General features: G+C 33.1%; 55 protein-coding genes and 1 pseudogene. 39 read left to right on the top strand and 17 right to left on the bottom strand.

What is annotated here, in order from left to right:
* Positions 1-55 precede the first annotated feature (55 nt).
* The 22 genes from BUC11_RS11190 to BUC11_RS11095 all read left to right on the top strand — a co-directional run bounded on the left by BUC11_RS11190 (position 56) and on the right by BUC11_RS11095 (position 16,263).
* Positions 56-442, top strand: a complete 387-nt coding sequence (locus BUC11_RS11190) for a hypothetical protein (RefSeq protein WP_231379971.1) — start codon at positions 56-58, stop codon at positions 440-442.
* Between the two features lie 44 nt (positions 443-486).
* Positions 487-708: a hypothetical protein gene (locus tag BUC11_RS11185; protein WP_073354103.1), complete on the top strand. Its 222-nt coding sequence runs from the start codon at positions 487-489 to the stop codon at positions 706-708.
* Between the two features lie 122 nt (positions 709-830).
* Entirely contained in the window at positions 831-1,271 is a 441-nt protein-coding gene (locus BUC11_RS11180; RefSeq protein ID WP_073354101.1) for a hypothetical protein, read from the top strand.
* 161 nt (positions 1,272-1,432) lie between these two features.
* On the top strand, positions 1,433-1,888 hold the full coding sequence (locus BUC11_RS11175) for a PA2169 family four-helix-bundle protein (RefSeq protein ID WP_073354100.1): 456 nt from the start codon (positions 1,433-1,435) through the stop codon (positions 1,886-1,888).
* Between the two features lie 429 nt (positions 1,889-2,317).
* A complete protein-coding gene (locus BUC11_RS11170) occupies positions 2,318-3,076 on the top strand; it encodes an MlaE family ABC transporter permease (RefSeq protein ID WP_073354108.1) in 759 nt (252 codons plus the stop codon).
* A gap of 1 nt (position 3,077) precedes the next feature.
* Positions 3,078-3,854: an ABC transporter ATP-binding protein gene (locus tag BUC11_RS11165; RefSeq protein WP_073354097.1), complete on the top strand. Its 777-nt coding sequence runs from the start codon at positions 3,078-3,080 to the stop codon at positions 3,852-3,854.
* Positions 3,855-3,871: 17 nt separating this feature from the next.
* On the top strand, positions 3,872-4,756 hold the full coding sequence (locus tag BUC11_RS11160) for an MlaD family protein (RefSeq protein WP_073354106.1): 885 nt from the start codon (positions 3,872-3,874) through the stop codon (positions 4,754-4,756).
* Between the two features lie 133 nt (positions 4,757-4,889).
* Positions 4,890-5,096 (top strand): hypothetical protein, encoded by a 207-nt coding sequence (locus BUC11_RS11155; protein WP_073354095.1) that lies wholly within the window; start codon positions 4,890-4,892, stop codon positions 5,094-5,096.
* A gap of 254 nt (positions 5,097-5,350) precedes the next feature.
* Positions 5,351-5,536, top strand: a complete 186-nt coding sequence (locus BUC11_RS11150; protein ID WP_066077407.1) for a general stress protein CsbD — start codon at positions 5,351-5,353, stop codon at positions 5,534-5,536.
* 171 nt (positions 5,537-5,707) lie between these two features.
* Positions 5,708-6,169, top strand: coding sequence for a sll1863 family stress response protein (locus BUC11_RS11145; protein ID WP_073354094.1), 462 nt, complete (start codon positions 5,708-5,710; stop codon positions 6,167-6,169).
* A 194-nt stretch (positions 6,170-6,363) separates the two neighbouring features.
* Complete coding sequence (locus BUC11_RS11140; protein ID WP_073354092.1) at positions 6,364-6,996, top strand: porin family protein; 633 nt, start codon at positions 6,364-6,366, stop codon at positions 6,994-6,996.
* A 29-nt stretch (positions 6,997-7,025) separates the two neighbouring features.
* On the top strand, positions 7,026-7,178 hold the full coding sequence (locus tag BUC11_RS16785; protein WP_139259470.1) for a lmo0937 family membrane protein: 153 nt from the start codon (positions 7,026-7,028) through the stop codon (positions 7,176-7,178).
* A gap of 43 nt (positions 7,179-7,221) precedes the next feature.
* Positions 7,222-7,374, top strand: a complete 153-nt coding sequence (locus BUC11_RS16780) for a lmo0937 family membrane protein (protein WP_139171392.1) — start codon at positions 7,222-7,224, stop codon at positions 7,372-7,374.
* 39 nt (positions 7,375-7,413) lie between these two features.
* Positions 7,414-7,746, top strand: a complete 333-nt coding sequence (locus BUC11_RS11135) for a YtxH domain-containing protein (protein WP_073354091.1) — start codon at positions 7,414-7,416, stop codon at positions 7,744-7,746.
* Between the two features lie 44 nt (positions 7,747-7,790).
* Positions 7,791-8,138: a hypothetical protein gene (locus tag BUC11_RS11130; protein WP_073354089.1), complete on the top strand. Its 348-nt coding sequence runs from the start codon at positions 7,791-7,793 to the stop codon at positions 8,136-8,138.
* Between the two features lies 1 nt (position 8,139).
* The gene (locus BUC11_RS11125) at positions 8,140-8,496 is read left to right on the top strand and encodes a hypothetical protein (RefSeq protein WP_073354087.1); all 357 of its coding nucleotides are present in this window, start codon (positions 8,140-8,142) and stop codon (positions 8,494-8,496) included.
* 141 nt (positions 8,497-8,637) lie between these two features.
* Positions 8,638-9,336 carry a diguanylate cyclase gene (locus BUC11_RS17085; protein ID WP_217651040.1) on the top strand — a complete coding sequence of 233 codons (699 nt, stop codon included), beginning with the start codon at positions 8,638-8,640 and terminating at the stop codon, positions 9,334-9,336.
* Between the two features lie 736 nt (positions 9,337-10,072).
* Positions 10,073-11,848, top strand: coding sequence for an Ig-like domain-containing protein (locus BUC11_RS11115; protein ID WP_073354085.1), 1,776 nt, complete (start codon positions 10,073-10,075; stop codon positions 11,846-11,848).
* 68 nt (positions 11,849-11,916) lie between these two features.
* Entirely contained in the window at positions 11,917-13,950 is a 2,034-nt protein-coding gene (locus BUC11_RS11110; protein WP_073354083.1) for an OmpA family protein, read from the top strand.
* A 246-nt stretch (positions 13,951-14,196) separates the two neighbouring features.
* Positions 14,197-14,676, top strand: coding sequence for a nuclear transport factor 2 family protein (locus tag BUC11_RS11105; RefSeq protein ID WP_073354082.1), 480 nt, complete (start codon positions 14,197-14,199; stop codon positions 14,674-14,676).
* Positions 14,666-14,905, top strand: coding sequence for a hypothetical protein (locus BUC11_RS17330; RefSeq protein WP_317041244.1), 240 nt, complete (start codon positions 14,666-14,668; stop codon positions 14,903-14,905). The genes BUC11_RS11105 and BUC11_RS17330 overlap by 11 nt, the downstream gene beginning before the upstream one ends.
* A 251-nt stretch (positions 14,906-15,156) precedes the next feature.
* Entirely contained in the window at positions 15,157-16,263 is a 1,107-nt protein-coding gene (locus tag BUC11_RS11095; protein WP_073354080.1) for an AI-2E family transporter, read from the top strand.
* Here the strand turns inward: BUC11_RS11095 and BUC11_RS11090 are convergent.
* The 8 genes from BUC11_RS11090 to BUC11_RS11055 all read right to left on the bottom strand — a co-directional run bounded on the left by BUC11_RS11090 (position 16,247) and on the right by BUC11_RS11055 (position 25,372).
* Positions 16,247-17,293 carry an o-succinylbenzoate synthase gene (locus BUC11_RS11090; RefSeq protein ID WP_073354079.1) on the bottom strand — a complete coding sequence of 349 codons (1,047 nt, stop codon included), beginning with the start codon at positions 17,291-17,293 and terminating at the stop codon, positions 16,247-16,249. The two genes, BUC11_RS11095 and BUC11_RS11090, sit on opposite strands and share 17 nt — an antisense overlap.
* A gap of 285 nt (positions 17,294-17,578) precedes the next feature.
* Positions 17,579-18,793 carry a tetratricopeptide repeat protein gene (locus BUC11_RS11085; RefSeq protein WP_317041243.1) on the bottom strand — a complete coding sequence of 405 codons (1,215 nt, stop codon included), beginning with the start codon at positions 18,791-18,793 and terminating at the stop codon, positions 17,579-17,581.
* Positions 18,794-18,935: 142 nt separating this feature from the next.
* Positions 18,936-19,613, bottom strand: coding sequence for a metal-dependent hydrolase (locus tag BUC11_RS11080; RefSeq protein WP_073354075.1), 678 nt, complete (start codon positions 19,611-19,613; stop codon positions 18,936-18,938).
* A 121-nt stretch (positions 19,614-19,734) separates the two neighbouring features.
* The gene (gene menA, locus BUC11_RS11075; protein WP_073354074.1) at positions 19,735-20,697 is read right to left on the bottom strand and encodes a 1,4-dihydroxy-2-naphthoate octaprenyltransferase; all 963 of its coding nucleotides are present in this window, start codon (positions 20,695-20,697) and stop codon (positions 19,735-19,737) included.
* A gap of 85 nt (positions 20,698-20,782) precedes the next feature.
* A complete protein-coding gene (locus BUC11_RS11070; RefSeq protein WP_073354071.1) occupies positions 20,783-22,297 on the bottom strand; it encodes a PH domain-containing protein in 1,515 nt (504 codons plus the stop codon).
* A complete protein-coding gene (locus tag BUC11_RS11065) occupies positions 22,297-22,818 on the bottom strand; it encodes a PH domain-containing protein (protein ID WP_073354069.1) in 522 nt (173 codons plus the stop codon). The genes BUC11_RS11070 and BUC11_RS11065 overlap by 1 nt, the downstream gene beginning before the upstream one ends.
* A gap of 141 nt (positions 22,819-22,959) precedes the next feature.
* Positions 22,960-23,790 carry a 1,4-dihydroxy-2-naphthoyl-CoA synthase gene (locus BUC11_RS11060; RefSeq protein WP_073354068.1) on the bottom strand — a complete coding sequence of 277 codons (831 nt, stop codon included), beginning with the start codon at positions 23,788-23,790 and terminating at the stop codon, positions 22,960-22,962.
* A 727-nt stretch (positions 23,791-24,517) separates the two neighbouring features.
* A complete protein-coding gene (locus tag BUC11_RS11055; protein WP_066077373.1) occupies positions 24,518-25,372 on the bottom strand; it encodes a CvfB family protein in 855 nt (284 codons plus the stop codon).
* A 632-nt stretch (positions 25,373-26,004) separates the two neighbouring features.
* On the opposite strand from BUC11_RS11055, the gene BUC11_RS11045 reads away from it, so the two are divergent.
* The 4 genes from BUC11_RS11045 to BUC11_RS11030 all read left to right on the top strand — a co-directional run bounded on the left by BUC11_RS11045 (position 26,005) and on the right by BUC11_RS11030 (position 30,177).
* The gene (locus BUC11_RS11045) at positions 26,005-26,406 is read left to right on the top strand and encodes a hypothetical protein (protein ID WP_073354065.1); all 402 of its coding nucleotides are present in this window, start codon (positions 26,005-26,007) and stop codon (positions 26,404-26,406) included.
* Between the two features lie 9 nt (positions 26,407-26,415).
* Entirely contained in the window at positions 26,416-27,663 is a 1,248-nt protein-coding gene (locus BUC11_RS16775) for a T6SS effector amidase Tae4 family protein (protein ID WP_073354063.1), read from the top strand.
* 5 nt (positions 27,664-27,668) lie between these two features.
* Positions 27,669-28,094, top strand: coding sequence for a hypothetical protein (locus tag BUC11_RS11035; RefSeq protein WP_139259468.1), 426 nt, complete (start codon positions 27,669-27,671; stop codon positions 28,092-28,094).
* Between the two features lie 730 nt (positions 28,095-28,824).
* Positions 28,825-30,177 (top strand): M28 family metallopeptidase, encoded by a 1,353-nt coding sequence (locus tag BUC11_RS11030; protein WP_073354059.1) that lies wholly within the window; start codon positions 28,825-28,827, stop codon positions 30,175-30,177.
* 255 nt (positions 30,178-30,432) lie between these two features.
* On the opposite strand, the gene BUC11_RS11025 is transcribed toward BUC11_RS11030, so the two are convergent.
* The 3 genes from BUC11_RS11025 to menD all read right to left on the bottom strand — a co-directional run bounded on the left by BUC11_RS11025 (position 30,433) and on the right by menD (position 37,211).
* Positions 30,433-32,994 (bottom strand): DEAD/DEAH box helicase family protein, encoded by a 2,562-nt coding sequence (locus BUC11_RS11025; RefSeq protein ID WP_073354058.1) that lies wholly within the window; start codon positions 32,992-32,994, stop codon positions 30,433-30,435.
* A 137-nt stretch (positions 32,995-33,131) separates the two neighbouring features.
* Complete coding sequence (locus BUC11_RS11020) at positions 33,132-35,141, bottom strand: DNA methyltransferase (protein ID WP_073354056.1); 2,010 nt, start codon at positions 35,139-35,141, stop codon at positions 33,132-33,134.
* A 408-nt stretch (positions 35,142-35,549) separates the two neighbouring features.
* Positions 35,550-37,211, bottom strand: coding sequence for a 2-succinyl-5-enolpyruvyl-6-hydroxy-3-cyclohexene-1-carboxylic-acid synthase (gene menD / locus BUC11_RS11015; RefSeq protein ID WP_073354055.1), 1,662 nt, complete (start codon positions 37,209-37,211; stop codon positions 35,550-35,552).
* 96 nt (positions 37,212-37,307) lie between these two features.
* Here menD and BUC11_RS11010 point away from each other — a divergent pair, with 96 nt between their 5' ends.
* Both BUC11_RS11010 and BUC11_RS11005 read left to right on the top strand, forming a co-directional pair.
* Positions 37,308-37,805, top strand: coding sequence for a GNAT family N-acetyltransferase (locus BUC11_RS11010; RefSeq protein WP_073354053.1), 498 nt, complete (start codon positions 37,308-37,310; stop codon positions 37,803-37,805).
* Between the two features lie 121 nt (positions 37,806-37,926).
* Complete coding sequence (locus BUC11_RS11005) at positions 37,927-38,877, top strand: tRNA dihydrouridine synthase (protein ID WP_073354051.1); 951 nt, start codon at positions 37,927-37,929, stop codon at positions 38,875-38,877.
* 173 nt (positions 38,878-39,050) lie between these two features.
* On the opposite strand, the gene BUC11_RS11000 is transcribed toward BUC11_RS11005, so the two are convergent.
* The 5 genes from BUC11_RS11000 to BUC11_RS10980 all read right to left on the bottom strand — a co-directional run bounded on the left by BUC11_RS11000 (position 39,051) and on the right by BUC11_RS10980 (position 44,662).
* Positions 39,051-39,638 (bottom strand): glutathione peroxidase, encoded by a 588-nt coding sequence (locus tag BUC11_RS11000; RefSeq protein WP_073354050.1) that lies wholly within the window; start codon positions 39,636-39,638, stop codon positions 39,051-39,053.
* A gap of 142 nt (positions 39,639-39,780) precedes the next feature.
* On the bottom strand, positions 39,781-41,994 hold the full coding sequence (locus BUC11_RS10995) for a TonB-dependent receptor (protein WP_073354049.1): 2,214 nt from the start codon (positions 41,992-41,994) through the stop codon (positions 39,781-39,783).
* 3 nt (positions 41,995-41,997) lie between these two features.
* Positions 41,998-43,293 (bottom strand): tetratricopeptide repeat protein, encoded by a 1,296-nt coding sequence (locus tag BUC11_RS10990; protein ID WP_073354047.1) that lies wholly within the window; start codon positions 43,291-43,293, stop codon positions 41,998-42,000.
* 95 nt (positions 43,294-43,388) lie between these two features.
* On the bottom strand, positions 43,389-43,943 hold the full coding sequence (locus BUC11_RS10985; protein WP_073354046.1) for a DUF4331 family protein: 555 nt from the start codon (positions 43,941-43,943) through the stop codon (positions 43,389-43,391).
* A 65-nt stretch (positions 43,944-44,008) separates the two neighbouring features.
* Positions 44,009-44,662, bottom strand: coding sequence for a DUF4331 family protein (locus tag BUC11_RS10980; protein ID WP_073354044.1), 654 nt, complete (start codon positions 44,660-44,662; stop codon positions 44,009-44,011).
* Between the two features lie 230 nt (positions 44,663-44,892).
* Here BUC11_RS10980 and BUC11_RS10975 point away from each other — a divergent pair, with 230 nt between their 5' ends.
* Complete coding sequence (locus BUC11_RS10975; RefSeq protein WP_073354043.1) at positions 44,893-45,423, top strand: RNA polymerase sigma factor; 531 nt, start codon at positions 44,893-44,895, stop codon at positions 45,421-45,423.
* Entirely contained in the window at positions 45,423-46,208 is a 786-nt protein-coding gene (locus BUC11_RS10970) for an anti-sigma factor (RefSeq protein WP_073354041.1), read from the top strand. Before BUC11_RS10975 ends, BUC11_RS10970 begins: the two co-directional genes overlap by 1 nt.
* 72 nt (positions 46,209-46,280) lie before the next feature.
* Here the strand turns inward: BUC11_RS10970 and ccsA are convergent, their stop codons facing one another.
* Entirely contained in the window at positions 46,281-49,487 is a 3,207-nt protein-coding gene (gene ccsA / locus BUC11_RS10965) for a cytochrome c biogenesis protein CcsA (RefSeq protein WP_073354039.1), read from the bottom strand.
* Between the two features lie 200 nt (positions 49,488-49,687).
* Between ccsA and BUC11_RS10960 the strand changes: the two genes are divergently transcribed.
* The 9 genes and pseudogenes from BUC11_RS10960 to BUC11_RS10920 all read left to right on the top strand — a co-directional run.
* Positions 49,688-50,461, top strand: a complete 774-nt coding sequence (locus BUC11_RS10960; protein WP_073354037.1) for a Rossmann-like and DUF2520 domain-containing protein — start codon at positions 49,688-49,690, stop codon at positions 50,459-50,461.
* Positions 50,445-50,972: a KdsC family phosphatase gene (locus BUC11_RS10955; protein WP_073354036.1), complete on the top strand. Its 528-nt coding sequence runs from the start codon at positions 50,445-50,447 to the stop codon at positions 50,970-50,972. Before BUC11_RS10960 ends, BUC11_RS10955 begins: the two co-directional genes overlap by 17 nt.
* An 82-nt stretch (positions 50,973-51,054) precedes the next feature.
* Entirely contained in the window at positions 51,055-51,975 is a 921-nt protein-coding gene (locus BUC11_RS10950; protein WP_073354034.1) for a geranylgeranylglycerol-phosphate geranylgeranyltransferase, read from the top strand.
* Positions 51,968-52,552 carry a Maf-like protein gene (locus tag BUC11_RS10945; protein ID WP_073354032.1) on the top strand — a complete coding sequence of 195 codons (585 nt, stop codon included), beginning with the start codon at positions 51,968-51,970 and terminating at the stop codon, positions 52,550-52,552. Before BUC11_RS10950 ends, BUC11_RS10945 begins: the two co-directional genes overlap by 8 nt.
* A 14-nt stretch (positions 52,553-52,566) precedes the next feature.
* Positions 52,567-53,097 carry a mechanosensitive ion channel domain-containing protein gene (locus BUC11_RS10940; RefSeq protein WP_073354104.1) on the top strand — a complete coding sequence of 177 codons (531 nt, stop codon included), beginning with the start codon at positions 52,567-52,569 and terminating at the stop codon, positions 53,095-53,097.
* 391 nt (positions 53,098-53,488) lie between these two features.
* Positions 53,489-54,688, top strand: a complete 1,200-nt coding sequence (locus tag BUC11_RS10935; RefSeq protein ID WP_073354031.1) for an AI-2E family transporter — start codon at positions 53,489-53,491, stop codon at positions 54,686-54,688.
* A 107-nt stretch (positions 54,689-54,795) separates the two neighbouring features.
* Positions 54,796-56,616, top strand: a complete 1,821-nt coding sequence (locus BUC11_RS10930; protein ID WP_073354029.1) for a BamA/TamA family outer membrane protein — start codon at positions 54,796-54,798, stop codon at positions 56,614-56,616.
* Positions 56,617-56,806: 190 nt separating this feature from the next.
* Positions 56,807-57,124, top strand: a complete 318-nt coding sequence (locus BUC11_RS10925; RefSeq protein WP_073354026.1) for a hypothetical protein — start codon at positions 56,807-56,809, stop codon at positions 57,122-57,124.
* A gap of 161 nt (positions 57,125-57,285) precedes the next feature.
* A pseudogene (locus BUC11_RS10920) lies at positions 57,286-57,588 on the top strand (hypothetical protein); the annotation flags it as partial.
* Positions 57,589-57,671 lie beyond the last annotated feature (83 nt).

The following is a 57,671-nucleotide window of genomic DNA, read 5'->3' as shown; positions in this document are numbered from 1 at the left end:
TTAATTATCATTTAATGTTAAACCACGTAGCATTGAATAATCCTAGAAACTGATCATGATGACAACTAAAAAAAAATTGGGTATTTGGATGGATCATTCTTTTGCTCATTTAATGGAATTTACTTCCAAACATTTTGAAATTGAAACTATTGAATCAGAATTTGCATTAAAAGACAGTACTAGCCATTTGCTAAAGCCCGCAAAATTAATGAAGGACAAAGAAAAAAAACAACTATACGACTATTATAAAAAAATTGGAGAAACCATAAAAGATTACAAGAGGGTCATTCTCTTTGGTCCAACTGATGCGAAAATTGAACTCTTCGATCTCTTGAGTGAAGATGAGCGTTTTCTAAAAATTAAATTTGAAATTAAACACACAGATAAGATGACTGTGAATCAGCAGCACAATTTTGTCAAACAATATTTTTCTGGCGTTTAACACAGCAATCACTTGAAAAAAAAATAAAATAAATCGTACTCAATATGAAAACAAAAAGTATCGGAATCATCCTGATTATCATAGGAATAATAATGGTATTGTACAATAGCTTCAATTTCACAACCACTGAAAAAGTGGTGGATATAGGTCCAATAGAAATTAATAAAGAAGTAAATCATCCCATGGCCTGGTCACCAATAATTGGCATTGTGCTCGCCGTAGGAGGCGTTGTTTTATTAGTGACTGGCACTACCAAAAAAGCATAAAATTAAAAGAAGTTATCGCATGATTACGTGTGAATAATATAACATTTAAAAATATTTATATAACCCATTTTGCTTTCTGTTCAATTAATTTTGGAGGATAAAATAACTTAAAAATAATACCCATGCCAATTCAATTAAAATCAAATATTAAAAAATTGTTCTTAGCGTTAGCTGCTTTACTCTTGATAGTTTCATTTTCTTCTTGTGGAAAAAATGTGGCTTTTCAAAACTCATCTATAGTTCCTGCAGCAAAAGGAAATGTAAGCGTCAAAAAGGATAGTAATAAAAATTATTCTATTAAAGTAAAAATAACAAATTTAGCAGAAGTAACCAGATTACAGCCTGCAAAAAGTGTCTATGTAGTTTGGATGGAAACAGAAGATGCACTTGTTAAAAACATTGGACAAATAAAAAGTGATAGTGGATTTATGTCCTCAAAACTGAAAGCTAGTTTTGAAACTGTTACTTCATTTGAACCTTCAAAAATATTTATTACAGCTGAGGACCAACCAGATGCACAAAATCCTGGAATGCAACTTATCCTGTCCACAAACAGATTTTAGTTTTATCTAGAATTTTATAACATAAGGGTTACTACTCTTTTTAAATCAAGGATGTGTTTTTGACCTATCAAAAAAGCAAAAAGAGTAGTACTCCTTTTTATTACCAGTAGTTCTAAGTTAAGATGCTATCTATGTTCGTTTAATTTATAATAGTTAAGGTCATGAATAAAGAAAAATCAATTGTAGTTTTAAATAATCTTATCGAAATCAATACGGAAAGAATTGAGATTTATAAAACAGCCAAAAAAGTAACGGTAGAGCATGATTTAAAAGATTTGTTCGCTGAATTCCAAGAAACTAGTGCCATTTTCAAATTAGAACTTGTAGAAGAAGTTCAAAAAATGGGAGGCGTTCCAGTGCATATTGTAAAAAGGAATAGTCTATTTTCAAGATTTTGGATTAATTTTAAATTAACTGTTGCTGGAAAAGATAGAGAAGATATTTTGAACACTTTAGAATACAATGAATTTGTCACCATAAAAAGTTACAAAGACACGCTGTCTAACAATCTAGATTATCTTACTGCAGAACTGCACATTAGGCTTAAATCACAACAAATTATGCTGACAAAGCACCATGATAAAGTCAAAAAATTAGGTGATTTAATGTTGTCATAAAATGAAAATTGAATAATCGTTTTTGATTAGTCAATCTCTTTTTAAGCGATATTAATAAAAACTAATTGTAGTAGTTTTTCCTATTCTTTGGCGCAGTGAATTCTAAAATAGCAACTAATTTTAAGGCCGTTAGAGAGCGAGATTTATTATGAAATTTTTTAAAAGAAATCTGTTTTTTTTTATAAAATCCCCTCGCTTTGTTTATGGAAGAACTTAAAATTATTGATTCTACCTGCACAAAGTATAGTAGTCCTCACTATTCTCAAAATAAGTTGCGATACAAGCACAAATAAATATGCACTGAAGAATTGTGTCAATTTTCATCCACTACCCTATCAAAAATTCTGCATAAAACTTTAATGTTGTAAAAAATCCAAAAAATAACAGAAACGATACATGAGTAATACACTAACGGCAAAAAAGGAAAGTATAATTAGCTATTTAAAAGAAACATTTAATGATGTAGGTAATGTTACATTATTTGCTTTCCGTTTTTTTAAAGAAGTAATTAAACCTCCTTATGAGATGAAGGAATTCATCAAACAGTGTTACGTGATAGGCTATAAATCATTGCCATTAGTAACCATTACCGGTTTTATAATGGGATTAGTGCTTACACTACAATCAAGACCTACTCTAGCTAAGTTTGGCGCTGAATCTTGGTTGCCAAGTATGGTGGCACTCTCGCTAATTAGAGAAATAGCGCCTGTAATAACCGCTTTGATTTGTGCCGGTAAAGTTTCCTCGGGTATTGGTGCTGAATTAGGATCCATGAAAGTAACAGAACAAATTGATGCCATGGAGGTTTCAGCTATCAACCCTTATAAATATTTAGTCGTTACCAGAATTTTGGCTACAACTTTGATGATTCCCTTATTAGTAATTTATGCAGATGGTATCGGTGTTATAGGCGGATATATTGGAATTAATATTCATAGCGACGTGAATTTTCATCGGTATTTAGCTCAAGTATTAGAATCAATTACCTTTTTAGATATTTTTCCGGCAACGATAAAAACTTTTTTCTTTGGTTTTTTTATTGGTATGATAGGATGTTATAAAGGTTTTAATGCTGCTAATGGAACAGAGAGTGTTGGTAAAGCGGCTAACTCTGCGGTGGTGACTGCTTCATTGACCATCTTTATTATAGACATGTTGGCCGTTCAAATAACCGATTTATTTTTCTAAAATGACACAAGAAAAAACAAACGTGGAACTTAACGCTCTTGCTACCGTGAACGATCCAGTAATAGAAATAAAAGAATTGTATAAATCCTTTGGTACAAATGAGGTTTTAAAAGGTGTTAATCTTACCGTGAAGAAAGGCGAAAACCTTGTTATTTTAGGAAAATCTGGCTCTGGAAAATCAATTACGATAAAATGTATCGTTGGATTGATGGGTATTGACAAAGGAGAAATCAAAGTGTTTGGATCTGACATTACGAAGATGGATAATTCGGAGCTTAACAAAATAAGAGTTCGAATTGGATTTTTATTTCAAAACGCTGCCTTGTATGATTCTATGAGTGTTCGGGAGAATCTTGGATTTACTTTAATGCGACATGCTAAAGATTTAACTGCAGAGGAAGTTGAAAATCAAATTAAGGAAATTCTAGAAAGTGTAGGTTTGAGTGAAGCCATTGATAAAATGCCCTCAGAATTATCTGGAGGGATGCGCAAAAGAATTGGTCTGGCAAGAACACTTATTTTAAAACCTGAAATTATATTGTACGATGAGCCTACAACGGGACTCGACACCATCACTTCAAGAGAAATTAGTGAATTGGTACTCGAAATTCAAAAAAAATATAAAACTTCATCTATCATTATAACCCATGATATGGCCTGTGCAAAACACACTAGCGACCGACTGATGATTTTAAAAGACGGTGTCATCCATGCCGAAGGAACTTATGATGAATTAGAAAAAAGTGATGATGAATGGGTTCGTTCTTTTTTCATATAACCAATAAAAATATAAAAATGATTAAAGAATCTGGATACCAATGGAAATTGGGAATGTTTGTAGTTATAGGCTTAGTCCTTTTTGTAGGGACCATTTATTTTGTTGGAAAACAAAAAAATCTTTTTGGGTCTACCTTTGAATTGTATTCAAAATTTAATTCTGTCAATGGATTAGAGGTTGGAAATAATGTCCGTCTGTCTGGAATTAATATTGGAACAGTAGAAGAAATTGAATTTCTAACCGATACCTCGGTAGTCATTACATTAGTCATAAAGGATGAGGTACGCAAATACATAAAAAAAGATGCTATTGCTAGTATCAGCTCTGATGGTTTGATGGGAGATAAAGTATTGATCATTTCCTCCGGTAAAAAATCGAATATTATTGTTGAGAATAATGATAATATAGCTTCAAAGCAAGCGATAGAAATGGATGACTTAATGGTCAGCGTTAAAAAAAGTGTTGATAATGCTGGTGTAATTACAGCTGAACTGGCTCAATTCAGTTCAAGTATGAACAATGGAAATGGTGCCTTATCCAGATTGGTTTCTGATGAGCAATTTGGAAACAGCATAAAAAATATGGTCTCTAATTTGGAGAACAGCTCTACCGAATTTAAGCGATTTACGGTAAACATGAATAACGGAAAAGGCGCATTATCAAAACTGGTTAGTGATGAAAGAATGGGAAAAGTTATTGATTCCTCATTAAGCAATGTTAAAACAGTTACCAAAGGATTAAATGAAGTTATTGAAGCTGCAAAACACAATTTTCTACTAAGAGGCTACTTCAATAAAAAGAAAAAAGAAGAAGAAAAAAAGCAAGATGAGATTTCAGACCTGGAAGTAACTGAAATGAAAAAAGAATTAAAAATAGGAGCTGAAAATGATTCTCTAAAATAAATCCTATTCTATATTTGCAAATTTAAAAGGGTTGCTACAAGGCAAAATTTGAAATGAAAAAATACATTACAAGTAGTCTTTACCTTTATTTTGTTTAAACTAACAGTACCCTTACTTATCCCAACACTATATTATGAAAACAGAAAAAGAGCTTAATCAAGCAATTCTAGAAATTATCTTGAAAATTCAAAATCAATACCCAGAATTAAATAAATATTTGTCAGAATTACCGGCGACCATACCCGATGTAAATAATCCAGAAATTAATACTAAAGTACTTCATGATTATTATGAGTCATTAGAAAACATTCTTAAAAAATATTTAGAAAGCCAACAGTAACCATTCCTTTAATTCAAAATATGTTCAATTGAAAATCAAGGGAACAGTACCTTATTTAAAGTCTTCCAGTGTTCTTCGAGATAAAATTGACTTGACTATTCGCTACTAGCACCGTTTTTGTGTTAGCCGTGAATAGTCACTTTTTTTATAATCTGTGAATAAAACAACTAATATCTAAATTTATGTAACTGAACCATTCTCTAAAAGTGCCAACTTTGTATTGTAAAAATTATTTTGCATGTAATATAAAAAAGATGGATTCAATAGAACAAGAGGGAAATTGGGAAGAACAAAAAGAGAAACTGAAAGAGAAATTTGCCGCTTTAACCAATAATAAATCTCTTTTTTCAGAGGAGAAAAAGGAGGAAATGTTAAACAAATACCAATCGAAATTGGGAAAAACTAGAGAAGAACTACTGAAGATCTTTGAAAGTCTTTAAACAAAATCATTCGTATTAATTACCATACATCTCTTTACTCCAAAATAAAAATTTTGTTAGACAAAAATAATTTTAGTATCTTTAATTATCTTAAACCGTTTACCTTAAGCGCTTTATGTTTTAAAATAAAAAAATACAAACAATTCAAAAAATAATATAAAATCTAAGATCATGAAAAAAACATTTTTAAATCTAGCCCTTACCACATTTATTGCCACAACTGTGTTAGTTGGATGTCAGGACTCCACAAAAAAAGAAGCTGCTGCACAAGACAATGTAGAAAATGCCAGAGAAGATCTTGACGATGCCAAAGAAGAATTGTCAGACGCGAGAAAAGCAGCAACGGAACAAGAATGGCAAGCCTTTAAAGAAAGCACAAACGCTACCATTGCACAAAATGAAATTCGTATTGCTGAAATGAAAGCAGATTTGAAAAAAAGAGGCAAATCGATTGATGAAGCCTATGCAAAAAAAATTGAAGATTTAGAAGAAAAAAATAGAGAGATTAAAACCAAAGTCGAAATGTACAAAAACGACACTAGTAGTGACTGGAAATCATTTAAAGAAGAGTACAACCGCGATATGGATGAACTAGGTCAAGCATTCAAAAACTTGACTGTTGACAATAAATAGAAAGTCAAAAAGGCAAGTGTAACAACTTGCCTTTTTTATACAATGAATTGATTGATAGCGATTTTGAAAAATATAAACTTGAATTTATATCCTGCAAAGTGTGAATAATATAAATTTTATCAAAAGTAATGTAACAACTTACTTACACAAGATGTGGATATTTGTAGTATACACAAACAATAAAAAAATATACAATGAAAAATTCAAAAAATTTAATTTTCGCTTCAGCAGTTTTAGGTCTAATGTCTTTCACAGGGATGCAAGCTCAGGAAAAAATAGCCTCTTATGGTTTCAAAGGTGGACTTAACTTTTCCAACCTTTACACAGATACTGTTGACGATAATAATGTACTTACTGGTTTCAATGCAGGACTTTATGCTAAGTTCCCTATTACAAACAGCATCGCTATTCAGCCAGAGATTAATTACACTACAAAAGGTGCTGAATTAGTGTATAACAATGCTATTGTTCAAGGAACTGCAAAATTTAATGTCAACTATATTGAAGTCCCTATATTATTAGTGGCTAATATCACTGAAAATTTTAATGTACATGTTGGTCCTTATGCTGCTTATATGGTTAGCGGAAAAACAACAAATGATTCTAATTTTTCTTCTTCTCAAAGAGAATTAGACACGAATGATTTTAACAAGTTTGATGCTGGTATTTCTGGAGGTGTTGGAATTGATTTGGACGCAGTAAACTTTGGAGTTCGTTACAACTATGGACTTACAAAAATAGGAAAAGATGATTCCTCAAGTAACTTTATTTCATCTGATGCAAAAAACAGCGTATTAAACGTTTATGTAGGATTGAGACTAAACTAATATATACTAATCACTAAAAACTAGAAATCATGAGTAACCTTCTTTACACCATCGCAGTAATTTTAGTAATATTCTGGGCAATTGGATTCTTTGCTTATAGCGCAGGATCTATTATTCACATTCTTCTTGTTATTGCAGTAATTGCAATATTATTTAGACTAATATCAGGCAGAAAAGTATAGGGCAACGCAACAAATTATCATCTAATCATTAAAATAAAAAAACATGGGAAATCTTCTTTATACAATAGCAGTAATTTTAGTAATCTTTTGGGCAATTGGCTTTTTCGCATTCAGCCTGGGATCTATTATTCATGTTTTACTTGTCATTGCTGTAATCGCAATACTTTTCAGACTGATATCAGGTAGAAGTATTTAATCAAATTAAAAATTAAAAATAATAATAAAATAAGTAATTATGAAAGCAGATAAAATAATATTAGGAGTTTTAGGCGGAGTAGCTGTTGGAGCATTATTAGGAGTATTGTTTGCCCCTGAAAAAGGAGACAAAACTAGAAGAAAAATCATGGACAAAAGCAATGATTATGCTGACGAATTGAAAGATAAACTTGATACATTGTTAGGAACAATCACTAATAAATATGAGAAAATCTGGCAAGAAGGGGAAGCTTTAGTATCAGAAGGAAAATCAAAATTTTATGATGCTAAAAGTGATGGTGAAGCTTTGCTTGCTGAAGGAAAATCAAAATTTCAAGATGCAAAAAATGATATGAAAAATACAAATATCTAATCAGATATTAAAATTTCTCTATTTAGTACACTAAAAATTTCATTATGGAAAACAACGCATCAACAATAGAAATGCTTTTTGAAAGAGCGGAAGATTATACCAGAACAACAGTAGAACTGGCTAAACTAAATGCAGTTGACAAAACTGCTGATGTGATGTCATCTTTATTATCTCGATTAACCGTTTCTATTGTTTTTGTACTGTTTGCCTTCCTTGCAAACATTGGTTTATCCTTATGGATTGGTGAATTACTTGGAAAAATATATTATGGTTTTTTTATAGTATCCAGTCTTTATCTCCTAGTTGCAATTGTTCTTTACCTCTTCAAAGATCAATGGCTTAAAATGCCAATCAGTAATTTTATTATTGTTAAAATGCTTAAAAAAAGTTAATATGAAAAAGCCAAACGAGACAGCAACTCTTAAAGAAGCGATTGCATTACTGAAACTAAAACAAGCCGAGGATTTATTACAACTGAAAGATCAGTATTATTATACTTATGAAAGTTTAAAACCTGTAAATTTGATTAAAAATGCATTTGGTCAAATGGCCACTACATCTGAATTTAAAGGCAACATACTAAGCAATGTCATCGGAATAACTACAGGTTACTTAACTAAAAAAGTTTTATTAGGATCCACTCACAATCCAATAAAAAGAATTTTAGGAACACTATTGCAATTTGTAATCACAAATGTGGTCACCAAACATTCTGAAAAAGTAAAAGAAAACGAATTACAAAACAGTTAATTTCCTTTTACAGGCAGTAAATATTAAGGCAATTTAATTTTTGTTTTTACAATTAATCTTTCGCACTCGCATTTCAAATTCAGTACTTTTGCACTACGTTTGAAAGTTATTTTCGTTTATAAACTTTAATTTGAAAGTCGGATGCTCAAAAGAATCAATACTATAGACTCAGAAATTAAAAACGATTTATTTGTTATTCCAAATAACGAAAAAATAAATGTAGCTGTAGAATTAATTCTCGCTAATGAAAAACTTGTATTTCAAATTCAAGAACAAAAAAAACGGGACTCAGAATTAATTGTTATCACTGATCAACTTGCTTTTCAAAACCAAGAAAAACAGAAACTTTCAGCAAAACTTATTATTGCTGAAAAAGAAATAGGCCATCAAAACAAAGAAAAAGAAAAACGGGCCTCAGAACTGCTGATAGCAAACAAAGAACTCGCTTTCCAAAATCTAGAAAAAGAAAAGCGTGCAACCGAATTAATTATTGCTAATAAAAAGCTTATATTTCAAAACCAAGAAAAAGAAAAACGAGCAGCAGAACTAATTTTAGCTAACAAAAATCTTGTATTTCAAAACCAAGAAAAAGAAAAACGAGCAGCAGAATTAATTATTGCTAATAAAGAACTTGCTTTTCAAAATCAAGAAAAAGAAAAGCGTGCCATACAACTTTTGAATGCTATTTCTGAACTCAATATCGCTGAAGAATATCAAAAAGAATACATAATAGGTTTAGAAAAACTCATGTTTATGACTTCGCATAAACTGAGACAGCCAGTGACTAACATTCTAGGAATATCCTTCATACTCGACCAGTCGTCTAATTCTAAACAATAAATTAAAGATTATTTAGAATATATAAAGCAGTCTGCCATAACACTTGATACCTTTACTACAGAACTAACCTTTTTTATTCACACATTAAAACAAAAGGAAAAAAATTGAGTGTAGCTAATGGTTCAATTTTTTTCTAACCATTTTAAAATCAAGAACGCACTTATTGCTATTTTTCCCTTTCACCTTTGGTTAATAAAAAAAATGGTGTTCAGTACTGTTGTTTTTAAACACGCTCTAGATTGTAGTTAATACGACGTTTATCGGTTTCAGATAGCGTTAAAACTATGCTCTTTACTGCATCTCGCTTTAACTTCTAAAAAACTTTTTATCACCGGAAATTGGCAGATGATAAAATTTTGAAATTTGCAAATCCGTGGCAAAAATTACTGCTTCAAACCATCCATCTTGTAATATACTAAATCAAAACACTATGGACTTTCATTCTAAAATGATTTATTTTAGAAACTAATTGTAAAATAGTTGTAGCAACCAAAAGTGTTGCATGTATTTTTAGATATCTTTTTTTGTACTAACTTCTTTATTAAAAATCATGAAAATAACATTCTGTTAACACATTAAAAAAAATCAAATTACTGATTTCAAATATATTACTAAAAATTTTAACAAATAAAATAAGTGAATCTTACAACTAATAATTTTAATAGTATAAGACTTTTAGTTGTTAACAAACTGACCTTTGGAGAACAAAATTCATAATCCCCTAAATTAATAAAAAATGAAAACAAAAAATTTACTATTCACATTTGCAATACTACTTATTGCATTAATTTCTGGATGCGCAAGCGATGATTTCCAGGAAACGATTGGTGTATGTCCAATTGTAGAATCGACAAGTCCAATATCTAATGCAGTAGGAGTATCAGTAGATAAAGTTATTACAGTAACTTTTAATACAGAGATGGATCCAGCAACAATTACCCAAAGTTCAATTACTTTAACAGGTACAAATTCTGTTGCAGGAACGGTAACCTATTCAGGTAAAACAGCTTCATTTACACCCTCTTCGCCCCTTTTAGAAAACACCACCTACACGGGAAGAGTAAAAACTTTAGTAAAAGACGTGATGGGTAATGCTTTACAAACAGATTACGTTTGGGCTTTTACTACTGGTTTGATTTTAAGACCTATTGTAATTAGCACAGATCCAATCAACAACGCAACTGACGTAGCCTTGAACAAAATAATCACAGCTACTTTCAGCATGCCAATGAATCCTTCAACATTAAATGGTACTAGTTATACAGTAAAACAAGGAGCAAATCCCGTAGCTGGAACTATCGCTTATACTGGATCAATGGTTTCTTTTACACCCACTAACCCATTACAGGCAAACACTACCTACACGGTAACAATTACAACTGATGCTAAAAATACACTTGGTACAGCTTTAGGAGCCAATTATGTATGGACTTTTAAAACAGGAGTTAACCCTATCGTAACTGCAACTGATCCGGTGAATAACGCAACTGGAGTTAATCTATTAAAAACAGTAACGGCAGATTTTAACATACCAATGGATCCTTCAAGTATAAATGCTACAACTTTTACTTTACGACAAGGTACAACATCAATCGCCGGTATCGTTTCTTACTCAGGATTAACTGCTTCTTTTGATCCTACAGCATCATTACAACCGGGATTGGTTTATACGGCCACAATAACAACAAATGCTAAAAGCACCATAGGAATTCCATTAGCTAATAATTATGTTTGGAATTTTACCACTACAGTAAATCCTCCAGTAGTAGTTCAGCCTTCTCAAGTAAATCTTGGATCAGCTGCAATGTTTGGTGCTTTTGGTGGAAACGCTGGAATAACAAATCAGGGGTTAAATACTGTGATTAACGGTAGTATTGGAACTACAGCTGCCTCAACTTTAGTAACAGGATTTCATGACGCTACAGCCATATATACAGAAACTCCTTTAAATGTAGGAGATGTGAAAGGTAAAATATACACTGCTCCACCTGCTCCAGGTACACAAACATCATTTGATATAGCTAAACAAGGATTACTTGATGCAAATGCAGCTTACCTAAGTATTTCTCCCGCTTCAAAACCAGGAGGAACTGATCCAGGCGCAGGTGAACTAGGAGGATTGACATTAGCCCCAGGAGTTTATAAATCAGCTAGTGGTACTTTCAAAATTAGCAATGGTAACCTTACTTTGGACGCTCAAGGAGATCCTAATGCAACTTGGATTTTTCAAACAGCATCTGGACTTACAGTAGGAATAGCAGGACCAAACGGTGCAAAAAGTGTTATAATGAAAAATGGAGCTTTACCTAAAAATGTATTCTGGTATGTGGGTACTGCGGCAACTATCAATGGCGCTGGAGGAGGAATTATGGTAGGAACAATAATCTCTAATGCAGGAGTCACATTCTCAACTGCAGGAAATGCTGCGCAAACAGTACTTAATGGAAGAGCAATCTCTTTAGTAGCCTCTGTAACAATGGTAAATACAACTATAAACGTTCCAAATAATTAAGTTAAAGTAATTGTACATCCCGCTTACGGGCGGGATTTATTCGATATAACGCAATAAAAATAAAAAATATGAACAATATAACTCATTTAAAAAAGGGATCTCGCCAAGCTTGGTCACCAAATAACTTACCAATCAAGAGTCTTTTAGTAGCCTCATTGACCTGGTTAAGTGTTCAAACTCCCGTATTGGCACAGCAAGCACAAGAGGTAAAGTACGCTAAACCTTCTTGGTTCTTTGGCGTTGCTGGTGGAGCTAATTTTAACTTTTACCGTGGTTCTACTAATCAGTTAAGTGCGAGTTTTACACCTCCTGCAACATTTCATGATGGTGATGGTGTGGGACTATTTATTGCCCCTCTTTTAGAATATCGCCCTGCTGACTCTAGATGGGGAGTAATGCTACAAGCAGGTTATGATAGCCGTAAAGGTACTTTTGACCAAGTACGAACCGCTTGTGATTGTCCTGCTGACTTATCTACGGATCTTAGTTACCTTACTGTTGAACCAAGCGTACGTTTTGCTCCATTTAAATCTAATTTCTATCTTTATGGAGGTCCTCGTTTGGCTTTCAACCTAGATAAATCATTTACCTATGAATTAGGTGTAAATCCAGCATTTCCAAATCAAGCAGCTACTCCAGCAGTTTCGGGCGAGTTTAGTGAAATTGAAGAAACTATTTTATCAATGCAAATTGGTGCAGGATATGATATTCCATTATCTTCAGATAGCAATAAGACACAATTTGTATTGTCCCCTTTTGTTTCTTTCCAACCTTATTTTGGTCAAAATCCTCGTGCAACCGAAACTTGGAATATTACAACCATCAGAGCCGGTGTCGCACTTAAATTTGGACAAGGAAAAAACATTCAAGAAGCAACTGACATGGTTCAAGATCGTGAAGTTTCTTTTTCTGTAAATTCTCCTAGTAATGTTCCTGGAGAAAACAGAATGACTGAAATTTTCCCACTAAGAAACTACGTTTTCTTTAATGAAGATTCGAATGAAATTCCAAACCGTTATGTTTTATTAACGAAAAATCAGGTGAAAGACTTTAAGGAAGATCAATTGGAAGTATTTGCTCCAAAAAACTTATCTGACCGTTCTAAGCGTCAAATGACCGTATATTACAATGTATTGAACATCCTAGGGGATCGCATGCAAAAAAATCCTTCAGCTACTATTTCGTTAGTGGGTTCTTCTAACAAAGGAAATGCGGATGGACTTGCAATGGCTGAATCGGTTAAAACGTATTTAGTTAATGTATTTGCCATCAATGCTTCTAGAATTGCAACCAAAGGTCAAGAAAAGCCAAATATCCCTTCTGAGCAACCAGGTGCAACACTAGAATTAGTATTGTTACGTGAAGGAGATCGCAGAGTTTCTATCGAGAGCAGCTCTCCTGATTTATTAATGGAATTTCAAAGTGGTACTGATGCACAATTGAAACCAGTACAGATTGTTGCATCACAAGAAGCACCTATGGAAAGCTATGTAACCTTTAATAATAAAGGAGCTGGAGAAGCATTATCTTCTTGGTCATTGCAAATGACGGACGAGCAAGGTAAAGTACAGTCTTTTGGACCGTACATGGAGGATGAAGTTAAGATTTCAGGAAAATCAATTTTAGGTAGTCGTCCAGAAGGAGATTACAAAGTAAAAATGATTGGCCAAACCAAAAGTGGTAAAATTATAGAAAAAGAAACACCAATACATGTGGTGCTTTGGACTCCTGCAAAAACAATTGAAGGAATGAGATACAGTATTCTTTATGAATTCAATAAAGCAGTAGCCATTACAATGTATGAAAAATACCTTGCTGATATTGTAACTCCTAAAATTCCTGTTGGTGCAAAAGTGATGATTCACGGACATACTGATATTATTGGTGGTGAAGCATACAACCTTAATTTATCTGCCTCACGTGCAAATGATGTAAAGATGATTATCGAAAAAGCTTTAGCAAAATCAGGAAGAAACGATGTTCAATTTGAAGTTAACGGATTTGGAGAAGATGAAAATAAATCTCCTTTTGAAAATAAAACTCCAGAGGAACGTTTTTATAATCGTACCGTAATTATTGACATTATTCCTGCTACTAGATAATACTGTTACAGGGAGAATAAACTTTTATAAATGCACAAAAAGGATAGAAACTTAAAAGTCTATCCTTTTTTTTTGGTCTCCATTGAAATCATAAAGTCAGTACAATCCTTTTATCATGAACTAATTTCAACCACAGTATTTCCTTTTATAAATAATAACGGAACTTCGTTTCTGTCAATTTAGATTTGAAACATTAAATTTGCTCAAAAAAATTTAGTATTTTTACTATTCACTTTATTTAAAAGGATGTCTTCAAACGAGAAAATCATTATCAAATTCTATACAGCTTTTGCAAATGCTGATGCAGTGACAATGTGTGAATGTTACGATTCAAACATTCAGTTTCGGGATCCTGCGTTTGGTTTATTAAAAGGACATGACGTATTCCAAATGTGGCAGATGCTTATTGAGAAAAGTAAAGGCACTATAAAAATTGAATACTCAGATGTAAAAGCCAATGAATACACAGGTACGGCCAAATGGATTGCCACCTATAATTTCAGCAAAAACAATAGAAAAGTAAGCAATCACATTCAGTCGCAATTTCAATTTAAAGACGGTTTAATTATAAAGCATACGGATGATTTTGACATTTGGAAATGGTCCAAACAAGCTTTTGGATTTACAGGACAGCTTTTGGGCTGGACTGGATTTTTTCAAAAAAAAATACAACAACAAGCATTGGCATCATTACGAAAGTATAAAGAAACTAAACATGCTAACTAATACTTTAAAAGTCCTTTTCAAAAAGCTTAAAATTAAAATTGAATCATACAAAAACGAAAGTACGATTTGGGAAATCCAAAAAGGAATTACTAATTCCGATGGCAATATTTGTTCGCATTTACTAGGAAACTTAACAACTTATAGTGCCGCTGAGATAGGAAAACAGACTATATCAGAAATCGAGCAATTGACTCTTCCCTTAAAGATAATTCAAGGCCAATATTGTTAACAAAAATAGCACAAACTCAAGTTGCAGTAGAAAATGCGTTGGATAGTCTAGGACAACAGGATTTGAAAATAGAATTTCCACTTGTAGTATTTAAGAAAAAACAACTACTGAATATATGCTAATTCATTTGACCACGCACCTCGCCTATCATTTGGGTCAAATCAATTACCATAAGCGATTAGTAGAATCTTAAAAAATTATTTAGTGCTGGAACGAAGAATATGATTTAACAACTATTACATACTTTGGTTATGATAAAATCTTCTAAAACTCCGGGTCCATTTCTAACCAGCAGAAACTATACTGTTTTCGAAATACTCCAGTTTATAGTACTGGCTTCTTTAGTTTTATATTTTGGTAAAACACTTTTCATTCCTTTAAGTTTTTCATTACTCATGAGTTTTATTCTCTATCCTATCTGTAAATGGATGCAAGGAAAAGGACTTGGTAAAGGAATAGCCACATTTATTTCGATTTTAGTAGTAACGCTTTTGGCAGGGGCCGTGCTTTATTTATTATTTGCACAGTTCACAGAATTTCTAAAGGAATGGCAATCTTTAAGAGTTAAATTAGCAGAAACGATAAAGGAATTAAGTCTGTTACTTTCGGAACGATTTAATATTAGTCTAGAAAAACAATCCGACTTTATTGGTAATATGCTCAGTAATTCGGGTTCACAGGTATTTTCAATCCTACGAAGCACTGCTTATTCCGTTTCTGAATCTGTATTTTTTTTATTGATGATTCCTATTTTCTCCGCGTTACTATTGTACCACAGACAATTGTTGTCCAATGCTTTGTACCAACTTTTTCCTGCGGAGCAAAAAAATACCATTCATGAAATTTTGATCGAAACTATTCATGAATATTATAATTTCATCAAAGGAATGCTATTGGTCTATTTAATAGTAGGATTGTTAAACAGTATTGGGCTTTGGATTATCGGGGTGCCAAATCCTTTCCTTTTTGGATTTATTGCTTCTATCCTCACTTTTATACCGTACGTAGGAATCATGATATCGGCCCTGTTACCCATTGCCGTTTCTTGGATAACTTACAATTCGGTTTGGTATCCTTTAGCTGTAATTGTGGTTTTTTCAATTGTGCAATTACTCGAAGCCTACATTATATTTCCTTTTGCAGTGGGAAGCCGTTTAAAAATAAACACACTTGTTATTATAATTGTGGTAATAGTAGGCGGTATTTTATGGGGCGCTGCAGGAATGATACTGTTTATTCCATTCACAAGCATCATAAAATTAATTGCAGACCGCACGCCCAGCCTAAAGACATTATCAGTATTACTGGGAGATGGAGAAGTAGGGAAACTGTCTGAACAGCCTATTTCAAAAGATTAAAATCAAACGCCCACTCTACTTCTTTTTTATACCACAATTGTCCTTCAGAAACTGTTAATGGACAATCAAAATTATTCGTATAAAGTCCGCCAGTTCCTAACCCTTGTGGCATTGTATTTTGCTGTAAAAACGTCCATTGTGCAATGGCGTTAAGTCCAATATTACTCTCTAATGCTGAGGTAATCCACCATCCTATTTTATGCTTTTCAGCCAATGAAATCCATTCTTGTGTGCCTCGAAAACCACCTACAAAACTTGGCTTCAAAATGATGTATTGCGGCTTAATTTTTTCTAACAATTGCTCTTTTTCAGCCAAAGCAAATACACCGATCAACTCTTCGTCTAAAGCAATAGGAAAAGGAGTGATTTTACACAACTCTGCCATCCTGTCAGTGTGGTTTTTTTGTATCGGTTGCTCGATGCTATGTAATTTAAATTCAGCTAGTTGTATTAATTTATATAAAGCCATTTCTGAACTAAAAGCACCGTTAGCATCAACCCGAATTTCGACTTGTTCCGGAGTAAAATGTTCTCGTATAAACCGTAATAATTGCAGTTCTTTATCGAAATCTATTGCTCCTATTTTGAGTTTTATACACGTGAATCCTTCTGCTAATTTCTCCTCGATTTGTTGCTTCATAAACGACTCCTCGCCCATCCAAACCAAACCGTTAATCACCATTGATTTTGACCCGTTTGTAAACTCCGAAGGAAAGAGTAAAAAAGGAGTATCACTCTCCAAGGATTGGAACGCCATTTCAACTCCAAATTGTATCGAAGGAAACTCCAATAACGCTTCCCAAAGTTGTTCTTTTCCTAGATAAATATTGTCGCAAGTCCATTGTAATTTTTCTTCATAATCCGGTCGATCATCAATACTCAATCCGCGAAGGATGCCGCATTCTCCTATTCCATTTTTTCCGTCTTTTTCTAAGACAATAAACCAGGTTTCTTTTTCGGTCATCACGCCCCGAGAAGTACCTGATGGACGCTTGAAATTGAGAATGTATTTATGGTAGGTTGCTTTCAAAATAGTTTAGGTTATCCGTTTTGGGTTATCTGTTTTCTGTTATCCGTTTTGGGTTATCTGTTTTCGGTTATGCGTTTTCGGTTATCTGTTTTCGGTTATCCGTTTTGGGTTATTAGTTTTCGGTTATCCGTTTTAGGTTATCCGTTTTGGGTTTTCTGTTTTCGGTTTTCCGTTTTGGGTTTTCTTTTATTGGTATAGAATGCAAAAATAAAAACTACAGCTTGCGACTTTTAGGTCTACGATTATCAATTAATATTCAAAACTAAGAGTGCTAACACAATACTTTTAATTAATCAGCCTCAAAACTCGCTCAAAATCTTTACTTTGAATTCCCACTTTTTTGAAGTTCTCAAAATCTTGCTTCATTTTTTGTGTCCAGCTCAAGCTATCCGTTACGTTTTGTGCTTGGTATTCTTTGTAAAGTGCTTTTGCCAAAGTATAATTATCATTTAATAAATAAGCATGGGCTAAATTTAATTGTATCAATAATTCGGTTTCGTCTTGCTTCTCGCCTTCTTTCAGGAATTTTATCGCTTTTCCGTACTGCTTTGTCAACAGATAACTATTTCCAATGGCATTATAATCCAAAGCCGTTGCTTTTCCATCATTGATAACGGTTGTCAGTTTAATGATAGCTTCGCCGTGCTTTCCTTTCTTTGCTAATCCAGCGGCTTGTTTTCGCAAATCGTTGTAAACGGTATTAGAAAGATTGCTTTCGCCAAAACAACTGTTTCCAAAATCCTTAAAGGCTTTTGCACGCTCCATGGGTAACAATTTTTGGAATTCCTTAGATTTATACGTGGCTTGGATTTTATCGAGAATACAGACGCAAAAATCATCTGAACTGCTCATTTTTTGAGCTAAATTAGAAGTTTTACATTGATCGATGATTGCTTTTCTGTTATCTAGCGTCCAGCCACGACTGAGTTTGTTATCCACCCACGGCACGACTTCGAGAATGATTTTCTGATTCATGATCCAGTTTTTACTTTCGAAACCAAACCATAGATTTCCAACATTTGATTGCATACAAGCTGATTTGTCTGCAGAAAGTAGTTTAGCATCTTTACTAACGGGTGTCTCTTGAACCAAACAAGCGGCATCAGTTTTTCCAGTTTCTTTATATTGCGTTGCTACGTTGGCGCTAGAAAAAATAGCATATTTGCATTTATCTTCACCTGAGATTTTAGACAGTATAAAAACTGCTCCTGCTGAACCTTGGCTAATTCCTGTAGGGTCTGGGATGGCTTTTAACACTGAAACCAAACTACCCGCTAATTGCTGGTTTTTATCCAAAAGTGTTATTCTGAAAACAACTTCGGTGGTTCCTTCTGGAAAATCTTGGGTTTTTATAATTATACGGTCTCTGGCAGAAACTGAAATTTCTTCAGTCGTAGCGCGTGCTTTGTCCCAGTACCCGTCTTTTTGTGAAAAACTTGACTGAAAAACAATTGCGGTAAATAGTAGAAATAGTACTTTTTTAATATTCATGTTCTTCATTAACGTGATTTTATAGCCCTGATAGCAGCGGTATCCTTTACTTTTCTCCTCTCGTCTCTTGAGACGAGAGGAGAAAAGTAAAGATACAAGCGAATAGCAGGAAACAGCTCCAAATACAACTAAGATTAAGGACTAGCTTGTTTTATAATTCGATTGAACTTCCAATCTCCAATAACATCAAATCTTTTCCTTTGTTAAAGAATTTACGAATGGATTCCTCGTGGTCGATTTCTATAAATCCGAAAGTATCATAGTGGTAGCCTAGAATTTTATCACAATCCAAGAAATCAGAAGCAATAATAGCATCTTCAACATCCATGGTGAAATTATCGCCAATTGGCAAAATCGCTAAATCGAGTTTAGTGCGCATCGGAATTAGTTTCATATCCATACTCAATGCAGTGTCGCCAGCAATGTAGATGTTTTTATGCTCGCCTTCGATGACAAAACCACCTGGATTTCCCCCGTAACTACCATCAGGAAACGAACTGGAATGAATGGCATTTACAAATTTTAATTTACCAAAATCGAAATTCCAACTCCCACCGTGATTCATCGGATGCGATTGGAAACCTTTTGCAGCATAATAACCCGCAATTTCCGCATTAGAAACAATTACGGCGTTGGTTCTTTTGGCAATGGCCTCAACATCCAGAATATGGTCGCCGTGCGCATGCGTTAAAAGAATATAATCCGCTTTTAATGTCTCCAGGTCAACATGTGCCGCTTTTGGATTAGCAGAAATATAAGGATCTACAAGTAGATGTTTGCCACCCACTGCTATTCCTAAAGATGCATGGCCATAAAATGTTATTTTCATATTTTTAAATTTAAAATCAAATTCTCAATGTTCATTGTGATTCGGGATTCGAAACTGGATGTATACTTGTTGTAAAAATTATTTTTTTGAATGATTTTTAAAATTAAAACTAGGCTCAACGTTATCTTCCGCCCATCAATGTATTTACAATCAAATCCGAAAAAAAGAAAATCATGCACAAAGCGAGCAATACCGAAAGTGCAAAAGTACTCAATGCTAGTTTTTTTAATTCGGGATCTAATTCCTTAGGAATTTGATTCTTATAAACAGTAATCAAATGTTTAGTTAAAGGGATATAAGCTAATAAAAACAAGTATTGATCAAAATAAAAATCATCAAGAATAGCAAAAACAACAATTAAAACCATAGCTGTTACAATCAGACTGTAATGGTATATTTTAGCTTTAGCACCACCAATTTTTACAACAATGGTATTTTTATTTGATTTTCTATCAGATGCTTCGTCTCGCATATTATTCAAATTCAAAACACCAACACTCAATAACCCAATGGCAACAGCAGGTAACACCAACAATGAATCCAATTGTTTTGAGTATAAAAAATTCACTCCTAAAGTACTCACCAATCCGAAAAATACAAATACAAAGAGGTCTCCAAATCCTCGATACCCATAGGCTGTATTTCCAACTGTGTAGCGAATAGCAGATATTATGGAAAGAATTCCCAAAACCAAATAAAATAGCGAAAACCATAAGTTGGTATCGGTAAAAGCATAATAAATCAGTAACATCGCTGACAGTAACGTCAATCCAGATGTAATTATAATCGCGCGTTTCATAGCTTGTGGAGTAATCACACCGCTTTGGATTGCCCGTTTTGGACCTACACGATCCTCATTATCTGTTCCTTTCATGCCGTCACCGTAATCATTGGCAAAATTAGATAGTATTTGCAGTCCTAATGTGGTCAATATAGCAAAGCCAAACAATCGCCAGTTAAAAACTTCTGTTGGTGTTAAAATACTATCTGTTGGGTGTGCCAAAGCATACATACTTCCAACTATTATTCCAGAAACCGATAAAGGTAATGTGCGTAAACGTGCTGCTTCAATCCAATGTTTCATATTTTTTTATTTAAAAATTTAAAGTCTACAACTTAAGATTTGTTGTGCAAACAACTTTAAACCTTAAACTTTAAACTATTTTATTTTACATCCAATTGCTATCAGAAGTTTCAATTTCGTACAACCAGCGGTTTACCTGTTGTTTAATTATTGAATAATTCCCTAGCTGAAAAGCAATCGTGCCTCCTGCAGTATGCAGTGTTATCGAACCTATATTTAGCCTTTTGTGCCAGAAAAGTTGCGAAGTAGAAATCGCTTGAATTTTGCTAGGTTCAATAATAGCATCGCTTACATCCCAAGCGCCACTTTGCTTTATTATAAAATTCTCATTAATGAATAATCGGTTATTTATAAATTTAAAGTACTGGATCAGTCCAATAAAAAGGATACCAAAAGGAACCAAATAACTATATTCAAATACAGATGGAACAAGCCAATGCCCAATTAACATAAAAACAAACAAAGGTAATCCAATTGTAAGGAAAACGGAAAAAATAAGTTTACGAAAATTAGGCTTGAGCATTAATCCTTTTTGAGGTATTTTATGAAACAATAGCTTTAAAACAGCGTCACGTTCCGACTCGCTAAAACCGGGGATTTCTATCGCTGATTTTCTTTCTTCATTTTCTCCACTAGTGGCTTGTTTGATTTTTAGTTCAAGAATGCCCATTTTCTTTTGGAAATAATTTCTGGTAACAGTCGTTATCTGAACTTTTTCAGGTTTAATAATAGTGCTTTTTGTGTTCAAAAGTCCAAAAGACAATAACAAAGAGCCTTTCTGTCTCGCTATGTTATAATCGTAATACTTAAACACAGTCCGAATCACATTCAAAACCAAAACTGCAACAAACAAGACAATTACGCCTAGTAAAATGGTTTGTGATACTAAGTTCTGATCTATAAAAGTTCCTACTTTCTCTTTATAAATGGTATTCTCGTCTCCAAAATTTTGAAAATTCTCATAAATTGTACTAAAGAAAATAATAAGTAAAGCGACGGTTTTTTGATAATTAGAAGTAATTCCAACTTTTAGCAAACTCAAAAAACTAATTTTTATAAAAGGATGCGCTACTTCAAAGAGTTTTTGTTCTGTTTCCTCCAATGATATAGATTCATTTTTGCTAATGCTTTTTTGCCCATCATTTTCTAACAAACGAGATTTTAAATCCAAAGCCAATTGATGCGAAATGGCTTTAATAACCCCTTCCTTCTTGTTGGTTCCAGCAGTATCCACGTCCAATTCATATACACCAATCAGCTTTTGAATAAAAGACTGATTAATATTTACTTGCTGGATTTTATGCAGCTGAATTGCAGTTTTGGTTTTATTAAAAACACCTTCTCTAATAACAAATTCTTGGTTTTCTGAATCTAATAAAAAAGTGAAATTCATATATTTCAAATAAGAAACAATTCCAATACTTGCGAATAGAAGGAGCATTCCCACAACTAAATACACTTTGTTAATTTCATCAAATTTAAAAGCCCAAATTAAGATAATGGGCCATAAAGCTCTGCCATATTGCTGAAGCGTGTAAAAAAACATAACCCAAATCCCAACTATGGATTGCCTTTGTGGTTGACTAAAATCGGATCCCATTACAATTGCTTTTGTATTTTACCCATCAACAATTGTTTGATATTTTCGGCTTGTTCTTTTTCGATTCCAGGAATTTCAATATCACTAGAACTTCCTCCAGCAGTAAAAATTTCAATCTTGGCCAGACCAAAATAACGTGATACTAATCCTTCATGTAATGCCACATGTTGTACTCTATTATAAGGAATTACGATTGTGTTAGTCGCAATGATCCCATGTCGGAATAAAACATCATGATTTCTAAAAGCAAATCCTTTTTTCTTAAATCCTATAATAGAAAAGACAATTATCAAAGTTGAAATAATAGGAAGCAAAATACCTAAAATCAACCAAATTCTTCCCGAAAATAATTCCGGTTTCAAGACAGAAACTAGTGAAGGAACTAAAATAAGTATGCTAATCACGATCAATAAATTAATCAACACCACTTTAAAATATTTTGGATGTAAAGCCGTAAAAGTAACTTCTTCAAACTTTGGAAGATGGTTGGTATCGATTGTGTCGTTTGTAAAATTTTCCATTTATAAAATTTAGTTTTAAGCATACCGAGTAAAAGTTTAAAGTTCCTTTTCAAAAACAACTTTAAACATTAAACTTTCTATTCCTTGTTTTGCGACTGAACACTAACCCCGAAGTCTCGAGACTGAACACTGATTACTAAATTATGGCAACCATTTTTTCTCAAAATTAGGTTTTCTTTTTTCAAGGAATGCATTTCTACCCTCTTTCGCCTCTTCAGTCATATAAGCTAACCGAGTGGCTTCACCAGCAAATACTTGCTGTCCCACCATTCCATCGTCAGTAAGATTCATAGCAAATTTCAACATTTTAATGGCCATTGGCGATTTTTGCAAAATTTCCTGAGCCCATTCGTAAGCAGTATCTTCTAATTCAGCATGTGGAATTACCGCGTTTACCATTCCCATATCCATTGCATCCTGAGCCGAATAATTACGTCCCAAGAAGAAAATTTCGCGTGCTTTTTTCTGCCCGACCATTTTAGCCAAATAAGCCGATCCGTATCCACCGTCAAAACTAGTTACATCAGCATCTGTTTGTTTGAAAATCGCATGTTCTTTACTCGCCAAAGTCAAATCGCACACCACATGTAAACTGTGACCGCCGCCTACAGCCCATCCTGGTACTACAGCGATAACTACTTTTGGCATGAATCGGATTAAACGCTGAACTTCTAAGATGTTCAAACGATGTTGTCCATCATCACCCACATATCCTTGATGACCGCGTGCGTTTTGATCGCCACCGCTGCAAAAAGAATAGATACCATCTTTAGACGATGGTCCTTCAGCAGACAATAAAACGACACCAATGGAGGTGTCCTCTTGTGCATCATAAAAGGCATTGTAGAGTTCTGCAGTAGTTTTTGGACGGAAGGCATTGCGCACATCCGGCCTGTTGAAAGCGATTCTGGCAACGCCATTGCATTTTTTATAAGTGATATCTTCGTATTCTTTAGCAGTGATCCAATCCATTGTCAATGATTTAAATTATTTCAGTGTAAAAATAAATCATTTTTTACATTTTATCTATTCTATTTACATAAGCTTATGGTAATCCTTCTCTGATGAAAGGTTTCAAGATGTTAAAAAACAGTAAATAAAAAGCACTTTAACAGAGCCTCATTCAAATTATTTTTAAATTTAGGATAAGCTAATCAGACGAATACACATTATTCACCTTGATTAATTATTAATTCTTCACTGATTTATTAACCTAAAAAAAGAATGTATTGAATGCAATTAAAAATGTTGTCACTCCTTTTTCTACGGTAATAACTTATTATAAAAGTATAAAAGCCCTGTTAAACGAGTTAATGATACAACCATTTGCCCCAACAGTAAAAAATAAAAAGTAACACCTACGGTTAAATTAAAGATTTGTTTTTCTTGTCCTTGCGAAAGTGAGACATTAATAAAAATTATTTAGAAAATCATCTTCCAATATATATAAAACCAAAGGCTTATCGTGAACTTATTTCTTATCTCTTACGCAAGTTTTTGTACATTTAAAAGACAAACAACTCTTTAAAGTACTTTGCGCTTAAGCTACTATTTTAAAAATAGTATCTTGAATACTATTGGTTTACAGGCGGATAAAGCGACTTTAAACTTAAATTTATTTTAATGATGTTAGAATTTAATATTCTAAAACAGCATTAAAAAGAGAAAGACTAACCGTTTCCGATTAGTCTTTCTTTTTTTATTCCTTAACCAAATATATTCCGTCTTCCTTGATTTCTATTAATTTCTCTCGATACAAAGCACCAATTGCTTTTTTGAAGGTTTTTTTACTCATCTTCAAAACCGTTTTGATATCCTCTGGATGTGAATTATCAGTCAAACGCAAAAATCCTCTACTCGCTCTTAGCTCATCTAGAATTTTATCAGCATTTGGCTCAATACTTTCGTAGCCTTGGATTTGCAACGCGACGTCAATTTTATTATCGGGACGTATCGTTTTTATGTAGCCTCTCATGCGGTCTCCAGTACGAATTGCATCATCATACACTTCGTCTTTATACATCAAACCCTTGTATTTCTCGTTGATGATAACGTTAATCCCTATTTCTGTAATGTGCGAAACAATCAAATCCACTTCTTCGCCTTTTTCAACTGTTAGGTCTTCGTTTTTAAGAAATTGGTTGGTTTTGCTTGAAGCAACTAAACGATTGGTTTTTTCATCCATATAGAGATACACCAAGTAGCGTTTCCCTTTTTCCATGGGACGCGCTTGCTCTTTGAACGGAACCAAAATATCTTTTTCCATTCCCCAATCCATAAAAGCGCCTATTTGATTGGTATAATTCACACGCAACAGCGCAAATTCATTCAATAAAATGTAGGGTTCTAATGTCGTGGCAACGGGTCTTTCTTCATGGTCTAAATACACAAAAACAATCAACTCCTCACCTATTTCAAAGTCGTTTGGAACGTATTTGTTAGGCAGTAGAATGTCATGAATTCCTTCTGGATCTTGTTCTGGATTTCCCAGAAACAAACCCACTTTGGTATCGCGTAATATGGTAAGCGTATTGTATTTTCCTATTTCAATCATTTTCTTTCAATTTCTAAAGCGCAAAGGTACGAAGTTTGAAAATAGTAAATTAAGAAACGGTCCACAAAAAAACAAAGCCCAAATTCGACAGCTATTTTCTTTTTTAGGAGCAGAATTTTCAGTTCTTTCAACCTTCAAAATCAAAAACATTTCACTTCTAGTATGTCTTAATTAATATTAATAACTCCAAATGAAACATTTTAATAGTTAAGTGAAACCGATTTGAGGTAGGTAAGTATTTTTTATAACATAACAACAACAGAAGCAAAGAAATTTATGAACAATTAAATACGAAAAGTATTCGAAAATTTATATTTCATTATAACACTTTGTAATATAAATTCTATATTTTTGACCAAGAAGAAAAGAAATTAGATTTCGATGAACATTCTATATTTTGTTTTTCGAACGAAGGTTTGTAACGTCTTCTATATTAGTTTACAGAAAGTTTACTCATTTTGGCAAAAGATAACTTATAAATTTTGATTTCAATTTTTTTATAAATTAATAAGATACAGCCTACATAAAGTAAATTATTATGTTAACGGGTCGGAACGAATTTAATCTAAAAAATATGTTTCCAAAGTTTTCGACCTTAATGGCAGATTAACTGCAAAGAAATATTAAAAAAAATGATTACAAAAACAAAAACATTTTTACTTTTAATTACTGCATTGGCACTAACTTTGTTTAGTTGTGCTGAAGAAATTTATGATGGAACAATTGCTAAAAGGAATTACGATAAAATTTCATTCGAACAATTTAAAAAAGAAACTGGACTAGAAAATTTCGATACTGTTTTGAAAACAAATCTTTTGCAAATCAGAAATGCAGATAGAACCTACGAGGTTTCAGATTTTAATATTTCTACCGATTTAATAAAAAAATTAGTCGTAAAGAAAAAAACTACATACACTTTTAGAGTGTTTCCAATTGTTGCCATTCCTACAAATGAAATTTTTAACTTAACTGTTTTTTATAAAAATGGCTGGCAAATGATTATTCTAAAAGTTGCAGCCCCTAATCTTTATTAGCAAAAGAATTTGAAAGTTACAGAAAAAAAAATTTCAAAAGTTTTTGCAACATCTAAAAACATAACTTCAAGAACTTGTACAATAATATCAGTTCATAATTACCACTGCACAGGAACGGGAAGTTGTGCAAGTGGAACTTGCGACGGTTGCAACTATTGTGTAGATTCGGATATTTACACTCTATGCTCTAATGATGCAACAAGTCCGGCTATCAATTATTTAGCTGAAGCACCAGGTGGAAGCACAGGAGGTGGAAGCGCTGAATTTGACGATATTGTAGTGCCAGATCCATTTGAAGACAATGACGGTGATTTAAGCAATCCAATTACTCAATTAAGAGTTAAGTTTTATACTTTTTATCAAAGTTTAGGTCAAGAAAATTCGCAAATAAATAATTTATTTACCAGTAATGCATGGCTGTCAAATGTTTTAAGTAGTTACTTTTTACAAAATGGTTTTACTGATGCTAACAAAACCAATATTCAAAATGCTTTAATTAAATTCGTCACATTTAATGATAATTTTTATAGTTCAAATTCTACCTACAATCAACAACAAGAATTTAAACTTTGGGCTTTGATTTATTTTTTAAATAATCCAAGTGTAACTTTACAACAATTTAATAATTGGTTTTCAAGCAAACAAGTGGAAGAAGAAGGAGAATTTTCCGAAGAATTTTGGAACAACCCTAATTTGTTAATACAACAACAAAATTTACCAACATTTGAAAGTTTTAAAAGTGCATGTCCAACAAGCACTACAACTGCACAAACTTTATGTAACGGTATCGGAGGTGAAGTTTTAACTATGTACAATGCTGTTGTTGCACAAAATAAAAAACTAAACACATGCGCATTAAGAATATCTAAGGCTTTAAATTATTCGGGAATAATTATTCCAAGTTTACCTGATAATCCCAATGGTACAAAAAATACAATAGTTGGTGCAGATGGTAAAAATTATATAATTAATGCAAAAAGTTTAAACAAATGGTTAAGAAAAACTTTTGGAACTCCAACTGGAGACAATCATATAACAAATTCTCAATCTGGAGTAAAAGGGATAAATTTTCCGAATTTAATATTGAATAAAAAAGGGATTTATTCAATGATTGCTAGAGATGAAATACAATCCACTTGGGGAACAGGTCATGCAGATTTATTGGAAAACGGTACATGTTTACTTAACTGTAACTTTTATGATGTAGACAACAATTTTGTGCCAGTTGATTATATTGATATTTGGATTTTAAATTAAATAAAATGAGAAATATAAAAATTATTTTAGGGCTACTTATTCTTTTGATTTCATGCAAATCTAATCATAGGAATAATTTTGAGTATAACCTTGGAGCAAATGAAAATCAGTGGATTAATAATTTTAAAACTGAAACCTTTTTTTCTTGTCTGCGAGTTGCGTACAAAAATGATACGATTTTTAAATTAATTTCAAAAAAAGATTTAATGTATTTGTATGAATCGACTGCGCTACAACATGACATAATAAATAAAAATGTTGAAAAAATTATTGCAAATACTCCAAAGCCAGTTCTACCAAAATGTGAAGAATGTGAACCGGAGGAACAAATAAATAAAAAATATTTTTGTGCTACTTGCTTAAGTTATTATGCAAGTAAAGAACTCGATTCGATTGCAAAAATTGAATTTAAGAAATATAATTTGAAATAAAAAAATTTAAAGCAGATTTCAAAATGATGAAATCTGCTTTTTAAATTAAACCTTCTGCCAACAGCTAGGTTTTCGTTGCGTGCGCAGCACGAACAGTGAAAACCGTGTTGAGCGGAACCGCTCACTGGCAGGAACTATGGAGTTTTCGTAAAGTTGTAAGTGAGATATTCAAGAGGATTTAGAGTCCTTTTTTTTTGAGAAGTATTTTTTAGTTTGCCATGGTGTTTTCCCCCCTAGTCCGAGCATTAGGTAACTCCCCGCTGAACGAAGTCTTTTTTAAAAAGTAAACTTTATTAAAAAATGTAGTCTGCTGCGCGAATGTCTCTGACTTCGTGCTTACAAATTTGAGCAGAAAAACCTACAAAAAAAGCAACTCATATAACTAGGTTGCTTTTGTTGTTTTTAGGAAATTGAAGCTTGTTATCAACGGGATAAAAGCGACATATAGCCCCGATAGCAGTGAAAATACGCTGCTGCCGGGGTTCGGCAGTAGAGATTGTAACAGATAGCGGGACCGAGAGTTTTATGGAAACGGAGTGTCTAATACTAAAAAATAACACGCTCCAAAAGTGTACAAGGAAGTGCAAAAAGTAGATCACCCTCCTACTTGCGCAATATTGCATTAAATTTCACAAATCCAGTTTAAAATAACAATTCTTAAAAATGGGGCTGCTTTACTTATTTATTTTTCTTTTTTTCATAACTTTGAGAAAACTAAATTAATTGCTCCATGAAACTAAATACCATTACTTCATTTCTATTTTTAATTTGCTTTTCACTTTCTAGTATTGCTCAAACTACAGCCGACGATCCTGAAATAAAAAAAATGCTTTCTGAAGTGAAATCAGAAAACATGGAAGCTACGGTTCGCAAATTAGTATCTTTTGGAACCCGACATACTTTAAGCGATACAAAAAGCAACACCCGCGGTATTGGCGCTGCGCAGCGTTGGGTAAAATCAGAATTTGACAAATATGCTTTGGCATCTGGCGGAAGACTGACTTCGGTTATTGATTTTTTCACCATCAAAGCGGATGGAAGACGTATAGCCACCGACAGCCAGCTGGGAAATGTCATGGCGACCTTAAAAGGAACTGATCCTACAGATGATCGTGTACTAATTATTAGTGGCCATTTAGACTCGCGAGCTTCAGATGTTATGGATTCCAAATCAGATGCGCCTGGTGCCAATGATGATGCTTCCGGAGTAGCTGCCATGATGGAACTTGCTAGAATAATGAGCCAAAGAGAATTTCCTTTTACTTTAATTTTCGTAGCTGTTGTAGGCGAAGAACAAGGATTGTACGGAGCCAAACATTTAGCCGATGTTGCCAAAAATGGAAAATGGAATGTAGTTGCGATGATCAACAATGACATGATTGGAAATAGTTTGTCTAGCGGAACGATGCTAAGAGACAACACCAGAGTTCGCGTTTTTAGCGAAGCTATTCCGTACCTAGAAACGGAAGCCGAATCAAAAATGCGCAAGGCAACTAATCGTGATAATGACAGTCCATCGAGACAATTGGCTCGATATATCAAAACAGTGACCAATCAATATGTAGAACAATTAGACATTAATTTAGTGTATCGCAACGACCGTTTCTTGCGTGGTGGCGATCATACACCTTTCAGTCAAAATGGATTTACAGCGATTCGTTTTTGTGAAATGAATGAAAACTACGATCACCAACATCAAGATGTACGAAAAGAAAACAACATCCAATATGGTGATCTTGCTGAATTTATGGACTTTGAATACATTAAGAAGGTAACCTGTTCTAATTTGGCTACTTTCAGTAACTTAGCCTGGTCTCCAAAAGCTCCAACAAATGTTGGAATTGAAGTAAAAGACCTTACTAATTTCTCCACTTTAGTATGGACTGCTCCCGAAGGAAAATCAGTTTATGGCTATAATATCCTTATTAGAGAGACATCGTCTCAGCACTGGGAAAAAGCAATTTTTGTAAAAGACACTAAAGCTGAAATTCCGTATTCAAAAGATAACTTTTTATTTGCTGTACAAACGGTTGACGCATTAGGGCATTCCAGTTTACCTGTTTTCCCAGTTCCAATTCGTTAAAAATGAGTTATTTTATAATCCAAAAAGCGTTCGCTGTTTAATATGCGAACGCTTTTTTTTACAATTATTTGTTATTTTTTCACTATTTTACATTTAATCATCCATTTTACGAATACTTAAAATAATCAAACTAACTCCCTAAAATACTGCAGCAAAATACTATCGTTTTTTAATGTTGGTGTGAAAACTTCTAAAATGCTAAACCATCTTCGCCGGAATAGGAACAGACACCAAAACAGATGGCACTATAATCGGTTAAATATCCAGAACTAAATCTAATGATTTCGAAAATTCATTTTCATTATTGCTATTATAAAAAGGTACTGCCGTAATCACATAATTATCAGTATCGATTTTAATAGTATTTTCTTCATTGCCAATCGATTTCAGAAACTCATTTTTCCAATCATCATAAATCATTAAATGTTCTCCCTTAGGCTCAATAAAAACCTGATACGTCAGTTCTTTTCCTTTTTTTTGTTTGCAGAATAAAATAAAGTCTGGTTCGAAAGCTCTGCCCTGTTTATCAATAATTTTAATTTCTCTCTCATTCCGAATTAAATAAATATTTTTGAATTTTTGATTCAAGCTTTCAAAACGCCTTTTAAACATTACTACAAAAGCTTTTTCCTCACTTGTTCCGTAGTTCGCATTGTATACATACCAAGGTTCATTGGCAACTAAAGTTTCCTGACCATTTGCTCTTTCGTTTTCTTTATAAACTCTAATTTCTTTGTCTTTAAAAACCTTGTGAACATATTCTTTGATGTAGTCGGAACCTTCAAACTCCGTCAAGTTAGATTTTATTTCCTTTTCAATGGTTTGCAAAAGTCCCTGAATCGCTGCTAAATAATCGCTATTGCTAATGATTTCCAATCTAGTTTTAGACGCATTTATAGTGATTTTTAAACTTCCCAAATAATCATCATTATCAATGAAATTTGTTAACGAACTTACATTTGGAAAAAACCGTATTAAGTTATCAAAATAAAAATAGGGATTTTGAGCCAAAGCAAAACGTATAATGTGTTTTGGAATTTGTTTCAAAGGAAAATCTTTCGGAATTATTAGTTCATCATTAGAAATTGGATTCTCCATTTCGAAGAAAACACTCGACATTCTGCCAATGCCAGAAGAAAGTGAAATCACAAAATTCCGTCTTGCAACTCCTAAATCGGTAAACGATTTTACATTAGAGTAACTTTTCGCAATTTTCTTGTTGTAAATAACTTTCCCGGTTTTGTAAAAATCGGTTTGCTTAAAATCATATTTTAAAGTAAGTTGTTTTGTTACCAATTTATCCTCATCTTCATAAATACCCGATTCTACGAGTGCTTTTTTCAATTCCGAAATATAACGACTGTCCTCTTTAGTATGATAATACAGCTCTTCCAATATTTTCAAATCGTTTGACACATCATCATCATATTTTCGGGTAAACTTGTCTTGTCCTTCCTCTAATGCAAACGGAAAATACCTTGCTCCTCGCCCAATTAACTGCGCCTCCGCAAGTGTCGTTGCCCCTACTTTTCCATCTTTTCCGTCTCTGGTTTCATACAATCGAACAATATCAAACAAGTTCAACACGTCCCATCCTTCATTCAATTTTTGAACGGCAAACACCGCTCTAATCGGGTTGTTTTCGTCTTCTAATGTGTTTAATAATAGCTGATTTTTCTCCGCTTCAGCATCGTTATTAGCACTAATACAATTTTCAAATTTAAAATTCGACTTAATTCTTGTGGCAATTTCCGAAGATGAAATATTTGCTTTGTCGAAAAATACAAAAGCCTTTTTAACTACTGAAACACTGGACAAATTCCTAATTTTATCAATTGTTTGAGAATTCATCCCATCAATTAAATCATGAAAATTTATCTTATTTTGTTCTGATTCTTTGATAGTTTTCTGTGCCTTAAATAATATAACCGGTTTTAGATTGATATTGTTTGCGGTTGCCAATTCCTGCCGATATTGGTTTAAAATTAAGGCTTGAATAATTCTTTCTTCTTGTTCAAAATCGGAACGGATTAAATTAATTTCTTTGGAATATTTGTCAATTCTAAATTGTGCCAAGTCATATTTAAAAATCACTTTATCCTGATACTTCTTTACAATCTCGGCGCTTTTATAATCTAAAGTAGCCGTAAATTCTAAAAGAATGTTGTCAAAATTCTGATTCAAAATTTCCAAAACAGTTCCTTCCCAACTCCCAAATAAGTCTCCTTTGTTTTTGGTAGCGGAGCTTAAATGGTGCGCTTCATCTGCAATTAATATCATTTTTTGGGTTGCAAAATCTTCGTAGGTAACGCTATTTTCTTTGGTATTATTCAGGTCAATATGCAATTGCTGAATGGTCGTGAATTTGATATTGATGTTTTTATCATCGGCACTTTCAAAAGTATCCGTTTCTTTGATATAGACTTCTTTTCCGTCAATTACAATCTTGTCACTGAATAAATATTTTGAAGTCTGTGCATTCAAAAAGTTATCTTTTGTTTTCTTGATGATGTTATTTGAATTTACAAAAAACAAAAAATTGCGATATCCTTTTTCATACAAATACAACATCAAACCTGCCATAACAAGTGTTTTTCCGCTACCTGTTGCCATATTGTATAACAGATGAAAAGGCTTTTTGGGCTTACCCGTAAAATCTTCGGTATGGCAAAGTATGTAACGCTGGAAAGACTCGATCTGATATAATCTTTGACCGTATCCAGATTTCAAATTATCTAAAATAAAATTTGGAACCGGAGTTTGTTTTATAGTTCTTTCGCCAAATTCTTTAACCAATTTATCATACAAAAACGCCATAGACTATCATTTTTTAAAAGTTTTTTTGTCCTTTCGCCCAAGGAAACCCAAGAGCAAAAATCAAATACGTGAAGCAAATCAAATAAAGAGAGCAACTACTAAGATTGCGTCGTTCCTCGCAATGACAAGATTGCGGATTATTTTAATTGGTAAAAATCCTCTGTTATTTTCTTCTCTTCTTCCGTACAGGCAAAATCACTGTCATCAAGCGAAGACAGATTGACGTACAATTGGTTTTTATCTAACAAAGCCACCAAATGCTGTTGCTGTTCAGTCAAGGACAACTCTTTAAATTCGTTAATATGTTTTTCTTGTTTTTGCAAATCAACATTGTAATTCAAGAAAGATTTTGATTTCATCTCCTCCCAAATTTTCAATAAATCGTTTGTTGAACTTGCCGAACCAATTTGCTCTATAAAAGTTTGATTGTATTTTTTGAGTTCTAGGTAAACGAATTCTCCACCGCCTTGCCAGTTTACGGCTTTTGAAATACCTGTTCCGTCACCACCAATAACATTCTGCAACCTTTTTACACTATCATTATCACCATAATTCAATTGCTCCATCCCAATATATTGAATCCCCAACTTATGTGCTGCAGCAGCTGTGCTTCCACTACCTAAATGATAGTCTAAAACTATGTCCCCTTTTTGAATATCTACTATTTCAAAAATTTTAGATAAAAACAATTCAGGCTTCTTTCCATTTTTAAATTTAACTCCGCCTTCATTTGCCGCATTATTAAATTCCTTTTCGAAGTCATAATAATTAGGATATGGATTTCCTTTATCCTCTTGTGTCCCGATAGGTTTTCCTTGATAATAAAATCCGTTTGTTCCTGTTTTTTCAAATGGTTGTCTAATAAATCTAAAGCCTAATCCATCTCCTTTTTCTCCCATTTTTAAAACTTTATATAAAGACCCTAAACCATCTTGTGTTCTTCTATTTCGTAAATTCAATTCGTAGAATTCAGATGCTGAACCTTTTTGAGTTATCAATGAACCTCGTATATTATATTCTTTAAGTGAACCAGTTTCTAATTTTATAAGTTCATAATCTTCCTTTTTAAAAATTTCAACTTCAAAACCTGCAATTATTTCAATTATCGACTTAACTCCATTTTTAATTTTTATATCAAATTGATAATTATCTTCTGGATTCTTATCCGTGTTAAATATTCTGTTGGGATTGTAGTCGGGCATACCATAACACAATGCTTGTTCAATAACCTTTTGATAACGTATATCCTTCCTAAGAATTCGATTTTCATGCCTAACTTTAAAATGGAAAATATTCTCAAATCCTTCCAGACCAAAAATTTCATCGCAGATACATTTTAGATATGTGTATTCATTATCATCACAACTAATGAAAATAACACCTTCTTCTCTTAATAAAAACTTTGCAACTTCTAATCTATTTCTCATAAAAGTCAACCAAGTAGAATGATTAAAACTATCATTATACTTAAATGTGTCACTACCAGTATTGTAAGGTGGGTCTATATAAATCAGCTTCACTTTTCCTGCAAACTCTTCCTTTAAAGAATGCAAGGCTAAAAGATTATTTCCTTTTATAATAAGATTATCTGTAATTGTACCTTGCTCATTTCTAGTAAACGAATCTAACGTTTTCCCATTTGGAGTTAGGGAGTTGTACCGTTTTGCATTAGTCAGTACTTTTGGTTCTAAAAGTTGGGTAATTTCATCTTGTGCAAGAATTTCATTAAAAAACACCTCTTCGCGTTTGTCTTCTTCACGGCTTTGTCCGCCCTCTAAAATGCAATCTTTAAACGGCCAAACCAACGCCACTTCATTGCGTTGCTTTAAATATTTCCCGTCAATAGTTAAACCAACTTTGTTTTTATAAGCGGTATAACTGTCGTTTAAATAGTTTTTCTGTTCAAGGAATTGAATAAACAAGGATTGGTTAAACACTAAAATTGGTACTATTGTACTTGTAGAAGTACTTTTTACAGTAATAAAAAATCTGGATTTTAATTCCTCATCATCCAGCAATAACTCAATTAGTTCGGGGTCGTAGTTCTGTGCCTTGCTTATAACCACCCATTTCTTTAGCTTTCCGTCATCGGTAACAAAATTGGGTTCTTTTTTCAAAACGGATTCCAATGCAGCGTATAGTTTCATGCTTTTTGTCCAGGCGACAAAAAATCAGGCGCAGGCTAATTACCTTACTTGTATTCTGCGGGAGTCGAAGCCCGTACCTACAAAGCAAAGTAACGCCCACGCCTTTGCGTGAACGTTAGCTTAAACTTCCCTGTAGGTATTGTGAATTTCGACTTTTCAGAATACAGGATTTTCGCTAAACGCTAATTTTTATATGTCTTTAATTAATATCTATAAATTTCTTTTTTTTAAGGAAACAAATATAGTTTTTCAATTTTAGAAAAGGAGATTGTTTTGGAGAAAATGTTTTGCTAACTAATACAAAAGTTGACAAGTCCATTTATTCTACATAAATAACTTTACACCTAAAAACAATTAGATAAATAAACTTTTGCCCTCAATTAGGATAGAATTCAAGAATAATAACTTCTACACCAATTCCCTAAAATACTGCAACAAAATACTGTCGTTTTGTAATGTAGGCGTAAAAATCTCCAAAATACTTGGCTTCTCATTTTGACTATACAAAGTATTTAAACCGTTTGCCAGACTTGCTTCATTACTTGCAATAGTATAATCAAACCCATACATTTTAGCTAGATGTTCGGCCGTTAAGCAATGAGAAGTTTCAAAAAAAGTATTAAAAACAGGACTTTCTTCATGACCAGGCAAAATCCTAAAAATGCCTCCACCACCGTTATTGATTAATATTATCTTGAAGTTTTTTGGAATATAATTGTTCCATAGCGCATTACTGTCGTATAAGAACCCAATATCTCCAGTGATGAAAATGGTTTGTTTTTCATTGGCAACAGCCGCACCAATAGCCGTTGATGTACTTCCATCGATTCCACTGGTTCCGCGATTACAATACACTTCAATCGAAGGGTCAATATCAATTAATTGTGCATATCGAATGGCGGAACTATTACTTATTTGCAATTGACTATTCTTAGGTAAGCTTTTAATCACTTTTTCAAAAACTACAAAATCCGAAAAAGGAATTTTGGACAAATAAATTTCATGTTTCTTTTTACGCAACTTATTTACCGCATCCATCTTACTGAAATAATCACTTTTTATAGGTGTTGTCAAAGGTAAAAAAGATTCAAAGAAACTATTTGGATTAAGTTCAAAATGCTTTGTCAAACCTCCAAAAGTATCATACGCTCTTAAAGTATCAATATGCCAATGGTGTTGCGGTTTATATTTTCGTAAAAAGGCTTTAATTCGTTTAGAAACAATCATTCCTCCAAAAGTCACTAGAATTTCCGGACGAAAAGTCTCAAAATCATCATTAGTAAAAGGCGTAATTATCGTGTCAATATTATTTATAAACGAAGGATGATGTAAATTGGATGTGGTTTCTGTCATCACCACCACCGACTCTTCTTCCGCTAGAAAATTAATAGTTTTATCATTAATTGCGTTGGGTTCATTCACGCCAACCAAAATCATTTTTTGAGTAGAATTGTTCCAAATTTTCACAAATTCAGATAAATCTTCAATGGCAGGCATTGGATTTAAATTTGCGAAAGCATTCACCATTACATCAACAGAAAGCTCCGAAACGGTCTCATATAAAGGTTCTTCAAAAGGCGCATTGATATGAACCGGTCCCTTTGTATTCAAAGCAATATCAATCGCTTGGTTAATCTTATAATCATTTTCTTTGGAGACTGCTTCGTTTAAATTAGCATTGTATAAAGAATGATTTGCAAATACATTTTCCTGACGGATTGTTTGCCCATCACCAATATCTATCTTGCTTTGTGGCCTATCCGCCGAAATTACAATCAATGGAATCTGACTGTAAAATGCTTCCGCAAAAGCCGGATAATAATTTAGTAAAGCAGAACCCGATGTACACACTAAAGCCACGGGTTGCTTGGTTTGTTGGGCTATTCCCAATGCAAAAAAAGCAGCCGAACGCTCGTCAGCAATACTGTAACATTGAAAAGCGGGATTGTTTACAAAACCAATTGTAAGCGGGGCATTTCGAGAACCCGGAGAAATAATTATGGTAGTGATTCCTTTGGCCAAACAAATTTCAATAATGCTTTGTGCTAAAGGTATTTTGGGGTAAATCATTGTTTTAGTTTCAAAGAAACAAAGTTACAAACTTGCCAGGCTTTTTGCTTTATTTTTAGCTCTTTTTTCTTAATTTTGAAGGAAAATAAATGCTTCATGGAAATCAAAATAAGACCTGCTGTTTTTACCGATTTAGATACAATATTGGAAATCATCAATCACCAAATACTGAACAGTACTTCGATTTATGATTATGAGCCACGTGATTTTGAAACCCATAAATTGTGGTTTGAAGACAAGTTAGCCCATGATTTACCTGTAATTGTCGCTGAAACTGAAAATGGAACGATTGGATATGCAACTTATGGCACTTTTCGTCATAAAATAGGCTACCGTTTTACAGTGGAACATTCTGTTTATGTTGCGGATGAATTTTTAGGAAAAGGCGTTGGTAAATTATTATTGGCTGAATTAATTCAATTGGCAACAAAACAAAAATACCACACTATGATTGGCGTTATTGACTCCGAAAACAAAGGAAGTATCGCTTTTCATCAAAAATTTGGTTTTGAAACCGTTGGCGTTATCAAAGAATCTGGCTATAAATTTGATCGTTGGTTGAGTTCCGTTTTCATGCAATTGATTTTGGAGTGATTTTTTTACCACAAATTACACAAATTTGCACAAATTAATTGTTGAGAATATAGGATTGAAATATTTACAGAAGCTAAATTGAGGCGATTTTAAAGTGTATCTTTGCGACTTTATAATTATTATGAGCTTTACTCTTCTTTCATCGCCTTTACAAGGATTTACCGACTTTCGTTTTAGAAACGCACAAAACAAACTTTTTGGCGGAATTGATACTTTTTACTCACCATATATTCGCTTAAACGGAAAAATGGTAATCAAAGCCTCTTATGAACGTGATCTGCTTCCTGAAAACAATCTTGATTTAGAGGTTATTCCGCAAGTGATAACAAATGATGCCGATGAATTTTTATTTGTGGCTAAATATGTTCGAGAATTGGGTTATAAAGAATTAAACTGGAATTTAGGTTGTCCGTATCCTATGGTCACCAAATCTGGTATGGGTTCTGGTTTGATCAGCAATCCCGAAAAAATCAATAACATTCTTCACAGAGCACATACTGAATCTGACATTATTGTGTCTATGAAAATGCGTTTGGGTTATGAAAACAGTGAAGAAATTCTTGACGTTTTACCTGTTTTGGATACGTATCCTATTAAAAATATTGCGATTCATGCGCGTATTGGGAAACAACTGTATAAAGGTGGTGTAAACTTAGATGCGTTTCAATTATGTGTTGATAACACCAAACATAAATTATATTACAATGGTGATATAACTTCGGTGGCTAAGTTTCATGAAATGCAAGAACGATTTCCAACTATTGATCACTGGATGATAGGACGAGGATTAATTTCGGATCCTTTTTTACCTAACATGATAAAAAATAATACTTCAGAATATCCTACAAATAAAATAGAATTATTCAGTACGTTTCACAATACTTTGTATGCTATTTATAGTGAATCACTTTCCGGATCTACTCATATATTACTAAAAATGTATCACTTATGGGAATATTTCTCTGCTACATTTTCTAATCCGCATAAAGTTTTGAAGAAAATAAAAAAAGCGCAAAGTATTCGGAATTATGAAGCAGCTGTCGCAGATATTTTCAAAAACGAAAAATTCTAATTCAAAAATAAACGATTAAGAAACTATGAATAATTAAGCAACGAGTGTTACCAGTACTTAATGTGTTAGTGATTATCATTTGACAAATATTAAATTCTTAGTTAGTCCATAAAAAAAATGAGATTTTCAGCTGCTGAAAATCTCATTTTTTTTATAGAACTAGTAGAATATAATTAGGCTTTGATCCAGTTCATTACTTCAGGATCAGTTACTAATGTTTGTGGCGAAATTACTTTTTCTAATTCTCCTTTTTCGTTGATCAGGTATTTTTGGAAATTCCACTCTACGGCAGAATCCTGTAGTCCGTTTTTAGATTTTTGTGTCAAAAACTGATAAATAGCCGCCATATCTTCTCCTTTTACAGATACTTTGTCCATCATAGGAAAAGAAACACCATAATTCATTTGGCAAAACGTAGCGATTTCTTCGTTAGTTCCTGGCTCCTGTGAAGCAAAATTATTAGCTGGAAAACCCACAATTACCAAGCCTTTGTCCTTATATTCTTTATAAATAGCTTCTAAATCTTTATACTGTGGAGTTAGACCACATTTTGAAGCAGTATTTACTATTATTACTTTTTTGCCTTTTAAAGATGCAAAATCAAAACTCTTACCTGATAAATCTTCAACTTTAAATTGATAAATGGTTTCTTTTGTTATTGTTGGAGTTTTCATGGTAGTTTCAGATTTTTTAGGTTGTGCCTGATTTTGGCAGCTAAATAATAGTAAAGTGCAGGTGGCTGCAAATACAAGTTTTTTCATAATTGAAATTTTTTATAAAATTAAAAAAATATTTGTTTTAAAAAAGTGTTTTTTAGTTAAACAGTAGTTAAATAAAAAAGAAGCCTGACACTATGAATTGCCAGGCCTCCAAACAAATAAACAACAAATCTTAATGTGGTATTTAAAACGTGTAGGTAATCTTTCCTTTCATGAAGAAAGGCGTTCCTGGAGTAAAATGAATTTCTTCGACACTTTCAGGCTCATTTTGAAGCCTGGATTCTGTTGCAAACTGCGTTTCGTTCCATGCCGTGTCAAAAATATTCTCTACTGCAATTCCGAAATTGATATTCTTATATTGATAATTAACATTTAAATCGGAAATAAAATAACCTTTGGCAACAATGGAATTATCTTCATTTGCCGGACGATTTTTCAAATAACGATATCTGATTCCTCCTGAAAAACCATTCAATTTCTGGAAACTCAAACCACCTGTCGTCGTGAAATCTGGCGCTAAAGGAATGTAATCCTGACCTTTTGGTTCATCAATACTTCTGGCGTACGTATAATTTGCATCAGCATCAAAATACAACCAATCGTTCAATTGATAACGCAGTCCTAACTCTGCTCCCATACGTCTTGATTTTCCGCTTGGCTCAATGATTCCAGCATCTCCCACGTAAACAAACTCCTGTTCTAAAAATAAATACCATAATGCAGAATTTACAATTAACTTTGGAAATGGTTTCCAAATGGTTCCAATATCCGTTCCTATCGCGGTTGGCAAAATTTGCTTTCCACTGTTTTGAACCACTACGCGTGCATCATTCGAATGAAAACCCATTCCTGATTTTACAAAAAATTGTAAATTATTATTCTGCGAATAAATAAAATTCAGTTTTGGAGAAAATTTCACTTTCGATTCCGATTGTGTTTTGTAATTGTCCATCAATTTATCTTGATAATTGAATTTTAAATAATCCAATCGAATCGCTGGGTTTATCATCAGTTTTCCAAAGTTGAATTCAGAATTCAAATAGGTGAACAAATTAGACTGATCGATATCACCTAATTTTATATTCTCAAGAACAGTTCTTCTGTTCAAAGTATGTGAAAGCTCCGTATCTGTTGTTGCATCAGCACGAAAACCAGCTCCAAATTGCAACAATACATCAATATCATTTAATTTTGTTTTCTTGTTTAACTCGGCATTCATTCCATAAATATCTCTGTTTTCTTTCTGTTTAATTTGGTCGCCATTAATTGGATCGTCCAAGAAAAAAGTAAAATTAGAATACAATTCAAATTGATAATTGGAATAAAAAGCATTTGCCTTTAAGAACGTATTTTCATCAATTGGTTTACTCAAACTTGCATTAAAATTGGTTCGAGAAGTAGTTCCTCCTTCAGTATCATCAACTGCGCCAAATCTTGAAATCGTTCCATTATCAACTAAACGTTGCGGAATTTGACCAGAAGCGTACCATTTGCTGGTAAAGCGAGAGGCCAAGATTGAAAATTTGCTGTTATCCTTCAGAATAGCAGAATATTTACCCAATAAATTGACTCTGCTAAAATTTTGTGGAGAATCAAATGGACCATCTGTTAGGATATATTCTGTGGCAATGTAAGCACTTTGCGTTTTTTGGTTGCCCAAAAGATTAAAAAGCCCCACCGTTCTCAGCGTATTAAATTGTCCAACTTCGACACCAATACTACTTTTTTCAATTTTATCCTTAGTTTGGAAGGCAACGTATCCTGCCGTAGCAAAATCCCCTTTGTTGGCATAATACGTGCCCTTTCCAAAATCTATTTTTTCTACCGTTTCCGGGATTACAAAATGCAAATCAGCGTAACCCTGACCATGTGCGTGAGATACCATATTTACTGGCATTCCATCTACCGAAATGGCAATATCAGTACCGTGATCAATATCAAAACCTCTCAAAAATATTTGTTCTGCTTTTCCACCGCCAGCATGTTGCCCAATGAATAATCCTGGTACTTTTCTCAAAATTTCTTGCGAAGAATTTACCGGTGTCGTTTGCAAATCTATTTTTGAAATGACATTCATAGCTGATAGTTTGGGTTGAATAACAATTTCATCTAATCTAAAAATATCATCTTCCAAAATAATTGTATCATCCATTGAAGTAATGGTGAAATCTGATTTTTTATATCCTAAAGCCGTTATTTTAATCACATTTCCAACAACCGTTTTATCCAAACTGAACATTCCAAATTCGTTTGTGTGCGCATGGCATCCGGAATTGGTGTTAACTAAATAAGCATTCTCAACAGGATTTCCATCGCGATCCAAAACTTTTTCTTTTTGGATTTGGCCATAAGAAGACAACCCAAAAAGGGTAATCATCACTAATATAAAACTTTTCATCCGTTATAATTGGTTTACCTTTTTCTCATAAATAGGTCCCAATTCATACAAGCTAGACAGTAATTCTTCCTTAATAGGTTTCGTTTTAAGTGCTAAATTATTTGATTTATAAATCATGGCCAAGTGGTATTGTACCTTAGGTTCAAAGGATTTTCCAACCACATGATTCTGAGCAATTTCTAATGCTTTTTTATTTTCACCTATATTTAAATAGGACCAAGCCAATAAATCATAGGAATCAGCAGTAGGTCTATTTGCAACTTCAATTTTAGCAATTTCTAATGCTTTTGAAGCCGTTTCTTTATCATCAGCATAAATCAAAGCATTGTATTTATTGTACATTGCACCATAATTATTTTTTTCCATCATAGAAAAATAAGCGTTTCTATTTTTTATTTCATTGACCTTATCCCCTTCAAATTGAGCAATTTGAGATTTCAGCAGATAAAAATCAGGTGTGTTGTGAGTTGCAGCAATAACATCAATAATTCGGTTGGCCTCAACTGTATTTCTTTCTTTGGAGAATATAATCCAAGCAATCCCTTTTAAAGCATAGGAATAGTTAGGCTCCAAGGCTAATGTTTTTAAAAAACTATCATAAGACTCTTGGATTCTTCCAGCATGCCCATAAAAATCTCCTAAATTAGAGTAGGACCAAATTTTAAGACCCTTATTATCGTCTTTTTCAGCAATATCTCTTGCTTTTTCCATGAAAGTAATTGCCGTCTCTAAGTCGCCTTTGTGGTCGTTCCATTTTGCTAGTCGAATTAAATAATCAAAACTATTCATATCTCTAAAAGCATTCAAATTTTTTACTGCTTCAGGATAATTACCCAATTCCATTTGGACATCGAACAATAATTTTTGAGTTTCTTTTTTTTCTTCACCAATGGCTAATGCTTTATTTGCTAAAACTAAAGCTTCTTTAAAACGGTGTTGTGAAATATAATTGCGAGATAAAGAACGAATGGTTGACACCTTTGAATATTGATTAGATTCATTGTATTTTGTCAATAATTCTTCGCTTTTATATAGATTCTTAACATCACCGGTATGTTCAAAAAGGGTATTATAGTTTGCTGCAAGCTGACTTAAGTAACTCATTTGGTTTGGCGCCGCATCGTATTTTTTTTGCCAATAATCGATTTCATTATGAGCAAAAGTCAATGATTTATTTTCCTTTAAAGTCAAGTATTTATTATAGTCGTCTGCTTTTGTAATTTGTTCTGATTTAGTTTCGCAACCGAATAGGAAACCGATTGTAAAAACTAAAAATGATATTGTTTTTAAAGTTTTCATACTCTAATTGTTTTGTATGTTTGTTTGTTTGTTTGTTTAAAAAAAAGCAGAGCGAATAGTTCTTATGGATACCGCTCTGCTTTTTTTGATAAATATTACCAAGCAGAAGCTAAGTACGGGAAAGAAGTCCCAAATGCTTTATCATTTGAATTCACATTATCTTTGGTAAGAGTTGGATTAGATCCACCTGTAGGTCCACCAAAAATCAATAGCAATTCAACATCTATAACGTCATCTGCCAAAGCTCTTCCTGTTAAAACGTTCGTTCCGTCAAAGAAAGTGGTTGGTGCAGTTTTAGATACTCCTAATACATCTGTCGCCAAAAGACCTGATAACTGAGCAGCAGTTTGACCCAAAGCATTTGTAGTATACCCAGAATTCAACGCTAATAATCTAGATTGAAAAATAGATTGGTATTTAGCTCCCATAGCCGAAGGAATAGCAGCATTAAAATCATCTTTAGGCTGTCCTGAAGCAACGAATACCGTATTGATTGCTGGTCTTGCCATTTGATCTTGCTGAACAAAAGTTCCTGAAAAATCAAGGCTTACAGAAGAATCACCGTTTGAATCGTCATTATCACAATTTACTGAAACAACTGCAGCAACTAGTGCGATTGTTATAATTTTGAATTTATTTGTTTTACTCATGATGTTTGTATTTAAGAAATCGTAATTTTCGATTTCATGTTTATTACTTTTTTAAATAAAATTAATTATTGTTTTTTCTTAGTTTCAGCCCAAACATTTATTGTGCTTGATGAACCCAACATTGTTTTTGGAACTTCTACTACAATTGACATTACATTAGTTCCTGCAAATGTGTCTTTCCCTGGATTATTAAATCCTGTAGCAGTTCCTCCAAGAATTGCTTGAAATTGACCTAAATCAAAAAAGAAAGGATCATCTCTTGGTCCTGCAAAAAATTTCATTCCGTTTTGTTCCGCTGTTAAAGCTGTTGCACCATATTGAGATATAGTAACATTTCCTGAAGCAGCAGTAGTTTTAATTGTACTTGTTGTTCCGGTTTTTCCTGGAGCTATTGGTCCAAAGAAATACATCTTGTCGTCTCTCTTAATTGCTTGAATCACTAAATCTTCAACATTGTCCCCATTGTTATCGATATTAATTTCTACCATAACATTGTCTTTAAATGTAGCAGCACCAGTAGCATTAGGACTCAACAATCCTTGTGTGTTTACTGCAAATACTAAATTACTCGTGTTTTGCCCTTGAAAAGCATATACATCCGTAATATCTCCTGCGTCTCCTGACATTGTTGCGGGAGCATCAATGTGATCCGCTGCTACTATAATTAAGCCCGAAACCGCCACTAGCGATAGACCTAAAATCATTTTTGTTTTTTTCATTTTGTTTTAAATTAAAAGGTTATTCAGTCATTTACGGGATAGTTTCCGATTTGGTTTTCTAAAACATAAAAAAAAATCAATTTAATTATTAAGTATTTGCAATTCAATACTTTACATCCTTAAAAAAAATACAATTATTTTCAATTTATTTTATTTACTGTCTTGAATTCGATAAAATCGAGTATTTTTAAATAAGATTGTATAAGTTTGTAGAAGAAAAACAATAAGATATGAGTCAAGAAGAGTTATTAGTCCTAATTTATAAGAAAGACGAAAGGGCATTTACACATTTATATGATATGTATTCCAAAAGTCTCTTTTCGGTTGTCAATGTTCTTGTAAAAAATAGAGAAGAAGCTGAAGACGTACTTCAGGAAGTATTTGTTAAAATATGGAAAAACATAGATTCCTATCATGAAAGTAAGGGAAGATTCTACACTTGGATTCTCAATATTGCTAGAAATACATCGATAGATAAACTACGTTCTAAAAACTTTAATAACAGTCAAAAAAACCTTTCTACTGATAATTTCGTAAATCACTTTGAAGACAGTTCTAAATTGTCTGAAAAAATGGATACTATAGGTTTACAGGAATTTGTAAAAAGGCTGAAACCAAAATGTATTCAAATAATTGATTTACTGTTTTTTAAAGGGTATACTCAGCAAGAAGCTTCAGATGAACTGGCAATACCTTTGGGGACAGTAAAAACGCAAAATAGAAACTGTATTAACGATCTACGAAATTATTTGAAAGTATAATGGAAACAAAAGAATATATTGAATCAGGAATTCTGGAACTCTATGTTTACGGTTCACTAAGTGAAACTGAAAGCGAGGAGGTTGCCACAATGGCAAAAAACAACCCGGAAATAAATGCTGAAATTATCGCTATTGAGAAATCAATTGTGTCGCTATCATCTAGCTTTTCACCATTTCATTCGGTAGCTAATTTCGAAAAAATTAAAGAGAAATTAGAGCTAAAACATGTTGAAGTCATACAATTAGAACCTACTAAAAACAGGTCTCAATACATTGGTTGGGCCGCAGCTGTGTTATTATTGGTAGGTATTGGTTACCAATACAATCAGTTAAATCAGACTTCAACGCAAGTCGCCAATACTGCAATTGAAAAAGCAAAATTAGAGAAAGAGTTTAATGTATTAAAATTGAAAAATACGGCTAATGAAACCAGTTTAGCGGTTGTTAGAGACGTTAAAAACACGGTTGTGGCCCTTGGCGGACAAGCAGTTGCTCCAGAATCTTCGGCAAAAGTGTATTGGAATCAAGACACTAAAGTAGTGTATATTGATGCTGCTGGTTTACCAGAACCACCAGAAGGAATGGTGTATCAAGTTTGGGCACTACAATTAAGCCCTTTGACTCCAACCAGTATTGGATTGTTAGAAGACTTCGATGTGAACGAACAAAAATTATTTGCAGTGAATAATGCTAATGAGGCAGAAGCTTTTGGAATTACACTTGAACCTAAAGGAGGAAGTTTAACTCCTACAATGGAGCAATTATATACTTTAGGAAAAGTATAAAAACATATTTTCTAGTAATAAAAAAGGTTCAACTTTGCAGTTGAACCTTTTTTTATGAAAAATATTTACCACTTATTTCTTGTAATACTTCTTATATTTAGGATAGGAAACGGCTCCAAATAAAGCAATTCCTCCTAATGAATACCAAATCCAGCTCAATGAATGTGCTTCACCACTAGCATACGAATGTAATCCTACCAAGTGAAAGTTTACCCCATAATAGGTGAATAAAATGGATATAAAAGCAAACATACTCATCAAATTAAAAATCCATTTTCCTCTCAAAGAAGGAACAAAACGAGCATGAATGACAAAAGCATACACCATAATACTGATTAAAGCCCAAGTTTCTTTTGGATCCCAACCCCAGTAACGTCCCCAACTTTCATTGGCCCATTGTCCTCCAAGGAAGTTTCCTATAGTCAACATTATCAAACCAATTGTTAACGCTAATTCATTGATATAAGTGATTTCCTGAATATTCAAATCCATTTTGGCTTTGTTTTTTTCATTGGTAAATAAAATCAACAATAATGAAACTGCTCCTAAAATAAATCCTAAAGCAAACGGGCCATAACTAGCCACAATTACTGCAACGTGTATCATTAACCAGTAGGAATTTAGAACAGGTTGCAAATTTGCAATTTCAGGATCAATCCAGTTCATGTAGGCTGCTGCCAAAATCATAGCCGTTACAAATGCGGATGAAGCTACAGTAAGCTTCGATTTTCTATCGAAAGCTAAACCAAAAAACATCGTTGCCCAAGCCACATATATGATCGATTCATACGCATTACTCCAAGGTGCGTGACCGGAAATATACCATCTAGCGATTAATCCAAAGGTGTGTAAAGCAAACAATGCAAGAATAACAATGTGCATGAAATTAACCAAGTAATTCAATACTTTTCTTTCCTTGAAGATGTTCATAATGGTAAACAACAACATTAAAACAGAAGCGAAAATGTACCAATACGGCAATTTTTTGAATACATCATATTTATTATACAAGACTTCCGAAGTAATCTTTTCTTCGCTAGGCATCACTTTGCTACCAAAACGTTTTTGAAAACCATTGATACTTTCTAATAATTCATCGGCAGTTTTGAAATCATTGGTACTTGAAGCATTTGCTAACGAACCGAAATACAAAGGCAATACATTTTTAGTATACGTTGCTTCCATCCCTTTGAATCCAGCTTCATTGAGTTCTAAGTAGGAAACCCATTTGTTATTTTTATCCTCAGGTAGTGGGAAAATCTTTAAGATTCGTCCGCTCAAGGCAGATTCCATCAGATTGACTTTCTTGTCGGTTTCTATAAAATCCTTTTCAAACTGATTCGGATTTGCAGCTTTGAAGGCTTCTTCTAAATATTTAGTAAGCTTATAATTTCCCTTTTTATCAAAGAAAGAGACAAAAGGAGCAAATTTTGCCTCTTTATCAATTCCGATAATTTTACGAATACTATCATTTCCACTTTTGATGTAAATAATTGGAATTTCAATCCAGTAACTCGCGTATTGTGTCATGGACAAAAATACTTGATCGGAATTCATTCCTTTGTAAGAATCGTCATGACTCACTTTACGCAACAACTCTGATGAAAACGTGTTAATAGGTTTCATTCTTCCACCACCATCTTGGATCACAAGTCGGCCAAATTTAGCTGCGTGTCCTTCCGGCACTTTGTATTTTGTTATTAGAGCATTAAGTTCCTCTTGACTTAAAACTTCTTTAATGTGGTTTGAGTGTGTTGCAGGTGCTGCTTCAGCTTCCGTATGCGCATGTCCTTCATGATCTGCATGATCATGTTCTTGTTCCTGTGCAAAACTATTGAAACTAAATAAGAGCATTAAAATAGTCAACAATTTTGCTTTTTTCATTTTCACGACTTCTAACTTGCGTTTGATATCCGCAAAACGAGAATATTTAGTAAACATAATGGCCATCATGGCAAAATACAACATAAAATAACCCGCGTATGTTAGGGCAGTTCCCCAAAAATCATGATTAACTGATAATACTGTTCCTTTTTCATCAGGATCAAAACTAGATTGAAAAAAGCGGTAGCCTTCATGATCTAACACATTATTCATATAAATTCTGGCATCAAATGTTTCTTTGTCCATGACGGTTACTTTACTTTCAAACGAGGAATAACTTTTCTCTGTTCCAGGATATTTCTGTGCAATAAAGTCATTTAGTTTAATCTTAAATGGCAAAATATACGCTTTACTTCCGTAGAAAAAAGTATAGTCAATGTTTCCAATCTTTACTGTTTTAGACTCCCCTATTTTACCTTTAGAACCTAAAATAGTTACTGTTTTTTCTTGTCCCTCTGCTTTGACTTTAAGTACCAATGCGTCTTCATGAGTTTTCGCTTTAAAATCATTTTCAGATTCATAATCTACGACGCCCTTAACTGCTGGATCTGGAAATACAAAACGCATTTCGCCAATACTGTATAAAGAGCGCATCATTAGCGGCTGTACATTATCTTTTGTGACTTTGCCTTGCAGTTTATCAGCCATCCTCATAAAGTTCCCTTCAAAAGGGGTTTGGATCGTATACGCACTTCCTGTGGTAGTAATGTTTATAGCACCATCCGTATATTTATTTAATGAAAATAATACATTATGAATGTTTTGCACTTCGCCTTCTTTCAAGAAATGCTCGTGACGACCGCCATCTCCTGCTTCCACTATTTTTAAATATACAATTCCGTTTGGATCGGGTTTGATATATTCTTTAGCTCCCATAATGAAGTTTTCATATTCTACTTCAAATGGTGTATCAGCAAATTTTTCGGAAATACTAAAACTATTATTTGTCGCTGGGGAAAGCAATACTTTCTTTTCAAAAACCCTGCGTTTCATTTCGCCCTTATATTCACCATCTACAAAAACAGTAAGAAAGGTTTTATCTGAAAAAATTTGATTTTCAGCTGCGCCTTCGCGAATGGGCATCATTCCTTCATAGCTGATATAACGTGTAACAAAAGCACCCGCAATAATAAATATAAAAGACAAATGGAGTAATAAAGTAGCCCATTTTTCCTTTTTTAATAGCTGGTAACGCTTAATATTCCCAATAAAATTGATTAAGAAAAAGACGTGAATGGCTTCAAACCACCATGCATTGTAGATTAAAATTTTTGCGGTATCGGTGTTGTATTTACTTTCGATAAAAGTTCCGGTTGCCATGGCTACTGCGTAAGCAATAAAAAGAAAAGCCATTAATCGAGTTGAAAACAAAAAAGAAAATATTTTTTTATCCATTTTTATGGGATTATGTTTTGTAAAAGTGCCACAAAAGTACTTAAAAATGTTGACTTCTATATTCGGACATTTGTTAATTTAATCCAAAATTAAGTGTGGTAGACAAAGCTAAAAATATTCTCTTTTTTGGGATAATATCACTGTTTTAGCAGCGTAAAATTTGACTAAAACTCTTAATATTTTTTTCCTAATTTTGTCCCATGGTCAAAGTAGTAATTATCGGTTCTGGAAATGTGGCGCAACATTTGATTGCTGCATTTCAAAACGGTCCAAATTCAGGAACGGAAATCAAATTGGTGCAGGTCTATTCCAGACAAATCGCTACAGTTTCTCATTTAGTGGAATTGGATAAAATCACAAATGAATGGGAATCCTTAATGGAGGCCGATTTATATATTATTGCCGTTTCAGATGATGCCATTTCACTCGTTGCCGCTGCGCTTCCCTTCAAAAATAGATTGGTGGTACATACTTCTGGCAGTGTTCCTTTGAACGCATTGAATGATGAAAACCGAAAAGGAGTTTTCTATCCTTTGCAAACATTTACGAAGAACAAACCAGTCGATTTCACGACTATTCCCATCTGTTTAGAAAGCGAGAATGCAACTGATTTTCAATTACTGAGTAAAGTAGCTAAATCAATATCTGATTCTATTTTCGCCATTAACTCCCAGCAACGAAAAGCCTTACATGTTGCAGCCGTATTTGTCAATAATTTCACAAATCATTTGTACCAAATAGGGGAAGAAATTTGTCAGGAGCATCAGGTACCGTTTGGCATTTTAAAACCTTTAATTACTGAAACTGCAAATAAAATAATGGTACTTTCGCCGCAGGATGCACAAACAGGCCCTGCAAAACGCAATGATACGGTCACTATTGAAGCCCATCAAGCTTTTTTATCAAATGAAAATCATCTCAATATTTATAATATACTAACACAATCTATACAGCATAATGGCAAAAAGTTATAAAGAAATAATGAATGACATCACTACTTTTATTTTTGATGTCGATGGCGTTCTTACAGACAGCTCTGTTTTTGTAACTAACGAAGGTGAAATTCTAAGAACAATGAATATTCGTGATGGTTACGCCATGAAAGCGGCAGTAGAAAGTGGGTATAATGTGTGCATTATTTCAGGAGGAAGCAATGAAGGGGTTCGGGTCCGATTGCGGAATCTTGGAATTACAGATATTTATTTGGGTACGTCAGATAAAGTTCAAACGTTTGATGAATATACAGATGTTTACCAAATAAATCCAGAACACGTTCTCTACATGGGCGATGATATTCCAGATTATCATGTGATGAAATTAGTGGGTTTATCCACTTGTCCACAAGATGCAAGTCCTGAAATAAAAGCGATTTCAAAATATATTTCGCACAAAAATGGAGGAAAAGGAGCTGCACGCGATGTCATTGAACAAGTGATGAAAGCGCAAGGTAAATGGATGGCTCATTTTGATGGAAAACACGATTAGATTAACGATTTTTAATTTCAAATTTTTGATTTCAGATTTTTGATTTCAGATTTTGAGAAAACCCATAACTCCTAACTTTTAAATGAAATTCCTAAAACTCATCCGCTACCAAAACCTGCTGATGCTTGCTTTTATGCAGCTTATTTTTAGGTACGGATTTTTTAAAATTCAAAATGTTCCTTTGGCATTAACCGATTGGCAGTATTTGCTTTTGGTCTTATCTACGGTTTTGCTCGCTGCTGGTGGCTACATTATCAATAATATTTTTGACCAAGACACTGATAACAGCAATAATCCCAATTCCGTAATTGTAGGCAAAAGTATTTCTGAAAATCAAGCATATAATTTATACGGAATTTTTACTGTTACGGGCGTAGTTATTGGTTTTTACCTTTCAAATGTGATACAAAAACCAGGCTTTGCCTCTCTTTTTATTCTGATTGCAGCTGCACTTTATTTGTACGCCAGCAGTTTGAAACAAATGATGCTCATTGGTAATATTATTGTCGCTTTATTACTTTCCTTTAGTGTACTTATTATTGGATTTTTTGATTTATATCCTGCTATAGGAATAGACAATCCGCAACAAATGAGAATCTTTTTTTCTATATTATTGGATTATGCTATATTTGCTTTTATGATTAACCTGCTTAGAGAAATAGTTAAAGACATCGAAGATATACATGGCGATTACAACCAAGGAATGAACACGTTCCCTATTGCAATAGGGAAATCAAAAACTGCAAAAATAGTTTGTGTATTAAGTTTAATTCCGCTCTCTTTTATCCTGTATTACATCAATAAATACCTAATCGAAGTGGTATTTGTAACGGTTTATTTGTTGGTTTTTGTTGTTGGTCCGCTACTGTTTTTCACCATAAAAATATGGACGGCCACATCTAAAAAAGAATTCCATAACTTGAGTTCACTTTTGAAATTAATCTTGTTTTTTGGAATTTTATCTGTTGTAGTTATTAGTTTAAATATAAAATATAATGCTTAGAAATCAATTAAAAAAATACCGCTTAATTTTAGCATCGGGATCGCCAAGACGCCAACAATTCTTTAAAGATTTAGATTTGGATTTTGAAATCCGACTCAAAGAAATTGAAGAAATTTATCCCCCAGAATTAAGTGGACATGAAATCACTACGTATTTGGCCGAACTAAAAGCGAGTGCTTTTGAAGGCGAACTGCAGCCCCACGAAATTCTGATCACTAGTGACACCATCGTTTGGCACAACAATAAAGCTTTGGGTAAACCAAAAGATGAACAAGAGGCCTATGAAATTCTAAAATCACTATCGAATGCGACTCATGAAGTCATTACTTCCGTTTGTTTTAAAACCAATGAAAAAGTAGATGTATTGTATGAAGTAACGAAAGTCACTTTCAACGAGTTAAGCGATGAATCGATTAGGTTTTACTTAGAAAATTACAAACCGTATGACAAAGCAGGTGCGTATGGCATTCAAGAATGGATTGGGTTTATAGGTGTTGCAAAAATTGAAGGTTCGTATGCTAATGTGATGGGAATGCCAACTGATAAAGTATTTGAATATTTACGTAAATTAGTCTAATTTAAAGGATGGAAATGTCATTTATACACGAATACACAAAGGAATTAATTGCCACTGGAATTTTAGGAATTTCGCTTATTTTTTTAAGAATTGTTGCTACAAAACTAGTGCGTCGTTATGCAAAGACGAACCAAACTTTAGAGCACAGAACAAATTTAGTGATTAAATACCTGCATTTATTGATCAATATTTTAGTGATAATTGCTTTGATAATTATTTGGGGAGTTCAAACTAAAGATATTACCATAGCACTTTCTTCCATTACCACTGTTGTAGGTGTGGCTTTATTTGCGCAATGGTCCATTTTGAGCAACATTACAGCGGGTGTAATTTTGTTCTTTTCATTTCCATTTAAAATTGGTGATGTCATAAAAATACATGACAAAGATTTTCCCGTTATGGCTGAAATAGAAGATATTGGCGCTTTTCATGTTTTCTTAAAGACAAGTGATGGAGAAATAATCATATATCCCAACAACCTTCTGTTGCAAAAAGGAATATCTATATTAGAAAAACAATTCAATGATAAAGAATACGTAGATTAATTCATAACTTTATAGCTTATCTAGTGATCTAAAGGGTAAACCTATTTAAAATTATTTTTAAAATAAATCAGATAGCACTCAATTTTAATTATTTACAACAAAAAGCAGATTCAAATTGGAAGTCCGTTAACATGTTATAGAAGGTTTACTGCTACTTAATAAATATATTCTATTGTTTTTCTGAGCAATTTGTAGTCATTATTTACAGCGCTTGTGAAGTAGGAAATGCTATCTCCTTATTGGTAATCAAGCACGAAAACTAAAGATTAAAAGGTGATAATTATGTAACTATTGACAAAAAATGTATAATACATTGCTCTTTATAAAGCTACATATTTGTCAGTTGAAAGTAGTCCAATATTAGTTCTTTTTAACACAACACTGGTAAAATATGAATGATACCCTAAAAGTTCCCTTTTATGCTAAATTTTCGCTGACTTTGTTGGGATTAATTGCTATTGTATTTATTTTCTATATTGGCCAGAACATCTTGATTCCAGTAATGATGTCCTTTCTATTTGCCATCTTACTGTATCCTATGGTTCAGTTTTTTAAGTTAAAACTTCGATTCCCACATGTACTGGCGGTAATGATTGCGGTACTGTTTTTTGTTTTAATTTTTATTGGTCTTTTTGTATTTCTTTCTTTCCAACTTAGTGATTTTGCAGATGATTTTGATAAAATTGAAAGAAATATAAACATTCACCTTAGAAATATTCAAGGATTTGTAAGAGATAATTTTCACTTAAGTTCCAGAGAACAAAAGCAATATATTGATACCGCTACCGAAGACTCCATGGAAAAAGGAAAAGAAATTATTGGTACAACATTAATGTCGTTTACGGACACTTTGGTAAACCTTACTTTGATTCCCATCTATACTTTTTTAATCCTTTTATACAGAACCCATTTTTTGCTGTTTTTATCCAAATTAGTTAAAAAAGAAAACCATGAGCAACTAAAAAATATTCTAACGAATATTAGGGTTGCAATCAACAGCTACATTGTAGGATTAATTATTGAAATGATCTTAATTTCAGCAATGACAACTTTTGGTTTTATGCTGATCGGAGTAAAATATGCTATTTTATTAGGAATTGTTACAGGAATTCTAAACCTGATTCCTTATATCGGAATTCTCTTTGCGGGACTTTTAAGCATCGTTGCTTCGCTAACTGGCTCACCGGATTTATCGATAATTATTGGTGTCATAGTGATTACCATCGTCGTTCAATTAATAGATAATAACATTATTGTGCCAGTGATTGTAAGTTCTAAAGTCGAAATAAATGCGTTCGTTTCGATTATTGGAATCATCATCGGGGGAGCAATTGCTGGAGTTTCCGGTATGTTTTTAGCACTTCCAATTCTGGCCGTTTTAAAAGTGATTTTTGACCGAGTAGAATCTCTAGAAGCATGGGGCTATTTGATGGGAGATCATTTACCTAAAACTTATACTTGGCGAAAAATTAAATTACCGCTTTTTGATTCAGAAGCACCACCTGAAAAAAACACAATAAAAACGGATCTTCCTTTACCCGTGTTTACGGAAACCACCACTGAAAATTCGAGTAATCGAACTGATGTATAATGTAAAAAAAATAGCTTAAAATTCTATTTTTATTAAAATCTCAATGCAATTGACACGAAATTTTCTTAAGATTGCCTTTTCATTTTTTTTCAGTTGATATCCAAACAATGTATAAAAAAATAAATCTTATTTTGCTTCTTATATTGTTCAGTTGTTTTCAAACTTCTGTGGCACAAGAAACAACGAAAAAGAAAGATTCATCCGGCGTTTATACAAATATTAAAAATTATTCCAAGAAGAACAAGTTTACACGTTTGATGCACAAGCTAGTTTTTAGATCACCAGTAATAAAAAAGAAAGGAATTAAAGAAGTTCAAAAAAAATACGGATTCTTTGAAGGTAAAATTATTAGAAAAATTACCATTGTAACTCTTGATCCCTTTGGATATTCTGAAATTGATACTTTAAAAAAACCAAAAAATTGGGCAGAAAGAAACGGGAATAAAATCCATATTAAAACAAACCGGCTCGCCATACTCAATTTATTGCTCATCAAAAAAAATACCCCATTTGATTCCTTATTAGTAAGAGAATCTGAGCGTTTAATAAGAACGCAACGCTTCATTAATCGCGTCGATGTTGCACCAAAATTGATTAGTAGCAGTTCGGATTCTGTTGACATCTCGATTCGGGTTTTAGACTCTTGGAGCCTTGTTCCTAAAGGTTCTCTTTCTAGCTCCAGAGCCAGTTTTGAGTTGAATGACCGCAATTTCTTAGGATTTGGTCATCAGTTTGAAAATAAATTCAGAAATAGATTCAGTGATGGCAAAAGTGCTTACGCTGTTTCTTATACAGTACCCAATATAAAAAATACGTTTATAAATACAAAAGTTAGTTATACTATTGATTTAGAAGGATATTATGGAAAAAGTATCACTATTGATCGTCCTTTCTACTCGCCTTTGACAAAATGGGCTGGTGGAATCTATTTAGACCAGCAATTTAGAAAAGACACCCTACCCGACTCCAATTTAGTTTTTGCTTTTCAGAACTTTAAATTCAATACCCATGATTTTTGGGCGGGAAGATCTTTTAGAATTTTTAAAGGAAATACGGAAAGGGAGCGAACAACAAATCTGATTACAGCCGGTCGATTTTTACATTTGCAGTATTTGGAAAGCCCGATTTTTGATTATGATCGTAGTGATTTTTATTCTAATGAAAAACTGGCCTTGATAGGCATCGGTATTTCATCTCGAAAATTTATCAGAGACCGCTATATTTTCCAAAATGGAATTATTGAAGATGTACCAATCGGAAAAATATATGGCATAACAACGGGTTATCAGCATAAAAATAGCGCTGGACGTTATTATTTGGGCGGTCGCGCTGCATTTGGAAACTTCTTCAAATGGGGATTTTTGAGTGCTAATTTTGAATTAGGTACTTTTTTTGAGAAATCAACAACCAAACAAACCGCATTTTCATTTCAGGCCAACTATTTTACGAATTTAATGCAGCTTGGAAAATGGAAACTACGGCAGTTCATTAAACCACAGCTGGTGATTGGTTCCAACCGGGTAGATGCCATTGGAGATCAACTTTCAATCAATGAAAATTACGGCCTAAATGGCTTTAGAATAGCTGAATATGGAACTGAAAAAGCTATACTAACCTTGCAAACGCAATTTTACAGCCCTTGGAATCTTTGGGGTTTACGACTAAATCCTTATTTTAATTATTCTGTTGCCATGTTAGGAAATGCTAAAAAAGGATTAACGGAAAGTAAGGCCTATTCGAAAATTGGTATTGGACTAATCATAAATAATGATTTTTTAGTGTTTAGCGCCTTTCAAATATCACTCTCCTATTATCCATCCATTCCTGGAAATGGAGAAAACATTTTCAAAACGAATTCTTTTGAGACAACTGATTTTGGTTTTCAAGATTTTGAACTTGCAAAACCTCGGACTGTAATCTATAGATGATCGAAATACAAATCCATTTGTCTCTTATAATAACAAAAACAGGTAAAGCATTACTTTTCAAAACATTAAAAATAGAAATCAAAACAGCAAAGCGTGAATTTTATAATTAAATACCATAATTGTATAAGTTTTTATAAAGTATTATTGTTTACTTTTATACTATAATTATTCATAACTAAAACCAAAATAAATGAAAAAAGTTACCTTTTATTTAATGATGATGGTATTGTCATTAAGTGTTGTTCCTACTCAAATGTTAGCAGCTGAAAAAAACCCAACAGCAATTGCTAATACTCCAAAAGAAGTGCCTGCAGAAGTTAAAGTATTGCTTAATCGTCTTGACGAAATAAAAGCAATGGACAAATCTTCTTTGAATTCAGCAGAGAAAAAAGAATTACGTAAAGAAGTTCGTGCTATCAAAACTGAATTAAGATCTACAGGAAACGGAGTTTATTTGTCTGTAGGAGCTATCATTATTGTTATTCTTTTGTTGATTCTTTTGTTATAAACAACTCAAAAATAAAAAGTTAAAAAAGGAAACGATTGTTCGTTTCCTTTTTTTTTGATTACAACTAATCGTATCTATTGTTTTTATTAATGGCATAGTTGTTGGCTATACTGAAGGATATAGAGATAAAAAAAATAATTATTAAATAAATATTGAAAAACATGAAAACATTAAAATTAATCGCAGTCGCTATAGTTTTTTTAGTAAGTACTAACGCTATACAAGCACAAGTTTCAGTAAACGTAAACATTGGTAGTCCTCCAGCTTGGGGTCCAGTAGGATATTCTGCAGTAGACTACTATTATTTACCTGATGTTGAAGCCTATTATGATATTAGAAATACTCAATTTATTTATTTTGGTGGAGGACAATGGATACGCTCCAGAAACCTTCCCACTCGATATAGAAACTACAATTTATACAATGGATATAAAGTAGTGCTTAATGATTATTATGCTGCGACCTATTCGCGATGCAACTTTTTTAGAAACTTAAGATAGTTTTTTAAGTTTTCATTTCTATTTTCTAGGCTAAAATCGGAAATAAC

Origin of the sequence: Flavobacterium xanthum, from assembly GCF_900142695.1 — a bacterium.
Taxonomy (GTDB): domain Bacteria; phylum Bacteroidota; class Bacteroidia; order Flavobacteriales; family Flavobacteriaceae; genus Flavobacterium; species Flavobacterium xanthum.
This window is presented reverse-complemented; position numbering and strand designations above follow the sequence as displayed.

What these genes read in the sequence shown, in the direction of transcription:
- BUC11_RS11110 (WP_073354083.1), top strand. Translation starts at nt 11,917, where the DNA reads ATGAACAATATAACTCATTTAAAAAAGGGATCTCGCCAAGCTTGGTCA.
- BUC11_RS10975 (WP_073354043.1), top strand. Translation starts at nt 44,893, where the DNA reads ATGAGTCAAGAAGAGTTATTAGTCCTAATTTATAAGAAAGACGAAAGG.
- BUC11_RS16780 (WP_139171392.1), top strand. Translation starts at nt 7,222, where the DNA reads ATGGGAAATCTTCTTTATACAATAGCAGTAATTTTAGTAATCTTTTGG.
- BUC11_RS11010 (WP_073354053.1), top strand. Translation starts at nt 37,308, where the DNA reads ATGGAAATCAAAATAAGACCTGCTGTTTTTACCGATTTAGATACAATA.
- BUC11_RS10980 (WP_073354044.1), bottom strand. Translation starts at nt 44,662, where the DNA reads ATGAAAAAAACAAAAATGATTTTAGGTCTATCGCTAGTGGCGGTTTCG.
- BUC11_RS17330 (WP_317041244.1), top strand. Translation starts at nt 14,666, where the DNA reads ATGCTAACTAATACTTTAAAAGTCCTTTTCAAAAAGCTTAAAATTAAA.
- BUC11_RS11095 (WP_073354080.1), top strand. Translation starts at nt 15,157, where the DNA reads ATGATAAAATCTTCTAAAACTCCGGGTCCATTTCTAACCAGCAGAAAC.
- BUC11_RS17085 (WP_217651040.1), top strand. Translation starts at nt 8,638, where the DNA reads ATGCTCAAAAGAATCAATACTATAGACTCAGAAATTAAAAACGATTTA.
- BUC11_RS10925 (WP_073354026.1), top strand. Translation starts at nt 56,807, where the DNA reads ATGAAAAAAGTTACCTTTTATTTAATGATGATGGTATTGTCATTAAGT.
- BUC11_RS10960 (WP_073354037.1), top strand. Translation starts at nt 49,688, where the DNA reads ATGGTCAAAGTAGTAATTATCGGTTCTGGAAATGTGGCGCAACATTTG.
- BUC11_RS11060 (WP_073354068.1), bottom strand. Translation starts at nt 23,790, where the DNA reads ATGGATTGGATCACTGCTAAAGAATACGAAGATATCACTTATAAAAAA.
- BUC11_RS10930 (WP_073354029.1), top strand. Translation starts at nt 54,796, where the DNA reads ATGTATAAAAAAATAAATCTTATTTTGCTTCTTATATTGTTCAGTTGT.
- BUC11_RS11070 (WP_073354071.1), bottom strand. Translation starts at nt 22,297, where the DNA reads ATGGGATCCGATTTTAGTCAACCACAAAGGCAATCCATAGTTGGGATT.
- BUC11_RS11065 (WP_073354069.1), bottom strand. Translation starts at nt 22,818, where the DNA reads ATGGAAAATTTTACAAACGACACAATCGATACCAACCATCTTCCAAAG.
- BUC11_RS11115 (WP_073354085.1), top strand. Translation starts at nt 10,073, where the DNA reads ATGAAAACAAAAAATTTACTATTCACATTTGCAATACTACTTATTGCA.
- BUC11_RS11160 (WP_073354106.1), top strand. Translation starts at nt 3,872, where the DNA reads ATGATTAAAGAATCTGGATACCAATGGAAATTGGGAATGTTTGTAGTT.
- BUC11_RS11055 (WP_066077373.1), bottom strand. Translation starts at nt 25,372, where the DNA reads ATGATTGAAATAGGAAAATACAATACGCTTACCATATTACGCGATACC.
- BUC11_RS11105 (WP_073354082.1), top strand. Translation starts at nt 14,197, where the DNA reads ATGTCTTCAAACGAGAAAATCATTATCAAATTCTATACAGCTTTTGCA.
- BUC11_RS11000 (WP_073354050.1), bottom strand. Translation starts at nt 39,638, where the DNA reads ATGAAAAAACTTGTATTTGCAGCCACCTGCACTTTACTATTATTTAGC.
- ccsA (WP_073354039.1), bottom strand. Translation starts at nt 49,487, where the DNA reads ATGGATAAAAAAATATTTTCTTTTTTGTTTTCAACTCGATTAATGGCT.
- BUC11_RS10985 (WP_073354046.1), bottom strand. Translation starts at nt 43,943, where the DNA reads ATGAGTAAAACAAATAAATTCAAAATTATAACAATCGCACTAGTTGCT.
- BUC11_RS11150 (WP_066077407.1), top strand. Translation starts at nt 5,351, where the DNA reads ATGGATTCAATAGAACAAGAGGGAAATTGGGAAGAACAAAAAGAGAAA.
- BUC11_RS11045 (WP_073354065.1), top strand. Translation starts at nt 26,005, where the DNA reads ATGATTACAAAAACAAAAACATTTTTACTTTTAATTACTGCATTGGCA.
- BUC11_RS11005 (WP_073354051.1), top strand. Translation starts at nt 37,927, where the DNA reads ATGAGCTTTACTCTTCTTTCATCGCCTTTACAAGGATTTACCGACTTT.
- BUC11_RS10990 (WP_073354047.1), bottom strand. Translation starts at nt 43,293, where the DNA reads ATGAAAACTTTAAAAACAATATCATTTTTAGTTTTTACAATCGGTTTC.
- BUC11_RS11165 (WP_073354097.1), top strand. Translation starts at nt 3,078, where the DNA reads ATGACACAAGAAAAAACAAACGTGGAACTTAACGCTCTTGCTACCGTG.
- BUC11_RS10950 (WP_073354034.1), top strand. Translation starts at nt 51,055, where the DNA reads ATGAAATTCCTAAAACTCATCCGCTACCAAAACCTGCTGATGCTTGCT.
- BUC11_RS11140 (WP_073354092.1), top strand. Translation starts at nt 6,364, where the DNA reads ATGAAAAATTCAAAAAATTTAATTTTCGCTTCAGCAGTTTTAGGTCTA.
- BUC11_RS11180 (WP_073354101.1), top strand. Translation starts at nt 831, where the DNA reads ATGCCAATTCAATTAAAATCAAATATTAAAAAATTGTTCTTAGCGTTA.
- BUC11_RS11030 (WP_073354059.1), top strand. Translation starts at nt 28,825, where the DNA reads ATGAAACTAAATACCATTACTTCATTTCTATTTTTAATTTGCTTTTCA.
- menD (WP_073354055.1), bottom strand. Translation starts at nt 37,211, where the DNA reads ATGATTTACCCCAAAATACCTTTAGCACAAAGCATTATTGAAATTTGT.
- BUC11_RS11080 (WP_073354075.1), bottom strand. Translation starts at nt 19,613, where the DNA reads ATGAAAATAACATTTTATGGCCATGCATCTTTAGGAATAGCAGTGGGT.
- BUC11_RS10970 (WP_073354041.1), top strand. Translation starts at nt 45,423, where the DNA reads ATGGAAACAAAAGAATATATTGAATCAGGAATTCTGGAACTCTATGTT.
- BUC11_RS11085 (WP_317041243.1), bottom strand. Translation starts at nt 18,793, where the DNA reads ATGAAGAACATGAATATTAAAAAAGTACTATTTCTACTATTTACCGCA.
- BUC11_RS11125 (WP_073354087.1), top strand. Translation starts at nt 8,140, where the DNA reads ATGAAAAAGCCAAACGAGACAGCAACTCTTAAAGAAGCGATTGCATTA.
- BUC11_RS10955 (WP_073354036.1), top strand. Translation starts at nt 50,445, where the DNA reads ATGGCAAAAAGTTATAAAGAAATAATGAATGACATCACTACTTTTATT.
- BUC11_RS11190 (WP_231379971.1), top strand. Translation starts at nt 56, where the DNA reads ATGATGACAACTAAAAAAAAATTGGGTATTTGGATGGATCATTCTTTT.
- BUC11_RS11175 (WP_073354100.1), top strand. Translation starts at nt 1,433, where the DNA reads ATGAATAAAGAAAAATCAATTGTAGTTTTAAATAATCTTATCGAAATC.
- BUC11_RS10940 (WP_073354104.1), top strand. Translation starts at nt 52,567, where the DNA reads ATGTCATTTATACACGAATACACAAAGGAATTAATTGCCACTGGAATT.
- BUC11_RS10935 (WP_073354031.1), top strand. Translation starts at nt 53,489, where the DNA reads ATGAATGATACCCTAAAAGTTCCCTTTTATGCTAAATTTTCGCTGACT.
- BUC11_RS16785 (WP_139259470.1), top strand. Translation starts at nt 7,026, where the DNA reads ATGAGTAACCTTCTTTACACCATCGCAGTAATTTTAGTAATATTCTGG.
- BUC11_RS11145 (WP_073354094.1), top strand. Translation starts at nt 5,708, where the DNA reads ATGAAAAAAACATTTTTAAATCTAGCCCTTACCACATTTATTGCCACA.
- BUC11_RS11025 (WP_073354058.1), bottom strand. Translation starts at nt 32,994, where the DNA reads ATGGCGTTTTTGTATGATAAATTGGTTAAAGAATTTGGCGAAAGAACT.
- BUC11_RS10945 (WP_073354032.1), top strand. Translation starts at nt 51,968, where the DNA reads ATGCTTAGAAATCAATTAAAAAAATACCGCTTAATTTTAGCATCGGGA.
- BUC11_RS10995 (WP_073354049.1), bottom strand. Translation starts at nt 41,994, where the DNA reads ATGAAAAGTTTTATATTAGTGATGATTACCCTTTTTGGGTTGTCTTCT.
- BUC11_RS11135 (WP_073354091.1), top strand. Translation starts at nt 7,414, where the DNA reads ATGAAAGCAGATAAAATAATATTAGGAGTTTTAGGCGGAGTAGCTGTT.
- BUC11_RS11035 (WP_139259468.1), top strand. Translation starts at nt 27,669, where the DNA reads ATGAGAAATATAAAAATTATTTTAGGGCTACTTATTCTTTTGATTTCA.
- BUC11_RS11020 (WP_073354056.1), bottom strand. Translation starts at nt 35,141, where the DNA reads ATGAAACTATACGCTGCATTGGAATCCGTTTTGAAAAAAGAACCCAAT.
- menA (WP_073354074.1), bottom strand. Translation starts at nt 20,697, where the DNA reads ATGAAACATTGGATTGAAGCAGCACGTTTACGCACATTACCTTTATCG.
- BUC11_RS11155 (WP_073354095.1), top strand. Translation starts at nt 4,890, where the DNA reads ATGAAAACAGAAAAAGAGCTTAATCAAGCAATTCTAGAAATTATCTTG.
- BUC11_RS11185 (WP_073354103.1), top strand. Translation starts at nt 487, where the DNA reads ATGAAAACAAAAAGTATCGGAATCATCCTGATTATCATAGGAATAATA.
- BUC11_RS11130 (WP_073354089.1), top strand. Translation starts at nt 7,791, where the DNA reads ATGGAAAACAACGCATCAACAATAGAAATGCTTTTTGAAAGAGCGGAA.